At 55.5% G+C, this 43,181-nt stretch carries 46 protein-coding genes (1 of these 46 running past the window's edge); 23 read left to right on the top strand and 23 right to left on the bottom strand.

Annotated elements, in window-relative coordinates; all coding sequences use genetic code 11:
- Together F8561_RS00675 and nudI are read left to right on the top strand one after the other, a co-directional pair.
- Nucleotides 1–651, top strand: the 3' portion of a protein-coding gene (locus F8561_RS00675; RefSeq protein WP_086462978.1) for an HlyD family efflux transporter periplasmic adaptor subunit. 519 nt of this gene lie to the left of the window's left edge; only the last 651 of its 1,170 coding nucleotides appear in the window; its start codon lies beyond the left edge, outside the window; its stop codon occupies nucleotides 649–651.
- Between the two features lie 170 nt (nucleotides 652–821).
- Nucleotides 822–1,247 carry a nucleoside triphosphatase NudI gene (gene nudI, locus F8561_RS00680; protein ID WP_032680438.1) on the top strand — a complete coding sequence of 142 codons (426 nt, stop codon included), beginning with the start codon at nucleotides 822–824 and terminating at the stop codon, nucleotides 1,245–1,247.
- Here the strand turns inward: nudI and F8561_RS00685 are convergent.
- Entirely contained in the window at nucleotides 1,219–1,977 is a 759-nt protein-coding gene (locus tag F8561_RS00685) for an AraC family transcriptional regulator (RefSeq protein ID WP_151887047.1), read from the bottom strand. The two genes, nudI and F8561_RS00685, sit on opposite strands and share 29 nt — an antisense overlap.
- 69 nt (nucleotides 1,978–2,046) lie before the next feature.
- Here F8561_RS00685 and F8561_RS00690 point away from each other — a divergent pair, with 69 nt between their 5' ends.
- Nucleotides 2,047–2,466: a nuclear transport factor 2 family protein gene (locus F8561_RS00690; RefSeq protein ID WP_151887048.1), complete on the top strand. Its 420-nt coding sequence runs from the start codon at nucleotides 2,047–2,049 to the stop codon at nucleotides 2,464–2,466.
- Between the two features lie 2 nt (nucleotides 2,467–2,468).
- Here F8561_RS00690 and F8561_RS00695 read toward each other — a convergent pair whose 3' ends face one another.
- The 3 genes from F8561_RS00695 to F8561_RS00705 all read right to left on the bottom strand — a co-directional run bounded on the left by F8561_RS00695 (nucleotide 2,469) and on the right by F8561_RS00705 (nucleotide 5,228).
- Complete coding sequence (locus tag F8561_RS00695) at nucleotides 2,469–2,987, bottom strand: DUF6622 family protein (protein WP_192938246.1); 519 nt, start codon at nucleotides 2,985–2,987, stop codon at nucleotides 2,469–2,471.
- A gap of 85 nt (nucleotides 2,988–3,072) precedes the next feature.
- Nucleotides 3,073–4,254 carry a PLP-dependent aminotransferase family protein gene (locus tag F8561_RS00700; RefSeq protein WP_151887050.1) on the bottom strand — a complete coding sequence of 394 codons (1,182 nt, stop codon included), beginning with the start codon at nucleotides 4,252–4,254 and terminating at the stop codon, nucleotides 3,073–3,075.
- A 65-nt stretch (nucleotides 4,255–4,319) separates the two neighbouring features.
- A complete protein-coding gene (locus F8561_RS00705; protein WP_025203410.1) occupies nucleotides 4,320–5,228 on the bottom strand; it encodes a LysR family transcriptional regulator in 909 nt (302 codons plus the stop codon).
- A gap of 97 nt (nucleotides 5,229–5,325) precedes the next feature.
- Between F8561_RS00705 and F8561_RS00710 the strand changes: the two genes are divergently transcribed.
- A complete protein-coding gene (locus tag F8561_RS00710) occupies nucleotides 5,326–5,928 on the top strand; it encodes a short chain dehydrogenase (protein WP_063925511.1) in 603 nt (200 codons plus the stop codon).
- On the opposite strand, the gene F8561_RS00715 is transcribed toward F8561_RS00710, so the two are convergent.
- The 5 genes from F8561_RS00715 to F8561_RS00735 all read right to left on the bottom strand — a co-directional run bounded on the left by F8561_RS00715 (nucleotide 5,922) and on the right by F8561_RS00735 (nucleotide 10,703).
- Nucleotides 5,922–6,656, bottom strand: a complete 735-nt coding sequence (locus F8561_RS00715; RefSeq protein WP_151887051.1) for a class I SAM-dependent methyltransferase — start codon at nucleotides 6,654–6,656, stop codon at nucleotides 5,922–5,924. The genes F8561_RS00710 and F8561_RS00715 overlap by 7 nt on opposite strands.
- Before the next feature lie 73 nt (nucleotides 6,657–6,729).
- Nucleotides 6,730–7,728, bottom strand: a complete 999-nt coding sequence (locus tag F8561_RS00720; protein ID WP_020883880.1) for a transketolase family protein — start codon at nucleotides 7,726–7,728, stop codon at nucleotides 6,730–6,732.
- The gene (locus tag F8561_RS00725) at nucleotides 7,728–8,573 is read right to left on the bottom strand and encodes a transketolase (protein ID WP_020883879.1); all 846 of its coding nucleotides are present in this window, start codon (nucleotides 8,571–8,573) and stop codon (nucleotides 7,728–7,730) included. The genes F8561_RS00720 and F8561_RS00725 overlap by 1 nt, the downstream gene beginning before the upstream one ends.
- A 12-nt stretch (nucleotides 8,574–8,585) precedes the next feature.
- Nucleotides 8,586–9,335, bottom strand: coding sequence for an SDR family NAD(P)-dependent oxidoreductase (locus F8561_RS00730; RefSeq protein ID WP_047742224.1), 750 nt, complete (start codon nucleotides 9,333–9,335; stop codon nucleotides 8,586–8,588).
- 36 nt (nucleotides 9,336–9,371) lie between these two features.
- Complete coding sequence (locus F8561_RS00735; protein WP_068794943.1) at nucleotides 9,372–10,703, bottom strand: MFS transporter; 1,332 nt, start codon at nucleotides 10,701–10,703, stop codon at nucleotides 9,372–9,374.
- 281 nt (nucleotides 10,704–10,984) lie between these two features.
- Here F8561_RS00735 and F8561_RS00740 point away from each other — a divergent pair, with 281 nt between their 5' ends.
- Nucleotides 10,985–11,905, top strand: coding sequence for a LysR substrate-binding domain-containing protein (locus F8561_RS00740; RefSeq protein WP_020883878.1), 921 nt, complete (start codon nucleotides 10,985–10,987; stop codon nucleotides 11,903–11,905).
- Between the two features lie 18 nt (nucleotides 11,906–11,923).
- Here the strand turns inward: F8561_RS00740 and F8561_RS00745 are convergent, their stop codons facing one another.
- From F8561_RS00745 to F8561_RS00770, 6 genes are all read right to left on the bottom strand, one after another.
- Nucleotides 11,924–13,303 (bottom strand): amidohydrolase family protein, encoded by a 1,380-nt coding sequence (locus F8561_RS00745; RefSeq protein ID WP_044858461.1) that lies wholly within the window; start codon nucleotides 13,301–13,303, stop codon nucleotides 11,924–11,926.
- 16 nt (nucleotides 13,304–13,319) lie between these two features.
- Nucleotides 13,320–14,270 carry a carbamate kinase family protein gene (locus F8561_RS00750; RefSeq protein ID WP_025203405.1) on the bottom strand — a complete coding sequence of 317 codons (951 nt, stop codon included), beginning with the start codon at nucleotides 14,268–14,270 and terminating at the stop codon, nucleotides 13,320–13,322.
- Between the two features lie 44 nt (nucleotides 14,271–14,314).
- Nucleotides 14,315–15,859, bottom strand: a complete 1,545-nt coding sequence (locus F8561_RS00755) for a hypothetical protein (RefSeq protein WP_047742219.1) — start codon at nucleotides 15,857–15,859, stop codon at nucleotides 14,315–14,317.
- Between the two features lie 11 nt (nucleotides 15,860–15,870).
- The gene (locus F8561_RS00760; protein WP_032680426.1) at nucleotides 15,871–17,286 is read right to left on the bottom strand and encodes a DUF1116 domain-containing protein; all 1,416 of its coding nucleotides are present in this window, start codon (nucleotides 17,284–17,286) and stop codon (nucleotides 15,871–15,873) included.
- Nucleotides 17,286–18,827: an acyl-CoA synthetase FdrA gene (fdrA, locus tag F8561_RS00765; protein WP_151887052.1), complete on the bottom strand. Its 1,542-nt coding sequence runs from the start codon at nucleotides 18,825–18,827 to the stop codon at nucleotides 17,286–17,288. The genes F8561_RS00760 and fdrA overlap by 1 nt, the downstream gene beginning before the upstream one ends.
- A 106-nt stretch (nucleotides 18,828–18,933) precedes the next feature.
- On the bottom strand, nucleotides 18,934–19,539 hold the full coding sequence (locus F8561_RS00770; protein WP_020883872.1) for an ankyrin repeat domain-containing protein: 606 nt from the start codon (nucleotides 19,537–19,539) through the stop codon (nucleotides 18,934–18,936).
- 320 nt (nucleotides 19,540–19,859) lie between these two features.
- Between F8561_RS00770 and F8561_RS00775 the strand changes: the two genes are divergently transcribed.
- Complete coding sequence (locus F8561_RS00775) at nucleotides 19,860–20,789, top strand: LysR substrate-binding domain-containing protein (RefSeq protein WP_020883871.1); 930 nt, start codon at nucleotides 19,860–19,862, stop codon at nucleotides 20,787–20,789.
- On the opposite strand, the gene F8561_RS00780 is transcribed toward F8561_RS00775, so the two are convergent.
- On the bottom strand, nucleotides 20,786–20,944 hold the full coding sequence (locus F8561_RS00780; protein WP_032678825.1) for a YqaE/Pmp3 family membrane protein: 159 nt from the start codon (nucleotides 20,942–20,944) through the stop codon (nucleotides 20,786–20,788). The genes F8561_RS00775 and F8561_RS00780 overlap by 4 nt on opposite strands.
- A gap of 179 nt (nucleotides 20,945–21,123) precedes the next feature.
- On the opposite strand from F8561_RS00780, the gene F8561_RS00785 reads away from it, so the two are divergent.
- The 3 genes from F8561_RS00785 to F8561_RS00795 all read left to right on the top strand — a co-directional run bounded on the left by F8561_RS00785 (nucleotide 21,124) and on the right by F8561_RS00795 (nucleotide 22,213).
- On the top strand, nucleotides 21,124–21,423 hold the full coding sequence (locus F8561_RS00785) for an ArsR/SmtB family transcription factor (protein ID WP_032680424.1): 300 nt from the start codon (nucleotides 21,124–21,126) through the stop codon (nucleotides 21,421–21,423).
- 9 nt (nucleotides 21,424–21,432) lie between these two features.
- A complete protein-coding gene (locus F8561_RS00790) occupies nucleotides 21,433–21,954 on the top strand; it encodes a rhodanese family protein (RefSeq protein WP_044868224.1) in 522 nt (173 codons plus the stop codon).
- A gap of 79 nt (nucleotides 21,955–22,033) precedes the next feature.
- Nucleotides 22,034–22,213 carry a hypothetical protein gene (locus F8561_RS00795; protein WP_014171310.1) on the top strand — a complete coding sequence of 60 codons (180 nt, stop codon included), beginning with the start codon at nucleotides 22,034–22,036 and terminating at the stop codon, nucleotides 22,211–22,213.
- 38 nt (nucleotides 22,214–22,251) lie between these two features.
- On the opposite strand, the gene stpA is transcribed toward F8561_RS00795, so the two are convergent.
- The gene (gene stpA / locus F8561_RS00800) at nucleotides 22,252–22,656 is read right to left on the bottom strand and encodes a DNA-binding protein StpA (protein WP_020883867.1); all 405 of its coding nucleotides are present in this window, start codon (nucleotides 22,654–22,656) and stop codon (nucleotides 22,252–22,254) included.
- A gap of 493 nt (nucleotides 22,657–23,149) precedes the next feature.
- Here stpA and alaE point away from each other — a divergent pair, with 493 nt between their 5' ends.
- Nucleotides 23,150–23,599 carry an L-alanine exporter AlaE gene (alaE, locus tag F8561_RS00805; protein WP_020883866.1) on the top strand — a complete coding sequence of 150 codons (450 nt, stop codon included), beginning with the start codon at nucleotides 23,150–23,152 and terminating at the stop codon, nucleotides 23,597–23,599.
- Between the two features lie 32 nt (nucleotides 23,600–23,631).
- On the opposite strand, the gene F8561_RS00810 is transcribed toward alaE, so the two are convergent.
- Entirely contained in the window at nucleotides 23,632–23,976 is a 345-nt protein-coding gene (locus F8561_RS00810) for a DUF2002 family protein (protein ID WP_006811693.1), read from the bottom strand.
- Nucleotides 23,977–24,136: 160 nt separating this feature from the next.
- Between F8561_RS00810 and F8561_RS00815 the strand changes: the two genes are divergently transcribed.
- The 13 genes from F8561_RS00815 (at nucleotide 24,137) to leuA (ending at nucleotide 38,838) form a co-directional block, all read left to right on the top strand.
- Complete coding sequence (locus F8561_RS00815) at nucleotides 24,137–24,463, top strand: DUF883 domain-containing protein (protein WP_014171314.1); 327 nt, start codon at nucleotides 24,137–24,139, stop codon at nucleotides 24,461–24,463.
- Nucleotides 24,464–24,715: 252 nt separating this feature from the next.
- Nucleotides 24,716–24,955, top strand: a complete 240-nt coding sequence (gene nrdH, locus F8561_RS00820; protein ID WP_020883865.1) for a glutaredoxin-like protein NrdH — start codon at nucleotides 24,716–24,718, stop codon at nucleotides 24,953–24,955.
- Nucleotides 24,952–25,362, top strand: coding sequence for a class Ib ribonucleoside-diphosphate reductase assembly flavoprotein NrdI (nrdI, locus tag F8561_RS00825; RefSeq protein WP_025203402.1), 411 nt, complete (start codon nucleotides 24,952–24,954; stop codon nucleotides 25,360–25,362). Before nrdH ends, nrdI begins: the two co-directional genes overlap by 4 nt.
- Nucleotides 25,335–27,479 carry a class 1b ribonucleoside-diphosphate reductase subunit alpha gene (gene nrdE, locus F8561_RS00830; protein WP_108647893.1) on the top strand — a complete coding sequence of 715 codons (2,145 nt, stop codon included), beginning with the start codon at nucleotides 25,335–25,337 and terminating at the stop codon, nucleotides 27,477–27,479. Before nrdI ends, nrdE begins: the two co-directional genes overlap by 28 nt.
- 9 nt (nucleotides 27,480–27,488) lie before the next feature.
- Nucleotides 27,489–28,448 carry a class 1b ribonucleoside-diphosphate reductase subunit beta gene (nrdF, locus tag F8561_RS00835; protein ID WP_020883863.1) on the top strand — a complete coding sequence of 320 codons (960 nt, stop codon included), beginning with the start codon at nucleotides 27,489–27,491 and terminating at the stop codon, nucleotides 28,446–28,448.
- A 333-nt stretch (nucleotides 28,449–28,781) separates the two neighbouring features.
- Entirely contained in the window at nucleotides 28,782–29,984 is a 1,203-nt protein-coding gene (gene proV / locus F8561_RS00840) for a glycine betaine/L-proline ABC transporter ATP-binding protein ProV (RefSeq protein ID WP_151887053.1), read from the top strand.
- The gene (gene proW, locus F8561_RS00845) at nucleotides 29,977–31,041 is read left to right on the top strand and encodes a glycine betaine/L-proline ABC transporter permease ProW (RefSeq protein ID WP_014171320.1); all 1,065 of its coding nucleotides are present in this window, start codon (nucleotides 29,977–29,979) and stop codon (nucleotides 31,039–31,041) included. Before proV ends, proW begins: the two co-directional genes overlap by 8 nt.
- 9 nt (nucleotides 31,042–31,050) lie before the next feature.
- Nucleotides 31,051–32,049, top strand: a complete 999-nt coding sequence (proX, locus tag F8561_RS00850) for a glycine betaine/L-proline ABC transporter substrate-binding protein ProX (RefSeq protein WP_014171321.1) — start codon at nucleotides 31,051–31,053, stop codon at nucleotides 32,047–32,049.
- A gap of 149 nt (nucleotides 32,050–32,198) precedes the next feature.
- A complete protein-coding gene (locus F8561_RS00855) occupies nucleotides 32,199–33,383 on the top strand; it encodes an MFS transporter (RefSeq protein ID WP_014171322.1) in 1,185 nt (394 codons plus the stop codon).
- Nucleotides 33,384–33,697: 314 nt separating this feature from the next.
- A complete protein-coding gene (emrR, locus tag F8561_RS00860) occupies nucleotides 33,698–34,228 on the top strand; it encodes a multidrug efflux transporter EmrAB transcriptional repressor EmrR (protein ID WP_014171323.1) in 531 nt (176 codons plus the stop codon).
- Between the two features lie 127 nt (nucleotides 34,229–34,355).
- Nucleotides 34,356–35,528, top strand: coding sequence for a multidrug efflux MFS transporter periplasmic adaptor subunit EmrA (gene emrA, locus F8561_RS00865; RefSeq protein WP_020883861.1), 1,173 nt, complete (start codon nucleotides 34,356–34,358; stop codon nucleotides 35,526–35,528).
- Between the two features lie 16 nt (nucleotides 35,529–35,544).
- Nucleotides 35,545–37,092 (top strand): multidrug efflux MFS transporter permease subunit EmrB, encoded by a 1,548-nt coding sequence (gene emrB, locus F8561_RS00870; RefSeq protein ID WP_020883860.1) that lies wholly within the window; start codon nucleotides 35,545–35,547, stop codon nucleotides 37,090–37,092.
- Nucleotides 37,093–37,188: 96 nt separating this feature from the next.
- Nucleotides 37,189–38,838 (top strand): 2-isopropylmalate synthase, encoded by a 1,650-nt coding sequence (leuA, locus tag F8561_RS00875; protein WP_063858697.1) that lies wholly within the window; start codon nucleotides 37,189–37,191, stop codon nucleotides 38,836–38,838.
- On the opposite strand, the gene F8561_RS00880 is transcribed toward leuA, so the two are convergent.
- From F8561_RS00880 to yqaB, 5 genes are all read right to left on the bottom strand, one after another.
- On the bottom strand, nucleotides 38,835–39,599 hold the full coding sequence (locus F8561_RS00880; RefSeq protein ID WP_050737212.1) for an AraC family transcriptional regulator: 765 nt from the start codon (nucleotides 39,597–39,599) through the stop codon (nucleotides 38,835–38,837). The two genes, leuA and F8561_RS00880, sit on opposite strands and share 4 nt — an antisense overlap.
- Before the next feature lie 54 nt (nucleotides 39,600–39,653).
- Nucleotides 39,654–40,169 (bottom strand): S-ribosylhomocysteine lyase, encoded by a 516-nt coding sequence (gene luxS / locus F8561_RS00885; RefSeq protein ID WP_008499539.1) that lies wholly within the window; start codon nucleotides 40,167–40,169, stop codon nucleotides 39,654–39,656.
- A gap of 152 nt (nucleotides 40,170–40,321) precedes the next feature.
- Complete coding sequence (gshA, locus tag F8561_RS00890; RefSeq protein ID WP_151887054.1) at nucleotides 40,322–41,866, bottom strand: glutamate--cysteine ligase; 1,545 nt, start codon at nucleotides 41,864–41,866, stop codon at nucleotides 40,322–40,324.
- 83 nt (nucleotides 41,867–41,949) lie between these two features.
- Complete coding sequence (locus F8561_RS00895) at nucleotides 41,950–42,378, bottom strand: YqaA family protein (RefSeq protein WP_032678833.1); 429 nt, start codon at nucleotides 42,376–42,378, stop codon at nucleotides 41,950–41,952.
- Complete coding sequence (yqaB, locus tag F8561_RS00900; RefSeq protein ID WP_014171331.1) at nucleotides 42,375–42,941, bottom strand: fructose-1-phosphate/6-phosphogluconate phosphatase; 567 nt, start codon at nucleotides 42,939–42,941, stop codon at nucleotides 42,375–42,377. The genes F8561_RS00895 and yqaB overlap by 4 nt, the downstream gene beginning before the upstream one ends.
- Nucleotides 42,942–43,181 lie beyond the last annotated feature (240 nt).

The raw sequence follows: 43,181 nt of genomic DNA on the forward strand, positions 1-43,181 counted from the left end.
GTGAAAACCGGCGCCGCCAGCCACGTGGAGGTACTGCGCCTGCAGCGGCAGAAAAGCGATCTGGAGCTGAAACTCACCGACGTGCGATCTCAGTACTATGTTCAGGCCCGCGAGGCGTTATCCAAGGCCAACGCTGAAGTGGATATGGTCTCGGCGATCCTCAAAGGCCGCGAGGATTCAGTGACCCGCTTAACGGTGAAATCTCCGGTGCGCGGGATCGTGAAAAACATCAAAGTCACCACCATCGGTGGCGTCATCCCGCCTAACGGCGAGCTGATGGAGATTGTGCCGGTGGACGATCACCTGCTGATCGAAACCCGTCTCTCCCCGCGCGATATCGCCTTTATCCACCCGAATCAGGAAGCGCTGGTAAAAATCACCGCCTACGATTACGCCATTTATGGCGGGCTGCACGGCGTGGTTGAAACCATTTCGCCGGACACTATTCAGGACGAAGCCAAGCCGGAAGTGTTCTATTACCGGGTATTTATCCGCACCAGCCAGGATTACCTGGTGAATAAAGCAGGCAGGCACTTCTCAATCGTGCCGGGGATGATTGCGACGGTGGACATTAAAACCGGTGAGAAAACGGTGCTGGATTACATGATCAAGCCGTTCAACCGGGCGAAAGAGGCGCTGCGAGAGCGCTAATCACTGGCGGTTTGTTTCTCCGGCCCTCTCTCGTGGAAGAGGGCCGGAGTCATGGCATCCATAACCCGCAACAATACCGCTTAAGCCAGCGGCGAAAGTCTGACCTCGTTTACCTTTTCCCTTTCCGCCTTCTGTTAAAATAGCCCAAACTCATTTTTCAGGAAGAAACCATGCGTCAACGAACTATTGTCTGCCCCATCATTCAGAACGACGGGGCGTATCTGCTGTGCAAAATGGCCGATGACCGCGGCGTATTTCCCGGCCAGTGGGCGTTATCGGGCGGCGGGATGGAGCCGGGAGAAACCATGGAGCAGGCGCTGCGCCGTGAAATTCGCGAAGAGCTGGGCGACGCGCTGGAGATCACGGAGGTCAAACCCTGGGCGTTTCGCGACGACATTCGGGTGAAAACCTATGCCGATGGCACCACGGAAGAGATTTATATGATTTACCTGATTTTCGACTGCATCAGCGCAAATCGGCAGGTGACGTTTAACGACGAGTTTCAGGAGGTTGCCTGGGTTCGCCCGGAAGCGATCAAAGCACTGGATCTGAACGAAGCCACGCGCATTACCTTCGCACAGAAGGGGCTTCTTTAAGCGCCCACTGCCCGGGCGTTTTGCCGGTAAAGGCCCTGAAAACCTCAATAAACGCGCTAATACTGTTGTAGCCGCACGACAGCGCGATCCAGCCAACCGGTTTACCTGCTGCCAGCCACTCCATTGCCCGCATGACGCGGGCAAGTTGCCGCCAGTTAACAACGTTCATTCCCGTTTCCGCGCTAAACCGACGGTGGAATGTTCGCACGCTCATTCCCGCAAGGGAGGCATAGTGCTCAACCGTCTGGTTGTCGTCCACACGTTGCATCAGATGGCTGGCTACCTTCTTTAATCGGGGATCGGCTGGCATGGGCAGCAGATAGCGCACCTGACGGCCCCGCGCCAGTTCATCCAGCAGCAGGGCGAGCTTTCGCGGATCGTACCCGCTTCCTTCAGCGTTTAAGCGTGAAAACAGCGCGCTGGTGAGCTCGTCGGGTTCGAAAAGCGTCGTTTCACCGGGCAGCGCTTCACACCCTGCGGGATCCAGATAGATCGCATGACCGTCAATCGCACTTCCGGAAAAGGCAGCATGCTCCTGACCGGGCGGGATCCAGCCGATATGTTGCGCCGGTACAACCGAACGGCCAGACGCTGTTTCGACAACCAGCAGACCCGTCGTAATCCGCCAGAGCTGACCGGCCTGATGGCTGTGCCACGGCGTATGGTATCCACCTGGATGCAAAAGTGTCTCGAAGCTGACTACGTTATTTGGCCGAAAATCGGTATTCATTGGCTTATTACAGAAACTACGTCTCTGTCTGTCAAGGATAATGGCGGCTCAACGCAACGAGGAGTCACCATGAACATCATCACCCGCCTGATTACCCAGTCTGACAATGCTATTTTGCGTGAGGAAATGTCCCGTTTACTGACCGGCCTGTTTAAAGGTGAGATTGATCCGAAAGACGTTTTTTCGCCAGAGTATCAGCAGATCACGGACGGTCACTCTCTTGATTATTCTGGCTTTATTCAGCACCTGGAGCACGTGCGTTCGCAGATCCGCGATATCGCCTTCCACGTGGAACAGATAGGGTGTCATGACACACTGCTGGCTGACCGGCATATCGTGACCGTCACGTATCCCGAAGGCCATCAGGCTGAAATAGAGGTTTATATGTTTGCCACGCTATGTGCAGGAAAAATCTGCCGGATCCACGAAGTCACGCGAGTTGCCAACGGTGAAGCTTCTGCTCGCGCGCTGGCCCATGCAACGGGCTAACGTTACTCAGCCGGTTGCGGTGCGCTGCTGAGATACACACTCACATAGCGCGTAAACTTCCCGATAAAGACCCCGGCAAATACCCCGCCGGAGACTATCGCCAGCGCGCTCATGGCGGGCTGTTGCAACGTCTGGGGAGAGAGGGCGTTCATCACCCCCAGCACGTATTTCACCCCAAATGCCAGCATCATAAACGGCAGTGCCGTGTAGTCCGGCTGGCGATAAAGGGTGCGCGGCGCGTCGGTGCGGGTGATGACCGTCTGCTTAATCAGCACATACCCCAGCGCCGCGCCCACCACAATCCCCGCAACCCAAAGGGCCACCGTCGCGAGAGTAAGATCGCGATAGACCACCAGATCGTAGATATCCCAGATAAGAAAGATGGCAGGAATGATGGCCAGCCTTTCCAGCGTCACGGTGGCAGGCTTACGGGCATTGAGGCCGCGGGAGATGAGAAAGATAAACAGAACCCACACCCAGACGGGGGTGTGCGTGAGGATACCGATCAGAAATTCAAACATGGGGTTCACCATGAACGCTTGCGGCGCTGGCCGCACTGCACAAGTAATGCGCATAACAGCACAGGTGCCATTATGCGCAGGTCTGTTACAGCGATTTTTTCAGGCGACGAACCGCCTCTTTCAGCTCTTCATCGGTTGGCGTGACAAACGACATGCGCAGCGTCGTATGGTCTGGCTCATTGCAATAGAAGAACTCACCCGGCACAAAAACCACGCCGTTGCTTAACGTTTTTTCCAGCCAGCGCGTGGTGTTGATGCCATTGTTCATTTTGGCCCACAGGAACATTCCGCCCTTCGGCTTATGGAACGTCATGACCTCACCCAGTTCCGCCTCCAGTTCATTTGCAAAGGTCTGGTATTTCTGGCGGTAGGCTTCACGGATCATTTTAATCTGATCGGCCAGACGACCGGTTTTCAGGTACTCGTAGGTCATCAGCTGTGACAGCGTGCTGGTGTGCAGATCGGTGGTTTGCTTGAGATTAACCACCGCGCGTTTCAGCCACTCCGGTACCAGCACCCAGCCCACACGAGTGCCCGGGGCGAGGATTTTGGAGAAAGTCGAGGTATAGACGACGTTCTCTTCATTGCCGATATCTTTGGCATGGGCAATTAACGGGCGGAACACTTCATCGGTATAATTAATTTCGCTGTACGGATCGTCTTCGATAATAACGAAGTCATAGCGCTTCGATAATTCCACCAGCTGTTTACGACGCACCTCAGAAAGCGTTACCCCACCCGGGTTACCAAATGTCGGAACAATATAAACCGCCTTGATGGTTTTATTCGCCACCAGCGCTTCAAGTTCATCCACTTTCATTCCGTCGCCATCGGTGCCAACGGATTCAAATTTGGCCTGTGCCAGACCAAATACCTGCAGTGCCGCGAGATACGTTGGACGTTCGACGACGACGGTATCGCCCGGGTTAATTAACGCCCGCGCCAGCACGTCGAGAGATTGTTGCGAACCGGACGTAATGACCACGTCATCGGCCTTGCAGGAGATCCCGCGGCCTTCACAGATGAGCTTAATTTCTTCACGCAGCCCCGGGATGCCTTCGGTCAGACCGTACTGAAAAGCTTCACCAAAATGCTGTGATAATACGGCATCAGCGGCAATTTTCAGGCCTTCATGATCGAACAGTGCAGGGTTAGGAATACCGCCACCCAGCGAAATCACCCCGGCCATTTTGCTATGTTTTAATAATTCACGGATGGCAGATGATTGCAGGCCCTGTGCGCTGCTGGCGAGTTTATTCACAGACATTCTTTGCTTACCTTCTTTTTTATAATGTGCCTAATCTTAGTAGCATAAGTCTGCGGCTTTGATAATTACTTTTCTTCAACGGCATGGCCGAAATATTCCGCGCCCTGCTGAATATGCGCGACAAATTGCGTGAGCTTGGGTAGCGGACGTAAATCCTGGCGCCACAGCAAATGTACCGGTCGTGGCGCAGGCGTATAGTTCTCCAGCACCTGCACCAGCCTGCCGCTCGCCAGCTCTTCTGCCACCAGCACTTCGGGTTGCAGTAATAATCCCGCCCCCGCTCTCGCCGCCATCCGTAGCCCATAGCCATCGTTGCAGCGCAGAATGGCATCGCGCTTCCAGCGCATCTCACCTTCAACCCCCGGCAGCCGCCATTCGTTACGCGTGGTCCACACCGTGTGTGACAGGCAGAGATGATCCGCCAGATCGGCAGGCGTTCGCGGCGTGCCGTAACGCGCCAGATACGCCGGGGCCGCGCAGATCACCATTCGGTACGGGCAGAGGTATTTCGCCACCAGATCGTCGTTATGAATGTCACCGATGCGAATGGCCAGATCGACCCCTTCATCCACCAGATCCACCATCCGGTTGGTCAGATCCAGCTCCACGCGCACGTCCGGGTAGCGCTGCAAAAAGGTCGCGGTGAGAGGGGCTATCACACAACCGCCAAACGAGGTGGGCGCCGTGACCCGCAAGGTCCCGGCTGGGGCGGCACGCAGTCGCTCAACCGCGCTTTCGGCGATAGAGACCTGCTCCAGCACCCGCTTCGCCTCGTCGAAATAGACCCGCCCGGCGTCCGTCAGACTTTGACGCCGCGTGTTTCGCTCCAGCAGCCGGGTGCCGAGCTGAGACTCCAGTAACGCTATGTACTTCCCCACCATCACCGCCGACATCTCCAGCCGGCCTGCCGCGCCGGTAAAACTGCCGCTCTCAACGACAGCAATGAAGGTCTCCATGCTGCGAAGCTTATCCATATTCCAAACCCCTGGTTAGCAATCCTCTAACTTTAGCCCAGTTTATCTGAGTTTTGATTTATTAAAGAATGAAGGCTCACAACCTAAGGAGTCAGCTATGAAAATCGTGATTATTGGTGCCAGCGGTACGGTCGGTCGTGCGGTAACAGAAGAGCTGAGCCGTCGCCACGACGTGATCCGCGTGGGTCGCACGCAGGGCGACTACCAGGTGGATATCACCTCTCAGGCCAGCGTGCAGGCATTGTTTGAAAACATCGGAGCGGTGGATGCGATTGTCTCTGCCAGTGGCGGCCTGCACTTCGGCCCGCTCGCGACCATGAAAGACAGCGATTTCAATCAGGGCTTGCAGGATAAGCTGCTGGGACAGGTTCGTCTGGCGTTGACCGGCCAGCATTACCTCAATGAAGGCGGCTCCATCACCCTGATAAGCGGGATCGTGGCGCATGAGCCTATCGCTCAGGGGGTGAATGCCACCACGGTGAACGCCGCTCTGGAAGGGTTTGTCCGCGCTGCGGCCTGTGAACTCCCGCGCGGGATCCGCATCAACCTGATTAGCCCGACGGTGCTTACCGAATCAGCGGAAGCGTACGATGGCTTCTTCCCGGGCTTTGAAAGTGTTCCCGCCGCAACGGTGGCGCAGGCCTATCGTCGCAGCGTGGAAGGGGTGCAGAATGGACGGGTGTACAAAGTGGGTTACTGAGCCTTAGCGGCAGAAATCAGGACCAGCATCGGACGTTCCGCCTCTTCGGCCAGCGCGGGCCAGGCATCAATTTGTGCCTGCGTTGGTCCCCATTCGTTCACTTCCGTTATTGTCAGCCCCGCCTTAATAAGCGCATTGAGCGTGGTACCGAGCGTACGGTGGTATTTGATCACCCCGTCCGCCAGCCAGTTGCTGACGCGCTCGCCCTCATCCTGATAGCGATTAACGCCCCAGAAACGCTCGCCGTTGTCGTCGGTCAGCCAGCCCTGACGTGAGGCGCAGGTGTAAATCGGATGTTCCATTGAAAAGACGAGGCTGCCACCGGGTTTAAGCGCCCGCCGGATTTTCTCAAACAGGGTCTCCAGCGCCGGCAGGTAGTGCAGCGCCAGTGAACTGTAGATCAAATCAACGCTGTGCTCAGGTAACGCCAGAGATGCCAGATCGCTGCGCTGATAGTGAATTTTCGCGTCATCCGTCAGTTCAGCCGCCCGGGCGAGCATCTTTTCGGAGAGATCAATACCGGTCACTTCTGCCGCCCCCAGCGCGCGTGCAGCGCGACAGAACCAGCCGTAACCGCAGCCAAGATCGATAACTGACTTGCCGGATAACGGTGGCAGCATGCTTTTCAGCGCAGGCCATTCCGGTGCGCCGTCCAGACCCTGCACCGAACGCGGTAGCCGGGCATAGCCTTCAAAAAACGCCGGGTTGTCGTAGATGTTTTGTGCCATGACGGACTCCTTTATCGCAACAGAGGCGAGGGTAAAACACCCCTCGCTCGTTGACAACATACCCGTCTGAAAATCAGAGCCTGCGCCGGATCTTCTCCACCATGGCGGCAGTCGAAATCCCGTAACGCGCGTGAAGGGTCGGTAGCGCACCCGCATCAAGGAAAGCATCCGGCAACGCAACGGTGTCAAAGTCGACGTTAACGCGATGGCGCATCAACAGCGACGCCACGGCTTCACAAAGCCCGCCAACGCTACTGTGGTTTTCAGCCACAATAACCAGACGTCCGGGTTTCGCGGCTTGCGCCAGAATGGTCGCTTCATCCAGGGGCTTAATCGTGGGTGAGTGAAGTACCGCCACGCTGACATTATCCTTGCGCAACTGCTTTGCCGCCTCCAGTGCGCGCATGGTCATCAGCCCTGAGGCGATAATCAGCACATCACTGCCCTCTTCCAGCAGCGCGGCTTTGCCTATTTCAAACCGATAATTGTACTGATCCAGCACCACCGGGACCTTACCGCGTAACAAACGCATATAAACCGGTCCTTCGTGGCTGGCAATGGCAGGCACCGCCTGTTCGGTGTCAATCGCATCGCAAGGATCGATAATGGTCATGCCCGGAATGCCGCGCATGATCGCAATATCTTCCGTTGCCTGATGGCTTGGCCCGTAGCCGGTGGTCAACCCCGGCAGCGCGGCGCAAATCTTGACGTTGAGGTGTTCCTCAGCAATGACCTGATGAATAAAATCGTAGGCACGGCGGGTGGCGAACACGGCATAGGTGGTGGCAAAGGGAATAAAGCCCTCTTTGGCCATCCCACCTGCCGCCCCCATTAACAGCTGTTCCGCCATTCCCATCTGAAAGAAACGTTCAGGGTATGCCTGAGCAAAGATATGCAGGTCGGTATATTTCGATAAATCTGCCGTCATGCCGACAATGTTCTGGCGCTGAGCCGCCAGTTTCACCAGCGCGTGGCCAAACGGCGCGGCCCGGGTTTCCTGCCCTTCCTCTGCAATTGAGGCAATCATGGCGGAGGTGGTTAAACGCGGTTTATTTTCGACGGGCTGGCTCATTACAGGACTCCTTCTGGTTTATTCGCATCGAGCACGGCGAGCGCCTGTTGCCACTCATCGGCATCCACGCGAATAAAATGGTTCTTGTCACGCTGCTCGAGGAAAGGCACGCCCTTGCCCATCAGCGTGTCGCACAAGATGACGCGCGGCTGTTGTTCGGGATAGCGTCTGGCATTATCAAACGCCGACACCAGCGCGGGGATATCGTTACCGTTAACGCGTTGTACATACCAGCCAAAGGAGGTCCACTTATCTTCCAGCGGCTCAAAACCGAGGATGTTATGTGAATTACCGTCCGCCTGTTGCCGGTTAATGTCCACCAGCACAATCAGGTTCGAGAGCCCATGATGCGCGGCTGACATGGCGGCTTCCCAGGTTGAACCTTCGTCCAGCTCGCCGTCAGACATGGAGTTAATTACCCACGCCGTGCTCTGTTTGTGTTTCAGCCCCAGCGCCATTCCCACACCAATGCTGAGTCCCTGCCCCAGAGAACCGCCGGAGATCTCCATGCCGGGTGTATACGTTGCCATGCCGGACATCGGCAGGCGGCTGTCATCCGAGCCGTAGGTTTCAAGTTCCTCTTCAGGAACGATCCCCGCCTCGATCAGCGCCGCATAATACGCAATGGCGTAATGTCCGTGGGAGAGCAGGAAGCGGTCGCGGCCTTCCCACTCCGGCTCCTGAGCCCTGAAGGTCATACCGTGCGCAAACGCAGTTGCCAGCACGTCGGCATAGCCCAGCGCCTGACCGATATAGCCCTGACCTTGTACTTCGCCCATTCGCAGCGCGTAGCGGCGAATGCGCCACGCGGCCGCGGCAACCTGTTGAACTGTCGTATTCGTCATTCTCGTCTCCCCTTAATGGATCAGCATGCCGCCGTTCACGTCGAGCGTGATACCGGTGGAATAAGAAGAGAGATCGCTCCCCAGGAACAGCGCGGCACGGGCAACATCCTGTGCATCACCAAGACGGTTGAGCGGAATACCCGCCAGAATGGCGGTTTTCATCTCATCGCTCAGCTTGCCAGCGGTGATGTCCGTCTGGATAAGCCCCGGGGTGATGCAGTTCACGCGCACATTATCCGGCCCAAGCTCACGGGCCATGGCTTTGGCCAGCCCCAGCACGCCAGCTTTTGCAGCGCTGTAGTGCGGACCGCCAAAAATACCGCCGCCGCGCTGTGCCGAAACTGAAGAGATACAGACAATGCTGCCGGACTTCTGTGCGCGCAGAGTGGGAATCACCGCCTGGGACATCAGCAGCGTACCGCGCAGGCTGACATCCAGTACGGCATCGTAATTGTCGCGCTTAATATCCATCAGTTTGAGCGGCTGGGTTATCCCGGCGTTATTCACCAGAATGTCGATGCGCCCATATTGACCCAGAACCTGCTCAATGGCTGCGTTCACCTGCAACTCGTTGCTGACGTTTGCCGCAAGCCCCAGATGCCCTTCACCCAGACATGCAGCCGCACGCTGGCTGGCCTCGGCATCTAAATCAATAATGACCACTTTCGCGCCCTGCTCGGCATATAATTTTGCCGTGGCGAAACCCAAACCGCGCACAGAAGCCGCGCCGGTAATCACGGCGACTTTATCTTTCAGAAGCATATATTTACTCCAGTATTGTAAGAGAGGTTTTATTTATTATTTCGGTTCTTCCAGCAAGATAATCATGACTAAGCCAATTGCTGCGCAAATACCGAAATAAATAAAGACAGAATTAAAGCTTCCTGTTTTATCCAGCAGATAACCTGCCAGCATCGGCGAAACAAATCCGCCGAGATTACCGCCGCTATTAATAATTGATGCGGCGATAGGATACGTTTTGCTGTCCGCGACGGCCATTCCATAAGCGGTGAAGGCGGGCCAGCCTATATTCAGACAGAGACCAACAAAAAAGAGGCCGACACAAACCGCAACGGTGCTTTGCGGGATATTCAGCATGATGACCATCATCAGTACGGTGCTGATGGCTGTAAACATCATGGTCGGTTTACGCCTGCGCCCGAGCCATTTATCGGAGACATAGCCGCCAAAAATCGCGCCGATAAAACCGCCGATACACGGCATACTCGCGACGAGGCCCATGCTCATGAACGTAAAGCCTTTTTCTTTCACCAGATAAAGCGGTATCCAGGTCAGCAGGCCATACAGCACGCTGACCATCATGAAGTAGGCCACACAGTCACCGAGAATATTTTTCGATGTGAACAGACCTTTTACCGTGCTGATGGGCGACAGATCCCGTACGCGGATCAGACGGTCAAGGCGGGAGAAGCCGGGGGAAATCACGATATTTTCCCGTCTGGCATCCGGTGTCGCCTGACCTGCGGTAATGGTCTCCAGTTCGCCCTTTGACACGAAAGGGCTCTCGGAAGGCCGGGTACGTACCAGTAAATACCACAGGACAGCAATGATCAGCCCCGGAATAGCAAAAGAGAAAAAGACCCAGCGCCAGCCCCATGTCATGGCAATCCACACTGCCAGCGGCGGCACCAGAATGGGGGCAAACATGGTGGCAGCAATATAGACGCCGGTCGCCGTGGCCTTCTCTTTTGGTGGAAACCAGTTATTGATCGTTGATGCCAACCCCACCGGACATGGCCCCTCGGTTAACCCCAGCCCGAGGCGGATAAACTTCAGGCCCAGCACTGAGGTCGCTGTCCCCATCAACCAGGTAAACGCCGAGAAACCAAATATCGACAGCGCCACCATCCCGCGAATGCCCTTTTTGGCGATAAAAAAGCCCGCCGGTATTTGGCTCAGGGCGTATCCCAAAAAGAACATACTGGCGATCGCACCGGCTTCGAAATTATTGATATGAAACTCGTCGATGATAAAAGGAAGTACAGCACCAATATTTGTTCGGTCGGCATAGTTAATGGCATACACAATAAAAATTAATGCCAGTACAACGAAACGGTAATTGGTTTTCTTTGTCGCTATGTAGGGGGCAACTTGTTCTATACGAGACATGTTTTACCTCATTATTCGAACAACGTGAGTCGTTTTATTTATGCGTTCAACGTCAATATATCGGCTATCGAACGAAACACCATTCAATAAAACTCATTTATTACTGAGATAAATTTGATACGCGATACAGGTCATAAAAATAAAATGTAATCCTCATCGATATTCATCGATAAAACACTGTGAACAGGATCATGTTTAATCCATTCAGCCGGGTAAAAATTGCTGACGCGATGCCGCAATGTTATGTTTTTTAAAATTGTCTCGTTTGAAAGGAGTGGGCCATGCCCGCGCAGGATCGCCAGACCCTCCCCATACCCTCGCTGCGAAATATTCAGTCCTTTATCGCCGTGGCCAACTCTCTCAGTATCCATCTGGCGGCCGAACAGCTTAACGTCACCGCGTCAGCCGTCAGTCATCAGATCGCCTCGCTGGAATCCTGGATGGGGAAGAAGTTATTTATCCGCAGCGGCAAAGGCGTGACCCTGACCCCGACGGGGGAAAAATATCTGCGCGACGTCTCCGCAGCGATGAGCGCCATCGGCCGTGCAACTGAACAGGTGATGAAAGAGGCCGATAATCCGGTATTGCGCGTTCACTCTTCACCAACGTTTGGCCTGACGTGGTTATTGCGCCGGCTCGGCAAATTTCGCAGTGAATACCCGGATATTACGGTCAATCTTTCCTGCTCCTATGAGAACCTGCAGTTTGCACGCGATAACATCGATATTGATATTCGCCACGGCATCCCGGACTGGGACGCTTACAGGGTCATGACCATTAAAAACGATGCGCTGGTGGTGCTGGCCTCACCGGCATATCTGCGTGCACATCCCGTCAACACGCCGCAGGACCTGCTTTCACAGGCGCTTATCTCGTCGACCAGCACTCTCGTCAACTGGGAAAAATGGTTTGCCTGGCACAATATCGACCGCCCCTGGCTCAACTTCAGCCTGAGTTTTGATCGTTCTTACATGAGCTTTGAAGCCGCGCGCATGGGGCTGGGATTTATTCTGGAAAGCAAGATGATGGCCACCGATCACCTGAACGATGGCTCCCTGGTGCAGGTGCTACCAGATGAAACGGGGATCGCCATTAATGCGCATCATCTGGTGATGCCGCACATGAACGAACGCACCTGGAAGATCCAGCAGTTTGTTGAGTGGATTGATCGCGAGCTGCGTCTGTCGGGGTATCACCTGTAGCCATACCCCGACGTGGCGTCAGGAGACGGTGCCCCACACAAGATGGCCCTTATGGAAGGTCGCGGTACGCGGTGAAATCCGCGCCACGGCCTCGGCGGAACAGGAAGCGTCCACCAGCACAAAGCTGGCATCGTCCTGCGCTTTTGGCCACACGCGCTCGCCTTTGTCGTTCAACGGCAGCACATCACCGGTGGCGATACCCAGCGCGCGGGAGAGCGTCTGTTCATTCGGGCGAATATAGAGCTGGGCGTAAAGATTGGCTTTTTCCAGCATATCCCCCAGCCCATACGGCGACCAGTGGTCAATGACGCTGTCGGTGCCGGTCATGACGAACACCCCCTTGTCACGGAGTTGCTTCAGCGGCATATGCAGGGTGCCAATCGGCACCGTAGAGGCAATGGTCACCTGCTGCGCCGCCATGCGGGTGGCGATTTCATCGACCTGCTGCTCGTTGAGCGTGGCCAGCGCGAAGGCATGGCTGATGGTCAGTTTCCCCTTCAGCGCGGGCGTTTTCTCCACGGTCTCTACCATGTAGTTCACCGCCGCGACGCCTGCCGGGCTGGTTTCATGCAGGTGGATGTCCACCCCTTTGTCATAATCCAGCGCAATCTGGAACATCGTGTCGAGGGATTTTTCCATCGCACCGTCCACGTTAGTCGGATCCAGACCGCCCACGTAGTGTGCGCCAGCCTGCATGGCCTCGCGCATCAGCGTTTCGGAGTGCGATAACAGCAAGCCGTGCTGCGGGAAGGCGACAATTTCACAGTCAAACCCCGGCTTGCGGCGCGCTAAGACGGCCTGGAGATTTTCCAGATTCTTCAGGCCGGACGTCGGCTCAATATTGCAATGGCTGCGGGCGAGAGTGGAGCCTTTCGACTGGATCAGGTCGATAAGCTTTTCCGCACGCTCCTGCGTGTAGGGCTGTAACTCTGGCAGCAATTTTTGTTCAAGACGGATCATGTCCTGAATGGTCGTGCCCGCCGGGCGGTTAAGGGAATGCCAGGGACCGCCGTAAAAGGTTTTATCCAGGTGAATATGCATGTCGCGCATCGCCGGCAGCATCAGCTTACTGCCTGCATCATAGTGTGGCAGCGTGGCATCGGCATGGCTTTTGTTATCACGCAGGGCGACAATTTTGCCGTCATTAATTTCGAGTGTTTTCAGCTCGGTGCGGGTGCTTGTCGCCACGCCGCCGTCAACGTTGAACCCGGCCTCCAGCAGCACGTTATCCAGGTAGTAGTGTCTGGCGGTAATGTTCATGGGTTTGCCTGTCTCACAACGTGGTTTCGCGGTCTCTGCAGCATACGCGACGGATCCGGTGGTGCCAAACAGGGCGCAGGCGGTAACCATTTTGCCGCTCTGGCTAATAAACTCGCGTCGGCTTTTATTCTCACTCATCTTCTCTTCCTTTTACTTACGCATTCACAATGTGGGTACCGGTCTCACCGCGCAGCGCCGCAGGCAGGCAGTCCGGCGAGGTGATGATCACGCGCTTGCCGCCGTCGTTCAGAAACGCCAGCGAGGCGACGATTTTCGGCAGCATGCTGCCCGCCGGGAAGTGCCCCTCCGCCACGTAGCGTTTCATCTGCGCCACATTCACCGTATCCAGCGCCTGCTGGTCTGGCTTACCAAAGTTGATGCACACTTTCTCCACCCCGGTGGTGATCACCAGCACGTCGGCATGGATCTCGCGGGCCAGCAGCGCGGTCGAGAGATCTTTATCAATCACCGCATCGACGCTCTGGTAATCCCCCTGCGCTGTGCGCACCACCGGAATACCACCACCGCCCGCCCCGATCACCACAAAGCCTTTTTGCGTCAGGGTCTTGATAGCCTCCGCTTCAACGATACGCAGCGGCTGCGGCGAGGCCACCACCCGGCGATAACCGCGCCCGGCGTCTTCAACAAAATGCCAGTCAGGATGGGCATGCTGGAGCGCATCACGCTGCGTCTCACTGAAAAACGCGCCGATAGGTTTGGTGGGATGGGCGAAACCCGGATCGTGTTTATCCACTTCCACCTGCGTGACGACCGTGACCGCTTTTTGCTCGCCGTGGGCGGCCATGCGGTTATTGAGCGCCTGCTGGATCAGGTAGCCGATACCGCCCTGGGTATCCGCCACGCAGTTTGCCAGCGGCGTGAGGGGTAGCCCTTCCCGCTCGTGAGCAATTTCAGCGCGGCGCAGATCCAGCCCCACCTGGGGGCCGTTGCCGTGAGTGAGCACGATGTCATAGTCAGACGCCAGCATCTCCAGCACTGACTCTGCAACCAATTTCACGGCCTGTGACTGGTGTTCAATGGACTGACTGGCGTTATCTTTGATAATGCTGTTGCCGCCAATGGCGACGACCATGAGCTCTTTCATAGTGTTTCCTTTGAAATGGTGCGGGGTGAGGACATCAGCCATTATCAGGACTCCGAAACCGGCGCTGCCGCGCTCACCACGTCGCGGCTATCAAGAAAATGTTTCACCACAAACATGCCCCCCATCATCAGGTAGGCCGTGACAAACATCAGCGAACTGCCTTCGGCAAAGCCAACCACGGGCGCGTGGATCACGCCGAACAGCGCCAGCAACGCCCCAACGGCGGCGGCCACGGCTCCGCGCAGCGGTTTGTTGATGATGGCGAAGATAGCGATGCAGCCCCACAGCATACTGGCGAGCGGTGCGCCGTTACCCAGATGCACCAGTCCCTGGTAGTAGATCCCTTTGCTGTGCAGCACGTCGGTGCCAATTTTCGCCGCACTGGTCCCCGCCGCGCCCATCACGCTGTTCATCATGGTCAACGCCCAGTTGGCGATCCACGGGAACAGGCAGATGAAGATCACGGGGACCTCCACTTTGGGCGTTTCCCTTACTACCTGGTTGGCGGTCACCACCCCGATAAACACCAGAATCGGCACGATGGCGGTCATCGGTATGATGGCGAGCATAAACGCCCCCAGCCCGAACAGCGGCACGATAAACATGGTCACACCGGAGGCCAGCGTGTAGCCAATGCTGGCCCCCATCGCTTTCCAGCCCGCGTGGCCGACGTAAACCGTCACCGGGAACGGGTTACCCATCAGACACCCGAGCATGGAGGCCAGCCCGTTTGCCAGCATCACCTTGCGGGTCGGGTACTCATCCCCCGCCGCGTGGGCGCTTTCGATGTTTTCCAGGTCAAAAATGTAGTTCGCCAGACCCAGCGGGACGGCAGAGGCCAGGTACGGTAATGCGTGTGGCAGTCCCTGCATAAAGCTGTCGACATGCACTTCCGGCGGGTTAAAGCCAAACGACGACATTGAGGCTTTGATGGCCTCCGGGCTTTGCAGACCGGAGATCCACGCCAGCGCGGTACCGGCAATCAGCAAGAGCAGGCCGGTCGGGATTTTGGCGAAGATCGGCTTTTTACCAAACCAGTTAATAAAGATCAGCAGCAGCACGATGAACGACACGGTAGGTGCCTCAAACGCCTGCAGCATCGGGTTCATCGCCAGCAGCAGCAGGCCCAGCCCGGACAGGCACGACAACAGGACGGTACGCGGGATCATCTTGCGGATGGTTTCCCCCAGGAACGAACCGCCCGCCAGAATCATCGCCTCCACGAAGCACCACACCAGACCAATCTGGATAGCGAAATCCGCATCACCGGTTTGCTGGTAGACCGGCATCAGCACCAGAAAGGTCACGGTGAAAATTGACGGCGCGCTTGGGCCAGACGGCAGCGCGGTGACATCCGTACGCCCGGTCTGGCGCGCCATCTGCAGGCCAAACCACGCGTAGCAGACGCTCGCGACCAGCACCGCCAGCCCGAAGGCTGGCGCAATGCGTCCATAAACAATCTCCTTCGGGATGCCGACGACAAAAATGAGCAGCCCCATCATGGTCAGCAAATTGGTCAGGTTGTTGGTCATCAACCCGAAATACGCCGCCCAGTCACCTCTTTTCCACTCCAGTTTCATGTTTTTCATGGATGCATGCCTTATAAAAAGTAGCGATCGCGGAAGGTCAACAGCGCCTTTTCAAAACAGCTAAACGGCGGGTGAACGATGCCCGCCCCAATCATGCCAATGCCTGCATCTTTGTGCGCAATGGCGGTGTTAATGACCGGCAGAATGCCGCTGCCCGCGACTTTTGTGATGTCGATGGCGGTTGGAATGCCCATAAACGAGAGCAGCGGAATGGTGACGTTCGGGTTTTCACCGAGGGTGATCTCGCGCATCTGACGGGAGAAATCGATGGCTTCATCCACCGTGCCACCCACCAGTGCCACGATCGCCGGGGCTGTGGCCATCGCAAAACCACCGATACCGTAGGTTTCGGTAATGGCGCTGTCGCCAATATCCAGCCCGGAGTCTTCCGGCCTGTAGCCCGCGAACATGGGCCCTATCACCTGCTGCGCCGGGCCGGTGAACCACTGCCCCGGCAGCCCGGAGATGCGCAGGCCGAACTCGTAGCCGTTACGCGCCATGGTGGTGACCACGGTGCTGTACTCAATACCGTGTGCGGCATCCATGGCGGCTTTACACATCGCCATCCACGTCGGGCCGGAGAAGTAATCGCTGCTGGCGACGAACTCAAACACCTCACGCTGCTGTGCCACCGGATACCCGGCCTGAATCAGCCCGGGCGTCAACGCCTGGATCAGCAGCGTGGTGCCGGCGTTGTTGCGGTTATGACACTCGTCGCCCATGTGCAGCGCCTGGGCCAGCATCAGGCGCAGGTCGATTTCACCAATGATTTTCATGGCATCGCGCAGCATCGGGCCGAGCACGTCACGCATCCAGTTCAGGCGGTCAATAACGCTCTGGTCGTTGGCGCCCATGCGCAGGATCTTCGCCATCTGCTCGCTAAGGTTAGTGAACGCCCGGTTGCCGTAGGTTTTGTTCTCAACGATGTGCATAAACATCGATGCCGAAGTGACGCCCGCCATTGAGCCTACGCAGTCGTGCTCGTGACAGGGCGAGAAGGTGATCGCCCCTGACGCCGCCACGCGCTCCGCGTCGTCGATATCGCGTGCCAGCCCTTCAAACACCAGCGCCCCGGTCACGGCCCCTTTCATTGCGCCACACATGTTTTCCCAGCTGACGGGCGGACCGGCGTGCAGAATGGTGGTGCGGGTCATGCCCGGCACAACGTTGATCGCCTGGTCGTAGCCCACCAGCACCGGATGGGACTGGATAATGCGCTCAAGGGCAATCTTATTGGCGGCGGCGATTTTGTCAGCCAGTGGCGCAAGGGCCAGCTGATCCAGCGCCTCTACAACCTGCAAATTCCCCTGCCCCGGCGGCGTCCAGTCGAGCTGGGTCACGGGGATATGCTGCTTTTTGAGATCCGCACTGAACAGCGCGATACCGACGTTAATCACGTTCAACGGCTGGTTAAATAAGGTCGTCATCAGGCAGTCTCCCCTTTAAAGACAAATTCACGTGCCAGTAATCCGGTGTTGGTGCTGCTGCTCGCCCAGATCACCCCTGCCTCGGTCAGAAGCTGGCACTGCTGTGCCAGGGACGGTGAGTCCTGGTCGGTTCCGAGCACATAGCCGAGAATTTCCAGCGGGCGGTTATCGGCTTTCGCCGTCGCCTGCGCCTCTTTTATGGCCTCAAGCATCACGCCGACCGGATCCTCGTGCGCGCCAAAGCCCAGGACAAAGTCCATCACGATCACCCCCACCTCGGGGTCACGCGCCTCCTGCAACAGGCGGCTGATGCGGTTGGTCGGGTCGATCATCGGGTGCGGTTTGCCGTGGGTAAAATCGTCATCGCCAAAATCAAGGAAGGTGTGGGCTTTACTGACGTTGATATCGTCCAGCCGTTTTGCCGGATCGGGTTGAATGTTGCTGTAGACGTCGTCGAACTTTTCCAGCGCGGCGAACATGGCCTCATCGCACAGGGTGCCGCCGCAGAACAGGCCGCGGATGTATTTCTGCTGGGGCGTCAGCCGGGCACGCACCTCTTCGATCAGTGGCCAGTTCAGCGGATGCAGGTCGAGAGACTCTTTTTTCACCCCCGTTAACAGCACGGCCTTCAGCGCCGCCTCTTTGGTGCCACGGGCGAACTGCAGGTTGCCTTCATCAGCCGGCGGCTGATGACGACCGAGGAAACAGACCACCACCGGTTTGCGGCAGGTGCGGGCGCGGGCCAGCACTTTTTCTGCCACCGACGGCGCAGGCGGTTTAGAGATGAGGGTAATCACCTGGGTGGCGTCGTCAGCGTCCAGCATCGCGATGGCATCCAGCATCATCAGGCCACCTATCTTTTCGCTCAGATCGCGCCCGCCGGTGCCAATCAGCTGCGACACGCCGCCGCCGAATTCATGGATCCGCACACTCAGCTCCTGGCTGCCGGTCCCGGACGCCCCGATAATACCGATCGGTCCGCGGCGCACCGCATTGGCGAAGCACAGCCCGGTACCGTTGATAATGGCCGTGCCGCAGTCCGGCCCCATCAGCAGCAGCCCTTTCTGGTGTGCCAGCTGCTTCAGCGCCAGTTCATCATCAAGGCTGACGTTGTCGGAGAAGAGCATGACGTTGAGATCGTTTTCCAGCGCCTGACGTGCTTCGCGGGCGGCAAACGTGCCGTTTACCGAAATCACCGCCAGGTTGCTCTCAGGACGATGGGTTTTCGCACTGGCAAGGGTGGCATAACGCGCTTCATGGCTCCCGCCGCTCTCCTTGCGGGTGAAAAGCGCTTCGATGGCTGCCAGCGTTTCGTCATTCGCCGCCTCGCCTTTAATCACGATCATTAAGTCGCCGTTTTTGGCATCCGCTAATTCCGGCGTTAATAGCCCGAGATTTTTTAATACGCCTTTGTTCATTTCTGTCGCCATAGCCACAAAAGCCTGCTCAACGCCCGGCAATTTATTGGCCCTGGTGGAAACCGACATCAATGACACCGAGTCAAAATAGATATTCTTTTTTATGACGATTTTGGTGGGCATTATTTTCTCCTGAATGAGGATAAAAGGGGGCCGCCGTCGTGCAATAGGCACGTCGGTAAAATACTGTCTGAATGAGCGACCAGCCGGAAAAGGCTGGCCGAAGGAATTACGCGCCTGCGGCCAGCAGCAGGTCTGCTATCTGGTGGTAGCCTTTTTCCCGCGCCAGTTCGAGCGGGGTTTTGCCGTATTTATCGGTCATGTGCGGATTTGCGCCGTTATCCAGTAACAGCTTTACAATTTCCTGCTGTTTCGCGCCGCCATCGTTGAGGACAATCGCTTCCAGTAGCGGCGTCCAGCCCACGAAGTTGGTGTGGTTGACGTTAATATCGGTTTTCTCCAGCAGCTCGCGCACAATCTCAACGTGCCCTTTCTCGCTGGCAGGCGTAATGCCGACGCCACCGAAGCGGGTCAGGCGATCAAGATCCGGGTTGGCGGGTAAGACTATTCGCAGCAGGGTTAAATCATTTGTCAGGCAGCTAATCAGGAAGGGGTTAAAACAGGTCTGATCCTGTTGATCAATATCTGCTCCGGCGGCAATTAAAAATGCCACGCAGTCATAATGCTTTTTCAGACTGGCAATAATAACGGCCGTTCTTTTCTGGCGTTGAGTGGCATTAATATCGACACCTTTTTCCAGGCAGGCTTTTAGCCCGTCAATATTGCCCTGCTCTGCCGCCAGCAAAAATTCAGTAACGAGTTCGTTCGCAGACATATTCAGACTCCCCATGATGTATTGCTCATGACCTGAGAATAGCAACAGCCTGGTGAGAAAAGAATCCGCTTAAAAATCATTCATCGACAGTCAATTCATTATTGAGTTAAATTCAACAATTCAGCCAAAATGTGCGGCCGTGCAATCTTTTACTTATGTTTTAGCGCTTTTATTCGCCTCAGACAGCATTCTGCTTATGCCTGATGAAGCCTGACATGACGCGGATCGACGCGAATAATCAGAACTGTGACCGCCGTCATATGCGTTGTAACAGCGCTGTTAAAATATGTTCAAAACTGATGGCTAACAGGAGCCGTAATATGAATTCCATCTTTACTGAAGAGAACCTGCTGGCCTTCACCACGGCGGCACGCTTTGGCAGCTTCAGCAAAGCCGCCACCGAGCTTGGCGTAACCACCTCTGCCATCAGTTACACCATCAAGCGAATGGAGACCGGGCTGGATGTGGTGCTGTTTGTACGCAATACGCGCAGCATTGAGCTGACCGAGTCGGGGTTTTACTTTTACCGTAAAGCGACCGACCTGCTGAATGATTTTCATGCCATTAAGCGCGGGATAGACACCATTTCACAGGGCATTGAGGCGCGGGTCCGCATCTGCATCAACCAGCTGTTGTACACCCCACGCCATACGGCGCGGCTGCTGCAGGTGCTGAAAAAACAGTTTCCTACCTGCCAGATCACCGTCACGACCGAGGTCTACAACGGCGTCTGGGACTCCATCATCAACAACCAGGCCAATATCGCGATTGGCGCACCGGATACGCTGCTCGACGGCGGCGGCATTGATTACACCGAGATCGGTGCCATCCGTTGGGTATTCGCCATCGCGCCGGAACACCCGCTGGCCTTCGTGCCGGAGCCGATAGCCGAAAGCCAGCTGCGTCTGTACCCCAACATCATGGTGGAAGACACGGCGCACACCATAAACAAGAAGGTCGGCTGGCTGCTGCACGGCCAGGAGGCGATTCTGGTGCCCGACTTCAACACCAAATGCCAGTGTCAGATCCTTGGGGACGGGATTGGTTTTTTACCGGAGTATATGGCCCGCGAGGCGGTGGAAGACGGGCTGCTGGTCACGCGGCGAATCAATAATCCGCGTCAGGATTCACGCATGCTGCTTGCCACGCAGCATGCGGCGACCGGCCAGGTCACGCGCTGGATCAAACAGCAGTTTGGTCCACAGGGCGTGCTGACCGGGATATACAGCGATCTATTGTGGCGCGCTTAGTTTTTGCTTTGCACCCAAAACGCGTGAATAAGACCAGGGATGTAGCCCAGTAAGGTCAGAACGATGTTAATGATAAACGCCCAGCCAAACCCTTTGCCGAGCAGCACGCCCAGCGGTGGCAGGATAATAGTAAAGACAATACGCCAAAAACCCATAACGACTCCCTGCAAGCTAACCAATTGAAAATAAAAAAGAGAACATTCTCTAAGCGTAGCCAGTTTAACGGCCTGCGCCATCTCTTTATCGCCCTTTTACCCTCTTTTACGCTTTTGACACTGGCTTAATCCTCCCCATTAGTTTAGAGTTTCCTTAATTAAGTAAAGACTAAACTAATATGACTGAACTCGAACAACTTCAGGCCAGCGCCGGACAGGCCGCAGCCCTGTTAAAAGCGATGAGCAATCCGCGTCGGTTGCTGATCCTCTGCATGCTGTGCGGTACACCGGGTACCAGCGCGGGCGATCTGGCGCGGGCGACGGGGCTTAGCCCATCCGCCACGTCACAACATCTGGCGCGTATGCGTGAAGAGGGGCTTATCGACAGCATCCGTGAAGCGCAGCGCATTCTGTATTTCATTAAAAACGATGCGGTGCATCAGCTTATCAGTACCCTGAAAAGCCTCTATTGCCCGTAAGGAGCCACCATGTCACTACCGCTCATTTCACCCCAGCAGGCCAATGCGCTCGTTTCTGAAGGTGCAAAACTGATCGATATTCGCGATCCCGACGAATATGCTCGCGAGCATATTCCCGCCGCCCGGTCCGTGCCGCTGGACACCTTACCCGGCGGGCTTGAGACGCACGCGGGCGAAACGGTGATTTTTCACTGCCAGTCTGGCGCCCGGACATCCTCGAACGCAGCCCGCCTTGCTCAGGCTGCCGCGCCTGCTCAGGCATTTATCGTTGAAGGCGGAATTCAGGGGTGGAAGCAGGCTGGGTTGATCACGCAGGAAGACACGTCACAGCCGCTGCCGTTGATGCGTCAGGTGCAAATTGCCGCCGGGCTGCTCACCCTGTGCGGGGTCGTGCTGGGCTTTACGCTCTCCAGCGGCTTTTTCCTGCTGAGCGGCTTTGTGGGGGCCGGGCTGCTGTTTGCCGGGCTGACCGGGTTTTGCGGAATGGCGAGACTGCTGAAAGTGATGCCCTGGAACCGGCGTACCTCGTAAGCAGTAATCGGTGAAATACGCTGTACCCGGTATCAGACGTGGGCTAAGGTGAAGATCATTGAAACGATGAGGAGGTAGTATGTTTTCTGTCGGTGATTATGTGCAACCGCGTAAAGGCGGCCCAAAACTGAAAGTACTCGAAGTGAACGGCGATAGCGTTGTGGCGGTTCAGGCCAGCAATGAGCAAGGCGAGAAATTTACCCTGAAGGCCGCAGACCTGGCCCTGTATACCGAAGAGGGTGATTTCGGCGTCTGCTAAACAGGCAACCGGGCGGTGTCTTCCGCCCGGCTCATGGATTAAATCAGAAAATCATCCAGTGATTTACCATTTGCCAGCGCATTGGCAATAGGCTTTGGCGTACGCCCCTGACCGGTCCATGTTTTCTCTTCACCGTTGAGATCAATAAAGCGATATTTCGCTTCACGCGGTTTACGTTTTTTCGCTGGCTTACCGGCCTGCGCCATATCTGAACCGAGGAGATCGGACGGTGAAATACCATCAGCTTTCATCAGTTCCAGCAGGGCATTAATTTTTTCCTGCTGCTCAGCGCGTTGTTGCTCTAATTCAGCCAGCTCACTCCGTTTCTCTTCAGCAACGACCCTGACTTTTTCCAGCATTTCTTCAAGAACGTCCAGGGATAATTCACGCGCCATCGCACGCAGAGTTCGGATATTATTAAGATTCTGTAACGTCAAAGACATATATTTGAAAACCTTTTCTTTAGGGTAAATCGAAAAATCGACAAGAGAATAATTCATTTCGCCTGGAATATCTACCCGCGGGCACGTCTTGCTAAAAATGTAAATGTTTTAAAATATCGCGTTTAATAATATCGGCGGATAACTGTCGGTACCGCCGGATTCAATCTTTATCTCAGTATAAACGGTTGGATTTAATCCAAATCAAAGCATGCCGCACTGTCGTCGTTCGGGAAGAACGTTCGCTTCGACACGCTCAAGATCAACAGCTTGATTTACATACAAAAACTGACGACAGGGACAGATTATAACGAACCGAACAAAAAACACGCAATTTTAGAGAATTTTGTGGACAAAACGCGACTAAATAAAAATTAATAACTAGTTGTTAGTTCAAAGGCAGAGATATACGCTATACACGCCTGACAAACCAACCTAAAGCACTAACCGCTGAGGGAAAATCGTTTCTATTGTGTTCTTCTCAAGGAGTTCAGACATGTTCTCACCGCAATCTCGCCTGCGCCATGCGGTAGCGGATACCTTCGCGATGGTTGTTTACTGTTCCGTCGTGAACATGCTGATCGAAATTTTCCTCTCCGGAATGTCCTTTGAGCAGTCACTTTCTTCTCGTCTGGTGGCAATTCCGGTCAACATTATTATTGCGTGGCCTTACGGATTATACCGCGATGCGGTCATGCGCTTTGCGCGTCGTATTAGCCCGTCAGGGTGGGTGAAAAACCTCGCCGACGTTCTGGCATACGTGACGTTCCAGTCGCCGGTTTACGTGGCTATTCTGCTGACAGTGGGCGCAGACTGGCATCAAATCGTCGCAGCGGTCAGTTCAAATATCGTGATTTCAATGTTGATGGGTGCGGTGTATGGCTATTTTCTCGACTACTGTCGCCGCCTGTTTAAGGTCAGCCAGTACAGCCAGGCCAAAGCATGATGTGAGGCGACTGGCGAATGCCAGTCGCAGATTTACTGTACGTCGCCAAACAGTCCCTTCAAAAACCGCTCCAGCGCCATACGCGAACTGAAGCCATGCGGAATACCATAATGTTCATGCGTTTCACCACCTAAATACAGTGGGAATTGCTGATAATGATCGCAGGTTTTAATATCCGAGGCAGGCTCAGCAAATGACAAACTTCTGTCTTTCAGCGTCGGGTGAATAATGAGAGCGGTACGTCCCATTCTTGCTTCACGATTAACGTAAACATAATTCTCGCCACGGCGATATCCATACGCTTTTGATGTCACCTCATCCATGGTGAATCCCTCTTTTTCAAGAACGCGCGCCACCTCATCAGGTCGTAAATACATATCTTTTCCTCGTTATCTTTTCCTGCCCGGCAACCTTACAGTATTCAGCATTAGCAGGGCTTTCAGAATATTCCATAAACTGCCAGATAACGCGTGACGCGCTTCAGATATTAAATTTCTGGACTAAACTAAACGGGAACGCAAAATTACGGAGGATCGTATGTTTAACAGACCGAACCGAAACGATATTAACGACGACACGCAGGATATTCGTAACGATGTCAGCCAATTAGCTGACTCGCTGGAAGAAGTGCTGAAATCCTGGGGTTCCGGTGCGAAGGACGAAGCGGATGCCGCAAAACGTAAGGCTCAGTCTTTGCTACGTGAAACCCGCGCCCGCATGAATGGGCGTTCGCGCACCACGCAGGCTGCCTGCGATGCCATCAGCTGCGCCAATACCTTCGTTCGCGAAAAACCCCTCTGTACGCTTGGTACGGTAGCCGCGGTGGGTATCTTCGTGGGGGCGCTGCTTAGCCTGCGCAAATAGTCGTCTCAACCTGTCCGTATCCGCCCCGGTCGCGTCAGCCCCCGGGGCTTTTCTTTGCCTGCGCGCCTGAAAAAGCCGTACAGCCCGCCCTGCCCCGCTGTGCTCATCATCGGAGCCATATCAATCTGAAATTCCCATATCTTGTATGGTTGAATCTTACGACAACTACATCTAGTATTCCCTTTAGCAAGATACACACAACCTGACGCGATGATTCGCGCCGCTCTCTCATTTTAAATGGAAATACGAATCATGAGCATTATTATTTACACTCGTAACGATTGTGTTCAGTGCCACGCGACAAAACGTGCAATGGAAAGCCGTGGAGTGGCCTTTGAGATGGTGAACATTGACCTGCAGCCCGAAGCTGCCGATACCCTGCGGGCGCAAGGTTTTCGCCAGCTGCCGGTCGTCGTCGCCGGGGAGACCAGCTGGTCCGGCTTTCGCCCCGACATGATTAACCGCCTCGCCGCCCAGGCCGCCAGGGCATGAGTGGGCTGGTCTACTTCTCCAGCAGCTCGGAAAACACGCTCCGCTTTATTGAGCGCGTCGGGCTGCCTGCGATACGTATCCCGCTTAATGAGCGGGAACGGATCCGGGTAGACGCCCCCTACATTCTGGTGGTCCCGAGCTATGGTGGAGGTGGCACCGCGGGGGCCGTGCCTCGTCAGGTGATCCGCTTTCTCAACGATCCCCACAACCGACAGCTTATTCGCGGCGTTATCGCGGCGGGCAATCGCAATTTCGGCGATGCCTTTGGCCGCGCCGGGGATGTCATTTCTCAAAAATGCGGCGTGCCGTATCTCTATCGTTTTGAACTGATGGGGACACAGCAGGACGTAGAGAACGTGCGTAAAGGAGTGAACGAATTTTGGCAACGACAACCGCAGAACGTGTAATTCAGGCGACACCGGATTACCACGCATTAAACGCAATGCTGAACCTCTATGACCGTGAGGGGCACATTCAGTTTGGCAAAGATCATGAGGCGGTGGAGGCGTTTATCGCCACCCACGTCCGCCCCAACAGCATGACCTTTGCAAGCCAGAATGAACGTCTCGATTATCTGGTCAAGGAAGGCTATTACGAAGAGCGCGTGCTGGCCCGGTACGAACGTGCCTTTGTGGAGACGCTGTTCGGGCAAGCCCATAGCCGCGGTTTTCGTTTCCAGACGTTTCTTGGCGCATGGAAGTTTTACACCAGCTATACCCTGAAAACATTCGACGGCAAACGCTATCTTGAAAGCTTCGAGGACCGTGCGGTGATGGTTGCCCTGACGCTCGCGCAGGGCGATGAAACGCTGGCAGAACGCCTGATGGATGAGATGCTCTCCGGCCGTTTCCAGCCCGCCACACCGACCTTTCTCAATTGCGGAAAAGCCCAGCGCGGCGAGCTGGTCTCCTGCTTCCTGCTGCGCATCGAAGACAATATGGAGTCGATTGGTCGCGCGGTGAATTCGGCGCTGCAGCTCTCTAAACGCGGTGGCGGTGTGGCGTTTCTGCTGTCGAACCTGCGTGAAGCCGGTGCGCCAATTAAGCGTATCGAAAACCAGTCCTCCGGCGTGATTCCGGTCATGAAAATGCTGGAAGATGCTTTCTCGTATGCCAACCAGCTGGGGGCGCGTCAGGGCGCGGGGGCGGTCTATCTGCACGCGCACCATCCGGATATCCTGCGCTTCCTGGATACCAAACGTGAAAACGCCGATGAAAAAATCCGCATTAAGACCCTGTCGCTTGGGGTGGTGATTCCGGATATCACCTTTGCGCTCGCCAAAGAAAATGCCGAGATGGCGCTCTTCTCCCCATACGACATTGAGCGTATTTACGGGAAAGCGTTTGGTGATGTGGCGATAAGCGCCCTGTATCACGATCTGGTGGCCGACGATCGCATTCGTAAGAAGTACATCAACGCCCGCGATTTCTTCCAGACGCTGGCCGAAATTCAGTTTGAGTCCGGCTATCCGTACATCATGTATGAAGATACGGTCAACCGTGCTAACCCGATTGCCGGGCGAATCAATATGAGCAACCTCTGCTCCGAGATATTGCAGGTGAACAGCGCATCCACGTATGACGAAAACCTGGACTACGCCGACATCGGCAAAGACATCTCCTGTAACCTCGGGTCGCTGAATATTGCCCACACCATGGATTCCCCCGATTTTGGTCGCACGGTGGAGACCGCCATTCGCGGGCTGACCGCGGTGTCAGACATGAGCCACATCCGCAGCGTGCCGTCCATTGAAGCCGGTAATGCCGCCTCGCACGCCATCGGCCTTGGGCAGATGAACCTGCACGGCTATCTGGCGCGGGAAGGTATCGCCTACGGTAGCCCGGAAGGACTGGATTTCACCAACCTCTATTTTTACACCATTACCTGGCATGCGCTGCATACCTCAATGATGCTGGCGCGCGAGCGTAACCAGCGCTTTGCGGGCTTTGAACAGTCGCGTTACGCCAGCGGTGAGTACTTCAGGCCATATCTGGAAGGGGACTGGCAGCCGAAAACCGACAAAGTGCGCCAGCTGTTTGCCGATGCCGGGGTTCTCCTGCCCACCCGCGAGATGTGGCAGCAGCTGCGGGACGATGTGATGCGCCACGGCATCTATAACCAGAATCTGCAGGCCGTACCGCCAACCGGGTCAATCTCTTACATTAACCACGCCACGTCGAGTATCCACCCGATTGTGTCGAAGATTGAGATCCGCAAGGAAGGTAAGACCGGGCGCGTTTACTACCCTGCCCCGTTTATGACCAACGACAATCTGGCCCTGTATCAGGACGCGTATGAGATTGGCCCTGAGAAAATTATTGATACCTACGCCGAGGCGACAAAACACGTGGATCAGGGGCTGTCGCTGACGCTCTTCTTCCCGGACACCGCCACCACGCGCGACATCAACCGGGCGCAGATTTACGCCTGGAAGAGAGGGATCAAAACCCTCTACTACATTCGCCTGCGCCAGCGTGCGCTGGAAGGTACCGAAATTGAAGGCTGCGTGTCCTGCGCGCTGTAAGGAGAAAGGATGAAACTGTCACGCGTGAGTGCCGTTAACTGGAATAAAATTCAGGATGATAAAGACCTGGAGGTGTGGAACCGCCTGACCAGCAACTTCTGGCTGCCGGAAAAAGTCCCGCTTTCAAACGATATTCCGGCCTGGCAAACCCTCAGCCACGCCGAACAGCAGCTGACGATCCGTGTGTTCACCGGTCTGACGCTGCTGGACACCATCCAAAATACCGTCGGTGCCCCTGCGCTGATGGCCGACGCGCTGACGCCTCACGAAGAGGCGGTGATGTCGAACATCAGCTTTATGGAGGCGGTCCATGCCCGCTCCTACAGCTCGATTTTTTCCACGCTGTGCCAGACCAAAGATGTGGACGCGGCATACACCTGGAGCGAAGAAAGCGAGTCATTGCAGCGAAAGGCCAGCCTGGTGCTGGAGTATTATCAGGCCGACGAACCGCTGAAGAAGAAAATTGCCAGCGTGTTTCTCGAATCCTTCCTGTTCTATTCGGGCTTCTGGTTACCGATGTACTGGTCGAGCCGCGGCAAGCTGACCAACACCGCCGATTTGATTCGCCTCATCATTCGTGATGAAGCCGTACACGGGTACTACATCGGCTATAAATATCAGAAAGGGCTGGAGAACGTCAGCGAAGAAAAGCGCGAAGCGTTAAAAGGTTTTGCCCTCGATTTGCTGATGGATTTGTACGAGAACGAACTGAGTTATACCGAAGAATTGTACGCCGGTACCGGTTGGGAGGAGGAGGTAAAAGCGTTTCTTTGCTACAACGCCAATAAAGCGCTGATGAATCTCGGCTACGAAGCGCTTTTCCCGCCGGAAATGGCCGACGTAAACCCGGCGATCCTGGCGGCACTGTCACCCAACGCCGATGAAAACCACGATTTCTTCTCCGGGTCTGGTTCGTCGTATGTGATGGGCAAAGCGGTGGAGACCGAAGATGAGGACTGGGATTTTTAATGCGCGGGTTAACGTTCATTAATTTAATATAATTCTAACAATTTCCTCCCTAATATTTCACGGGCAACTACACTGTAATTCCCCGTTCATATTCGCCTGAATCACTCCGATTCAGGCGAAATTTCGCTGCGCAAAAGCAAAAAATTCAGAAAAATTCTAACCACGCTCAGCCCTTTACTCATGGGAAATTCAGCCGTTTCGCTTACGGTAAAATTCCTGCCATAAGCAAACCCAGGGTTGTCTCAGATTCTCAGTATGTTAGGGTAATGCCAGTTAACTATTTACCATGGTAATGATATCGACATAAACAAATAACAGGACACTCTCTATTGCATGGCAATTAAATTAGAAGTGAAAAATCTTTATAAAGTATTTGGCGAGCATCCTCAGCGCGCATTCAAATATATTGAGAAAGGCCTTTCAAAAGAGCAAATTCTGGAAAAAACCGGGCTGTCGCTTGGCGTTAAAGACGCCAGTCTGGCCATTGAAGAAGGCGAGATTTTTGTCATCATGGGATTATCCGGTTCGGGTAAATCCACTATGGTTCGCCTTCTCAATCGCCTGATTGAACCCACCCGTGGACAGGTGCTGATAGATGGCGTTGATATCGCCAGAATATCAGAGGCTGAACTTCGCGAGGTGCGCAGAAAGAAGATTGCAATGGTGTTCCAGTCATTCGCGCTGATGCCGCATATGACAGTGCTGGATAATGCCGCCTTTGGCATGGAATTAGCGGGCGTTACCGCTAATGAACGTCAGGAAAAAGCGCTGGATGCATTACGTCAGGTGGGCCTCGAGAATTATGCGCATGCCTACCCGGAGGAGCTTTCCGGCGGGATGCGCCAGCGTGTCGGATTAGCCCGCGCATTAGCCATTAACCCAGACATTTTATTAATGGATGAAGCCTTCTCGGCACTCGATCCATTAATTCGCACCGAGATGCAGGATGAGCTGGTAAAATTACAGGCTAAACATCAACGTACCATTGTTTTTATTTCCCACGATCTTGATGAAGCCATGCGTATTGGTGACCGTATTGCCATTATGCAAAATGGTGAAGTGGTGCAGGTCGGCACGCCGGATGAAATTCTGAATAATCCGGCCAATGATTATGTGCGCACCTTCTTCCGCGGCGTGGATATTAGTCAGGTCTTTAGTGCGAAAGATATCGCCCGTCGTTCACCGAACGGTCTTATCCGCAAAACACCGGGCTTTGGTCCGCGCTCTGCACTGAAACTGTTGCAGGATGAAGATCGGGAATACGGTTATCTGATCGAACGCGGTAATAAATTTGTTGGCATTGTTTCCATCGACTCCCTGAAAACCGCGCTCAGCGAAAATCAGGGCATTGATGCGGCGGTTATCGACTCCCCGCTTGCCGTGGACGCCGAAACGCCGCTCAGCGAGCTGCTCTCTCACGTTGGTCAGGCCCCGTGTGCCGTACCGGTAGTCAGTGAGGAACAACAGTACGTCGGCATCATCTCAAAACGCATGTTGCTGCAGGCTTTAGATCGCGAGGGGACAAACAATGGCTGATCAATCTAACCCGTGGGGAACCACCGAGGCGGCGGACAGCGCTGCTCAATCTGCCGATGCGTGGGGGTCTTCCACGCCTGCGCCAACCGATGGCGGCGCGGCGGACTGGCTCAACAGTGCACCGGCCCCTGCGCCAGAGCACTTCAATATTATGGATCCGTTTCATAAGACGCTGATCCCGCTGGATAGCTGGGTCACGGAGGGGATCGACTGGGTAGTGACTCACTTCCGTCCGGTCTTCCAGGGGATCCGCGTACCGGTGGATTACATCCTGAACGGTTTCCAGCAGCTGATGCTCGGCATGCCCGCGCCGGTCGCTATTGTGCTCTTCTCCCTGATTGCCTGGCAGTTTGGCAGCGCTGGCATGGGTGTCGCCACGCTGATCTCACTGATAGCCATCGGCGCGATTGGCGCCTGGTCGCAGGCAATGATCACCTTAGCGCTGGTGCTCACCGCCCTGCTCTTCTGCGTCGCTATCGGCCTGCCGATGGGGATCTGGCTGGCGCGCAGTCCGCGGGCGGCGAAGATTATTCGTCCGCTGCTGGATGCGATGCAGACCACCCCCGCGTTTGTCTACCTGGTGCCGATCGTGATGCTGTTTGGTATCGGCAACGTGCCGGGCGTCGTGGTGACCATTATCTTCGCCCTGCCGCCGGTCATTCGTCTGACGATACTCGGGATTAACCAGGTACCGGCCGATCTTATCGAGGCGTCGCGTTCATTTGGTGCCAGCCCGCGCCAGATGCTGTTCAAAGTTCAGCTTCCGCTGGCGATGCCAACCATCATGGCGGGTGTCAACCAGACGCTGATGCTGGCCCTCTCCATGGTGGTGATTGCCTCAATGATCGCCGTCGGCGGGCTGGGTCAGATGGTGCTGCGCGGCATTGGTCGTCTTGATATGGGACTGGCCACCGTGGGCGGCGTCGGCATTGTGATCCTCGCCATCATCCTTGACCGCCTGACGCAGGCTGTCGGTCGTGATTCACGCAGTCGCGGCAACCGTCGCTGGTATAGCACCGGCCCTGTCGGGTTAATCACCCGCCCATTCAGAAAATAAGGAACAACGATGCGACATCGCGTACTTTTTGCCACAGCGTTTGCCACCCTTGTCTCCACCAGCACGTTTGCTGCAGACCTGCCGGGCAAAGGCATTACCGTGCAACCGGTGCAGAGCACCATTTCAGAAGAGACCTTCCAGACGCTGTTAGTCAGCCGCGCGCTGGAAAAACTGGGCTATACGGTCAACACCCCAAGTGAAGTGGATTACAACGTGGGCTACACCTCGATTGCCTCCGGTGACGCCACCTTTACTGCCGTCAACTGGCAGCCGCTGCACGACGATATGTATGCCGCCGCCGGCGGGGATAAGAAATTCTACCGCGAAGGCACCTTCGTGACCGGCGCAGCGCAGGGGTACCTGATCGACAAGAAAACAGCTGACCAGTACCACATCACCAATATCGAGCAGCTGAAAGATCCGAAGATTGCCAAACTGTTCGACACCAACGGTGACGGCAAAGCTGACATGATGGGCTGCTCGCCGGGCTGGGGCTGTGAGGCGGTGATTAATCACCAGAACAAAGCCTTTGACCTGGCGAAAACGGTCGACGTCAGCCACGGTAACTACTCGGCGATGATGGCCGACACCATTGCCCGCTTCAAAGAGGGTAAACCGGTTATCTATTACACCTGGACACCGTACTGGGTGAGCGACGTGCTGAAGCCGGGGAAAGACGTGGTGTGGCTGCAGGTCCCCTTCTCTTCCCTGCCGGGCGAGCAGAAAGATATCGACACCAAACTGCCAAACGGCATGAACTATGGCTTCCCGGTCAACACGATGCATATCGTTGCTAACAAAGCCTGGGCTGAGAAAAACCCGGCGGCAGCGAAACTGTTCTCGGTGATGAAACTGCCTCTGGCGGACATCAACGCCCAGAACGCGATGATGCACGCGGGGAAATCCTCCGAAGCTGACATCAAAGGCCACGTGGATGGCTGGATCAAAGCCCACCAGCAGCAGTTTGATGGCTGGGTAAAAGAAGCGATGGACGCGCAGAAGTCATAAGAGCCCTTCAGACCTGCCCTCTCCCCACGGGAGAGGGTTAACTCCCCTAAACCGCACGATCCAGCACGTAACAATCCCACCACATTCACAATCATTCGCTATTATGGTTCACGGAAAAATAATCACTTAACTCACGATTCCTGAACCTGATGACTAAAACAACTCAAGGGCTTAGCCCGGCACTCATCCTTTTAATGTCCGTGGCAACGGGTCTGGCAGTCGCCAGTAACTACTACGCGCAGCCACTGCTCGATACTATCGCCCGCGCATTTAACCTTTCTGCCAGCTCAGCTGGCTTTATTGTCACCGCCGCGCAGCTTGGCTATGCCGCCGGGCTGCTTTTCCTCGTGCCGCTGGGCGATATGTTTGAACGTCGGATGCTGATTGTCTCCATGACCTTGCTGGCCGCTGGCGGGATGCTGATCACCGCCAGCAGCCACTCGTTAACGATGATGATTATCGGCACCGCGTTAACGGGTCTGTTCTCCGTCGTGGCGCAGATTCTGGTTCCGCTCGCCGCCACTCTCGCCTCACCAGAAAAGCGCGGCAAGGTGGTGGGAACAATCATGAGCGGCCTGCTGCTGGGGATTTTGCTGGCGCGGACCGTCGCCGGGCTGCTGGCGAGTCTTGGTGGCTGGCGTACCGTGTATTGGGTGGCGAGCGTACTGATGGCCGTGATGGCGCTTGCTCTGTGGCGCGGGCTGCCAAAGGTGAAGCAGGAAAATCACCTTAATTATCCGCAGCTTCTCGCCTCCGTTTTCAGCCTCTTCACACACGATAAACTGCTGCGTACGCGTGCGTTGCTGGGCTGTTTGACCTTCGCCAACTTCAGCATCTTATGGACCTCAATGGCGTTTCTGCTGGCCGCGCCGCCGTTCAATTATTCCGAAGCGGTGATTGGTCTGTTTGGTCTGGCGGGCGCTGCGGGAGCTCTGGGCGCGCGTCCGGCGGGCGGACTGGCGGATAAAGGCAAATCCCATCTGACGACCTCTGCCGGGCTGGTTCTGCTCCTGCTCTCCTGGGCAGCCATCTGGTATGGCCATACCTCTGTGCTGGCGCTGATCGTCGGTATTCTGGTACTCGACCTCACCGTGCAGGGCGTGCATATCACTAACCAGACCGTCATCTACCGCGTGAAGCCAGAGGCGCGTAACCGCCTCACGGCCGGATACATGACCAGCTATTTTATTGGCGGCGCAGCGGGTTCGTTAATTTCAGCCTCGGCGTGGCAGCATGCCGGTTGGTCAGGCGTGTGTGGGATAGGGGCAATCGTCGCCGCGCTGAATCTGCTAGTATGGTGGCGTGGGTACCATCGCCAGGACGTAATTAACTAAGTTTTACATTGCTTTGGGCCTCTTAGGGTGTAAAGGGGCCCTGCAGTCTGTTAATGTAAACGTAATCATTTATCCCAGAAATTTTAATGTGGGTGACATATTTTCTACCGGCATGAATAGTTCAGACCCCCGTCCTCACATCCTCTCTTCCGCGGGTTCACTCCCAACGCTCTCTGTGCTCACCGGGTCACGGACTTACCCGGCGCTTTCTGATGGTGACATAAGTTTGGCGGATATAACCGCACAAATAATTCATTTACATTATTTGTCACTATCGTTACTATATCGGCTGTAATTAATGAGGTTATGCCCAAATGGATAGTTCGTTTACGCCCATTGAACAAATGCTTAAATTCCGCGCCAGTCGTCATGAGGACTTCCCGTATCAGGAGATCCTGCTGACCCGCCTGTGCATGCACATGCAGGGTAAGCTACTGGAAAATCGTAATAAAATGCTGAAAGCTCAAGGGATTAACGAGACGTTGTTTATGGCGTTAATTACGCTGGAGTCTCAGGAAAATCACAGCATTCAGCCGTCAGAGCTGAGCTGCGCGCTGGGTTCATCCCGTACTAATGCCACCCGTATTGCCGATGAACTGGAAAAACGCGGCTGGATTGAACGCCGTGAAAGCGATAACGATCGCCGCTGCCTGCATCTGCAGCTGACCGACAAAGGTCACCAATTCCTGCGTGAGGTGCTGCCACCTCAGCATAATTGCCTGCATCAACTGTGGTCTGCCCTCAGCACCACCGAGCGCGACCAGCTTGAGCACATTACTCGCAAGCTGCTGACCCGTCTGGACCAGATGGATGAAGACGGCGCTGTTCTAGAGGCGCTGCGCTAACGCGACAACACGCTCAACAATCCCAGACTCATAAGAAAACCGACAGGCCAGCACGTCACACTGCTGGCCTTTCTGACAACAGCTCGGCTCAGCCGATGTGAAAATAAGAAGATCGTGGAGAACAACAATGAGCGCAAATGCGGAGAGCACTACCCCGCAGCAACCGGTCAATAAAAAGGGCAAACGCAAAAGCGCCCTTATTGTACTGACATTGCTCTTTATTATTATTGCCGTGGCATATGGGATCTATTGGTTTTTAGTATTGCGTCATGCTGAAGAGACAGACGATGCATACGTGGCAGGGAACCAGGTACAAATTATGGCGCAGGTATCGGGCAGCGTGACGAAAGTCTGGGCTGATAACACCGATTTTGTGCAAAAAGGGGATGTATTGGTCACGCTCGATCCGACCGACGCCCAACAGGCTTTTGAAAAAGCCCAGACCGCGCTGGCCTCCAGCGTCCGTCAGACCCGCCAGCTGATGATCAACAGCAAGCAGCTGCAGGCCAACATCGACGTGCAGAAAACCGCACTGGCGCAGGCGCAGAGCGACCTGAACCGTCGCGTTCCCCTCGGCACTGCCAACCTGATTGGCCGTGAAGAGCTGCAGCACGCGCGTGATGCCGTTGCCAGCGCACAGGCGCAGCTGGACGTGGCGATTCAACAGTACAACGCCAACCAGGCGATGGTGCTGGGCACCAGCCTGGAAAACCAGCCTGCCGTGCAACAGGCTGCCACCGACGTGCGCAACGCGTGGCTTGCCCTGCAGCGTACTAAAATTGTCAGCCCGATGACCGGCTACGTCTCTCGTCGTTCCGTCCAGCCTGGCGCCCAAATTAGCCCAACCACGCCGCTGATGGCGGTCGTTCCGGCGGACAACCTGTGGGTTGATGCGAACTTTAAAGAGACGCAGCTTGCCCATATGCGTATCGGCCAGACCGCGACGGTGATCAGCGATATTTACGGTGATGACGTGAAGTACACCGGGAAAGTGGTCGGCCTGGATATGGGGACCGGCAGTGCCTTCTCCCTGTTGCCAGCGCAAAACGCCACCGGGAACTGGATCAAAGTGGTTCAGCGCTTGCCCGTACGTATTGAACTGGATGCAAAACAGCTGGCGGACCATCCGCTGCGTATTGGCCTCTCTACGCTGGTAACGGTTGATACCGCCAACCGCGATGGTCAGATCCTGGCAAGTCAGGTGCGCAGCACCCCGGCTTATGAAAGTAACGCCCGTGAAATTAGCCTCGATCCGGTCAATAAACTGATCGATGACATCGTGAAGGCAAACGCCGGTTAATCCGAAGGTGAGCGTTATGCAACAGCAAAAGCCGCAAAAACCGCTGGAGGGGGCGCAACTGGTTATCATGACCATTGCGCTGTCGCTGGCGACATTCATGCAGGTGCTGGACTCTACCATCGCAAACGTGGCGATCCCAACCATCGCCGGTAACCTTGGCTCGTCACTGAGCCAGGGGACCTGGGTCATTACCTCGTTTGGGGTGGCAAACGCCATCTCCATCCCTATCACCGGCTGGCTGGCGAAGCGCGTCGGTGAAGTGAAGCTGTTCCTGTGGTCAACGGTATTGTTCGTGCTCGCCTCCTGGGCATGCGGCATGTCCAACAGCCTGACGATGCTGATCATCTTCCGCGTCATTCAGGGGATTGTGGCCGGGCCGCTGATTCCGCTGTCGCAGAGTTTGCTGCTGAACAACTATCCGCCCGCTAAGCGCTCTATCGCGCTGGCGCTGTGGTCAATGACGGTGATTGTCGCACCGATTTGCGGGCCTATCCTCGGCGGCTATATCAGCGACAACTACCACTGGGGCTGGATCTTCTTCATCAACGTGCCAATTGGTGCGCTGGTGGTGATGCTGACCCTGCAAACGCTGCGCGGTCGCGAAACCCGAACAGAGCAGCGGCGAATTGACGCCATTGGTCTGGCGCTGCTGGTGGTCGGGATCGGTAGCCTGCAGGTGATGCTCGATCAGGGTAAAGAGCTGGACTGGTTTAACTCGACAGAGATTATCATCCTGACCGTTGTGGCGGTGATATCGCTGAGCTTCCTGATCGTCTGGGAGCTGACGGATGATAACCCCATCGTCGATCTCTCGCTGTTTAAGTCGCGAAACTTCACCATCGGCTGCCTGTGTATCAGCCTGGCCTACATGCTCTACTTCGGCGCAATCGTTCTGCTGCCGCAGCTGTTGCAGGAGGTATATGGCTACACCGCAACCTGGGCAGGTTTGGCTTCTGCGCCAGTGGGGTTAATTCCAGTCCTGCTGTCGCCGATTATCGGCCGCTTCGCTCACAAGCTCGACATGCGCAGGCTGGTGACCTTCAGCTTTATCATGTACGCGGTGTGCTTCTACTGGCGCGCGTATACGTTCGAGCCGGGCATGGACTTTGGCGCATCCGCATGGCCGCAGTTCATTCAGGGCTTCGCCGTGGCGTGCTTCTTTATGCCGCTGACGACCATTACGCTTTCCGGCTTACCGCCTGAGCGCATGGCGGCGGCATCAAGCCTGTCGAACTTTACGCGTACGCTGGCAGGCTCCATCGGGACGTCGATCACCACGACCCTTTGGACCAATCGCGAGTCGATGCACCATGCGCAATTGACCGAAGCGGTGAACCCGTTCAACCCTAACTCGCAGCAGATGTACAGTCAGCTTCAGGGAATGGGAATGACGGAGCAGCAGGCGTCCGGCTGGATCGCCCAGCAGATCACCAACCAGGGCCTGATTATCTCGGCAAACGAGATATTCTGGATATCGGCGGGGATCTTTATCATCCTGCTGGGACTGGTATGGTTTGCCCGACCACCGTTTGGCGCCGGAGGCGGTGGCGGCGGTGCGCACTAACGTGCGGTGTCCAGATCGCGACAGCGATTGTCAGTAACGATAAAGCAGCGCTCCTGAAATCGATTCACGATAGTGAAAAGACAACAGGAGCGCACCATGCTGAAAACACCTTCCGACAAATACCAACCTCAACCTGCTATTTCCCTGCCCGATCGCCGCTGGCCTGAGCAACGCCTCACGCAGGCGCCGCGCTGGCTTTCCACCGATTTACGCGACGGTAATCAGGCCCTTGCCGAGCCGATGGACAGCAACCGCAAACTGCAGTTCTGGGCGTTGTTACTGCGTTGCGGATTCAAAGAAATCGAAGTCGCTTTCCCCTCCGCCTCGCAGACGGACTTCAATTTTGTGCGTCAGTTGATCGACGAAAACCGCATTCCGGATGACGTCACCATTCAGGTATTAACCCAGGCGCGTGAAGACCTTATCCTGCGCACCTTTGCGTCGCTGCGCGGGGCGAAGCAGGCCACGGTACACCTGTATAACGCCACCGCCCCGCTGTTCCGCCGCCTGGTATTCGGTATGGAGAAAGCGCAAATCGTTGAGCTGGCGACCCGTTCCACGCGTCTTATCCGCACGCTGTGCGAAGAGAATCCCGCCACCCGCTGGCAATACGAATACTCTCCGGAAACTTTCTGCTTTACCGAGCCGGACTTTGCGCTGGCGATTTGCGAAGCCGTGGCGGACATCTGGCAGCCGTGCGCCGAACGCCCGATGGTGATCAACTTACCGGCCACCGTTGAGGTCAGTACACCGAATGTCTATGCCGATCAGATTGAGTATTTCTGCCGTCATTTCAGCCGCCGCAGCGATGTCTGCATCAGCGTCCATCCGCATAACGACCGCGGCACCGGTGTCGCCAGCGCGGAGCTGGCCCTGATGGCCGGTGCAGACCGTGTCGAAGGGTGTCTGTTTGGTAACGGAGAACGAACCGGTAACGTCTGCCTGGTCACGCTGGCAATGAACCTCTACAGCCAGGGGATTAGCCCGAATCTGGACTTTAGCGACATGAATCACGTGGTGGAGGTGGTAGAAACCTGCAACCAGCTGCCGGTGCATCCGCGCCATCCGTGGGCAGGACGGCTGGCGTATACCGCATTTTCGGGTTCACACCAGGATGCCATCAAGAAAGGCTTTGATGCCCGCAAGCCTGACGAACGCTGGGAGATGCCCTATCTGCCGGTTGACCCACAGGATATTGGTTGCACCTACGAAGCGGTGATCCGGGTTAACAGCCAGTCAGGAAAAAGCGGCAGCGCGTGGCTTATCGAACAAAACCATGGTCTGAAATTACCCCGCGCCCTGCAGCAGGACTTTAGCCAGCACGTACAGCAGGAAACCGACCAGCACGGTAAAGAGATGACGCAGCATGCGCTGTGGCAACTGTTCCGCACACGTTATGGGCTGGTAGAGACGCCGGACTTTGCCCTGCACGCTTACCGTAGCGACAGCCAGCAGGACGGGCAGTTACATCTGACGGCAAGCGTCACGACGCAGGGCGGGATGCGCCAGCTGGAGGGGCAAGGCAACGGGCTGTTATCCGCGGCGGCCAATGGTATAAGCCGCTGGGTCACGACCCCGTTTGTGATTAAGGACTATCACGAACATACGCTTGGGGAGCGCAGCGACAGCCGCTCGGTGGCGTATATCCGCTGTCTGTTTCAGGATGGTAGCAGTCGCTGGGGCGTCGGCATTGACAGCGACGTGGCCCGCGCGTCTCTTCAGGCCCTGTTCAATGCTGTCAGCTAGCTGTCTTTGAAATAATCGCTGGGTGATATCCCCATCACCCGGCGAAACATCGCCGTAAAGGCACTGTGGCTGCCGTAGCCCAGATCCAGCGCCACTCGTAGCACTGGCTGACCTTGTCCCAGGCGCAGCAGCGCTTCCAGCAGGCGCGCCCTTCTTAGCCACTCACCGTAGCTTAACCCCGTCTGCTGCTTAAAATGGCGGTTCATCGTACGTTCACTCATACCAAGCGTGTTTGCGGCCTGCATGCTGCCCCAGCTTTCCCCCGGCAACAGCCGGATCTGCTGGCAAAGGGTACGCAACGGCTCGCTTTCCGGCTCAGGCAGGTGAAACGGCAGCACCCGCAACGTGCGGATTTCATCCAGAATGAGCTCATATACGCGCTCATCACGACTGCCAGGCGAGTAGGACGCCTCAAGCGTCAGCGAGGTGAGGATAAGTTCGCGTAACAGACCGGAGATATGGACTATCTGACAGGTTGCCGGAAGATCGGCTCGCGCCAGGGGATCGATAAACAGCGTACGCGCCGCAACGTTACCGGTAATACGCAAAGAGTGCGGAGTGCCCGCGGGTAACCAGACGCCACGTCCGGGCGGCACCACCCAACAACCTGATGCGGTATCGACTCTCACCACCCCACTCAGGGTGTGCAGCAATTGCGCGCAGTCGTGCTGATGCCACGGCTCGCTGTCGCCATGAAGGTAATCATGGGCATAAGGAACAAGTGGGCGATGGGTAAAGGAGAAGGTTGAGGTCGTGGTCATGAGGTTAAACACCCCTCACCCTACCCTCTCCCTGAGGGAGAGGGAAAAGGTGCACTAGATGTGCAGTTCCTGCAGTTTTTCTTTTGGCAGCGCCAGCTCTTCGTTGCTGTTTACGCGAACGTCACGCTCGATGATATGACGCGCGATCTCCTGGGCTTCTTCCAGAGAGTGCATCTGGTAAGTTCCGCACTGATATACGTTCAGCTCAGGGATCTGGTTCTGCTCTTTCACCTTCAGCACATCTTCCATTGCCGCTTTCCAGGCATCCGCGACGCGTTTCTCTTCAGGCTGGCCAATCAGGCTCATGTAGAAACCGGTACGGCAACCCATCGGAGAGATATCGATGATCTCCACGCCATTACCGTTCAGGTGGTCACGCATAAACCCGGCAAACAGGTGCTCCAGGGTGTGAATGCCTTTCTCTGGCATCACTTCTTTGTTGGGCACGCAGAAGCGCAGATCGAATACGGTGATCGTGTCGCCGTGCGGGGTGTGCATGGTCTTCGCCACACGTACTGCAGGTGCTTCCATACGGGTATGGTCGACAGTAAAGCTATCTAATAACGGCATACGTCACCTCCGATAGTGATTTTTTTTAAAATAAACTGAACTCTTCTACAAAATGCACGTCTGAGTATATGAAAGACGCGCATTTGTTATCATCATCCCTGAATTCAGAGATGTATATTTTGGCCACAGCGATGTGGCCTTTTTCTTTTCTGTTAAGCCTGTTTCGCCAGAAACGCCTCAAACGACTCCGTATCCGCCGCTTCAACCTCTTTCTGACGCACGACAGACGCGTCTCGTTCCGCCACAAAATCGGCTTCACTCAGAATCTCTAACGGCTCCTGCTTCAGCATCTCGCGGTATTCCGCAGAGAGCGAACGCCCGGTGCCGCCAATACCCTGATCAATCATAGAACGCAGAATACGCGCTGAGAACGTCAGTTCCGGGTTATCAAACGATTCAACCAGCTGGTCGCAGACGTTTTGATAGGCTTCCCCACCGTCAATGCTGTCCATGGTCCGGGCAACACGCTTCAGGTCACGGAACAGATCCTTACCGACTTTCATCAGCGGGAACTGCGCTGTTTCGCAGCCAATACCCAGCGTCAGACCCGGCTTGCGCCCTTCCAGAATCACGCGGTTCCAGTTGGTACGGGTACAGAGCAGTTCCTCTGAACTCATTTCCGGCGCATCTGCCAGCACGCACCAGACCATAAACAGATCCAGGAAGCGAACCTGCTGCTCATCAACGCCGATGGGTGAGAACGGGTTGATATCCAGCGAGCGCACTTCTATGTATTCAATCCCGCCGCGCTGCAGTGCATCCGACGGGGTTTCACCGCTGCGCGTAACGCGCTTCGGACGAATAGGCGCGTACAGTTCATTTTCAATCTGCAGCACGTTGCTGTTGATCTGCAGGCGCTTACCGTCTTTTTCGAGGCCGATTTTCTCGTACTCTTCCGACGGCGTTTTGATCGCCCGCTTCAATCCTGCCACATATTCGTGCAATTCGTTAAACGTAATACCGAGATTGCTTTGCGACTTATTGGTATAACCCAGATCGCTAAGACGCAGGGAGGTGGCGTACGGGAGATAGTACATTCCACACTCTGTCTTCTCGAACGGCAGCGTGGTCGGTTTTCCCTGCAGGAATGACGAGCATATCGCAGGCGATGCCCCAAACAGATACGGAATGACCCAGCCAAAACGATAGTAGTTGCGGATCAGGCGGAAATAACCCGCGGAGATCGCGTCTTTATCCGTTTCGCCGCACTTCGCCTGCCAGAACGCCATGGGTAAAGAGAAATTGTAATGCACGCCAGAAATGGTCTGCATCAACGCACCGTAGCGGTTTTTCAGCCCCTCACGATAGAGCGTTTTCAGCTGACCGATATTTGACGTGCCGTATTGCGCCAGTTCAATCTCCTGGCCTTGTTCGATATAGCACGGCATGCTGAGCGGCCACATACGCTCATCACCCAGATTGCGGGCAGTATAGCGATGGATGTCGCGCAGAATCGTTAGCATATGATCAATATCACCATCCACTGGCGTGATGAATTCCAGCAGCGCTTCAGCGAAATCGGTTGTGATCCATTTATGTGTCAGCGCCGAGCCTAACGCCTTCGGGTGACCCGTTGTCGCTAAGCTACCGTCCGCGTTAACGCGCAGCGTTTCACGCTCAAGACCACGCTGAATACCCTTCAGTGCCTGAGGGTGATTTTCCAGCCAGGCCAGCGCCTGAGATACGTCCGGGATCAAATTGACCTCCCGCCTGTCAAAGTATTGTTACTCAGCATAATTGTAATGGTTGACGATTGAAGGTCGCGTATTCATTCCACCAATTAGTGCCACCACGTCATACCCTGTAGTGTTGCCCATGCCACGAGAACATAGCGCAACGCCTTGCCAAGGCACAAAAAAAAGAGCACTGGCCCCCAGGAGATGCGCATCCATCCCGCCAGCAGGCACAGTAAATCACCTATTACAGGCATCCAGCTTAATAACAGCGTGGCAGCGCCATAGCGTTTTAGCCAGCCGACTGCCTTTTCCTGCCAGCGCGATTTTTCACGCAGCGGAAAGAAACGCCCAAGAATAACGTTAGTCAGCCCTCCAAAGCTATTACCCATTGTTGCTATTAACACGAGCAACCAGGGCTGACTCACGCCAGACAACAGCATCGCCACCAGCACCACTTCCGAATTTCCCGGCAAGAGCGTGGCGCTTAAAAAACTGCTGGCGAATAATGATAAAAGTGACAGCGCGTCACTCACAGTAAGCGGACGTCCACAACATCCATCCCGGCATCGCGCGCGGCCTGAATACCAAAATCAGCATCTTCGAACACAACACATTTCACCGCAGGCACACCCATCAATTCTGCACAACGCAGGAAGGTGTCCGGTGCGGGCTTGTGATTTTGAACATGATCGGCGGCAACCACCGCAGAGAAATAATGGCGCAGGCCAAGATGGGTGAGCAGCGCTTCCGCAATAGCGCTTTCACTGCCCGTGCCAACGGACATAGGACGACGCCCGTGCCATGCTTTTACGACGTCAATTAACGGTAACGGACGCACGGTATCTAAAAGCATCGCTTTTACCGCATCGGTTTTTTCACGGGCCAGAAGGTGCGGGTCGAGATCGGCATGATTACGTTCAATCACGGCCTGCGCTATACGCCAGGTTGGGGCTCCGTTGAGGGCGATCATCGCCTGAAGATCGAAACGCATACCGTAACGAGCAAGGACATCAGTCCAGGCTTGACGATGCGTGGGTTCGGTATCCAGGAGAGTGCCATCCATATCGAAGATCAAACCGTCATACTGTGCGTACATCGTGCTCTCGCTAAACGATTAACAAAGCATTACTTTATCGTAAACGGTGGTTTTTGTCGCTCAAAGAGAAATGATTGCTGACGGAACGTCGAAGGAATAACCAGGGAGAAAGAGAGTGGTACAGAAAAGAAGATGGTGCATCCGGGAGGATTACTCGGCTGCGCCTCGCCCTTCGGGCCGTTGCTGAGCAACGTTATCTTCCCTGGTGCTTGCGGCTAACCCGCAGACCTTGAAACAACA

Source organism: Enterobacter sp. 198 (genome assembly GCF_009025585.1).
GTDB lineage: Bacteria > Pseudomonadota > Gammaproteobacteria > Enterobacterales > Enterobacteriaceae > Enterobacter > Enterobacter ludwigii.

What these genes read in the sequence shown, in the direction of transcription:
- yqaB (WP_014171331.1), bottom strand. Translation starts at nt 42,941, where the DNA reads ATGTACGCACAGTATGACGGTTTGATCTTCGATATGGATGGCACTCTC.
- F8561_RS00760 (WP_032680426.1), bottom strand. Translation starts at nt 17,286, where the DNA reads ATGACGACCTTATTTAACCAGCCGTTGAACGTGATTAACGTCGGTATC.
- proX (WP_014171321.1), top strand. Translation starts at nt 31,051, where the DNA reads ATGCGACATCGCGTACTTTTTGCCACAGCGTTTGCCACCCTTGTCTCC.
- F8561_RS00710 (WP_063925511.1), top strand. Translation starts at nt 5,326, where the DNA reads ATGAAAATCGTGATTATTGGTGCCAGCGGTACGGTCGGTCGTGCGGTA.
- F8561_RS00730 (WP_047742224.1), bottom strand. Translation starts at nt 9,335, where the DNA reads ATGCTTCTGAAAGATAAAGTCGCCGTGATTACCGGCGCGGCTTCTGTG.
- F8561_RS00745 (WP_044858461.1), bottom strand. Translation starts at nt 13,303, where the DNA reads ATGAGTGAGAATAAAAGCCGACGCGAGTTTATTAGCCAGAGCGGCAAA.
- F8561_RS00690 (WP_151887048.1), top strand. Translation starts at nt 2,047, where the DNA reads ATGAACATCATCACCCGCCTGATTACCCAGTCTGACAATGCTATTTTG.
- F8561_RS00880 (WP_050737212.1), bottom strand. Translation starts at nt 39,599, where the DNA reads ATGACCACGACCTCAACCTTCTCCTTTACCCATCGCCCACTTGTTCCT.
- proV (WP_151887053.1), top strand. Translation starts at nt 28,782, where the DNA reads ATGGCAATTAAATTAGAAGTGAAAAATCTTTATAAAGTATTTGGCGAG.
- F8561_RS00785 (WP_032680424.1), top strand. Translation starts at nt 21,124, where the DNA reads ATGACTGAACTCGAACAACTTCAGGCCAGCGCCGGACAGGCCGCAGCC.
- emrA (WP_020883861.1), top strand. Translation starts at nt 34,356, where the DNA reads ATGAGCGCAAATGCGGAGAGCACTACCCCGCAGCAACCGGTCAATAAA.
- F8561_RS00725 (WP_020883879.1), bottom strand. Translation starts at nt 8,573, where the DNA reads ATGACGAATACGACAGTTCAACAGGTTGCCGCGGCCGCGTGGCGCATT.
- F8561_RS00855 (WP_014171322.1), top strand. Translation starts at nt 32,199, where the DNA reads ATGACTAAAACAACTCAAGGGCTTAGCCCGGCACTCATCCTTTTAATG.
- F8561_RS00795 (WP_014171310.1), top strand. Translation starts at nt 22,034, where the DNA reads ATGTTTTCTGTCGGTGATTATGTGCAACCGCGTAAAGGCGGCCCAAAA.
- luxS (WP_008499539.1), bottom strand. Translation starts at nt 40,169, where the DNA reads ATGCCGTTATTAGATAGCTTTACTGTCGACCATACCCGTATGGAAGCA.
- F8561_RS00810 (WP_006811693.1), bottom strand. Translation starts at nt 23,976, where the DNA reads ATGTATTTACGACCTGATGAGGTGGCGCGCGTTCTTGAAAAAGAGGGA.
- leuA (WP_063858697.1), top strand. Translation starts at nt 37,189, where the DNA reads ATGCTGAAAACACCTTCCGACAAATACCAACCTCAACCTGCTATTTCC.
- nrdI (WP_025203402.1), top strand. Translation starts at nt 24,952, where the DNA reads ATGAGTGGGCTGGTCTACTTCTCCAGCAGCTCGGAAAACACGCTCCGC.
- F8561_RS00740 (WP_020883878.1), top strand. Translation starts at nt 10,985, where the DNA reads ATGCCCGCGCAGGATCGCCAGACCCTCCCCATACCCTCGCTGCGAAAT.
- nudI (WP_032680438.1), top strand. Translation starts at nt 822, where the DNA reads ATGCGTCAACGAACTATTGTCTGCCCCATCATTCAGAACGACGGGGCG.
- F8561_RS00775 (WP_020883871.1), top strand. Translation starts at nt 19,860, where the DNA reads ATGAATTCCATCTTTACTGAAGAGAACCTGCTGGCCTTCACCACGGCG.
- emrR (WP_014171323.1), top strand. Translation starts at nt 33,698, where the DNA reads ATGGATAGTTCGTTTACGCCCATTGAACAAATGCTTAAATTCCGCGCC.
- nrdF (WP_020883863.1), top strand. Translation starts at nt 27,489, where the DNA reads ATGAAACTGTCACGCGTGAGTGCCGTTAACTGGAATAAAATTCAGGAT.
- nrdH (WP_020883865.1), top strand. Translation starts at nt 24,716, where the DNA reads ATGAGCATTATTATTTACACTCGTAACGATTGTGTTCAGTGCCACGCG.
- fdrA (WP_151887052.1), bottom strand. Translation starts at nt 18,827, where the DNA reads ATGCCCACCAAAATCGTCATAAAAAAGAATATCTATTTTGACTCGGTG.
- F8561_RS00720 (WP_020883880.1), bottom strand. Translation starts at nt 7,728, where the DNA reads ATGAGCCAGCCCGTCGAAAATAAACCGCGTTTAACCACCTCCGCCATG.
- F8561_RS00815 (WP_014171314.1), top strand. Translation starts at nt 24,137, where the DNA reads ATGTTTAACAGACCGAACCGAAACGATATTAACGACGACACGCAGGAT.
- F8561_RS00700 (WP_151887050.1), bottom strand. Translation starts at nt 4,254, where the DNA reads ATGTCTGTGAATAAACTCGCCAGCAGCGCACAGGGCCTGCAATCATCT.
- F8561_RS00695 (WP_192938246.1), bottom strand. Translation starts at nt 2,987, where the DNA reads ATGTTTGAATTTCTGATCGGTATCCTCACGCACACCCCCGTCTGGGTG.
- stpA (WP_020883867.1), bottom strand. Translation starts at nt 22,656, where the DNA reads ATGTCTTTGACGTTACAGAATCTTAATAATATCCGAACTCTGCGTGCG.
- F8561_RS00750 (WP_025203405.1), bottom strand. Translation starts at nt 14,270, where the DNA reads ATGAAAGAGCTCATGGTCGTCGCCATTGGCGGCAACAGCATTATCAAA.
- F8561_RS00755 (WP_047742219.1), bottom strand. Translation starts at nt 15,859, where the DNA reads ATGAAAAACATGAAACTGGAGTGGAAAAGAGGTGACTGGGCGGCGTAT.
- F8561_RS00685 (WP_151887047.1), bottom strand. Translation starts at nt 1,977, where the DNA reads ATGAATACCGATTTTCGGCCAAATAACGTAGTCAGCTTCGAGACACTT.
- F8561_RS00705 (WP_025203410.1), bottom strand. Translation starts at nt 5,228, where the DNA reads ATGGATAAGCTTCGCAGCATGGAGACCTTCATTGCTGTCGTTGAGAGC.
- proW (WP_014171320.1), top strand. Translation starts at nt 29,977, where the DNA reads ATGGCTGATCAATCTAACCCGTGGGGAACCACCGAGGCGGCGGACAGC.
- F8561_RS00780 (WP_032678825.1), bottom strand. Translation starts at nt 20,944, where the DNA reads ATGGGTTTTTGGCGTATTGTCTTTACTATTATCCTGCCACCGCTGGGC.
- F8561_RS00735 (WP_068794943.1), bottom strand. Translation starts at nt 10,703, where the DNA reads ATGTCTCGTATAGAACAAGTTGCCCCCTACATAGCGACAAAGAAAACC.
- F8561_RS00790 (WP_044868224.1), top strand. Translation starts at nt 21,433, where the DNA reads ATGTCACTACCGCTCATTTCACCCCAGCAGGCCAATGCGCTCGTTTCT.
- F8561_RS00770 (WP_020883872.1), bottom strand. Translation starts at nt 19,539, where the DNA reads ATGTCTGCGAACGAACTCGTTACTGAATTTTTGCTGGCGGCAGAGCAG.
- F8561_RS00715 (WP_151887051.1), bottom strand. Translation starts at nt 6,656, where the DNA reads ATGGCACAAAACATCTACGACAACCCGGCGTTTTTTGAAGGCTATGCC.
- emrB (WP_020883860.1), top strand. Translation starts at nt 35,545, where the DNA reads ATGCAACAGCAAAAGCCGCAAAAACCGCTGGAGGGGGCGCAACTGGTT.
- alaE (WP_020883866.1), top strand. Translation starts at nt 23,150, where the DNA reads ATGTTCTCACCGCAATCTCGCCTGCGCCATGCGGTAGCGGATACCTTC.